The sequence below is a fragment of the Kitasatospora sp. NPDC059146 genome (assembly GCF_042786665.1).
GTDB lineage: Bacteria > Actinomycetota > Actinomycetes > Streptomycetales > Streptomycetaceae > Kitasatospora.
This window is the reverse complement of sequence record NZ_JBHZCY010000021.1, coordinates 55,176-96,562: the sequence shown is the minus strand read 5'-3', so window position 1 is coordinate 96,562 and position 41,387 is coordinate 55,176. Positions and strand designations below refer to the sequence as shown.

Below are 41,387 nucleotides of genomic sequence, written 5' to 3'. Positions count from 1 at the left end.
TTGGCGCCGGTTCGGGCGGTGGTGGGTTCGCGTGTCTCGGACACCCACGGGGATGAGGGCAAGGTCTCTCACCTGGTGCAGGCGGAGTCGGCGACGCGGCACGCGCTCTCGAAAGAGTGGGAGATCGTCGGGTCCTTCGAGGATCTGGACGTCTCCGCGGAGATCACGCCCTGGAAGCGTCCCGACCTCGGGCCGTGGCTCACCGATCGCCAGAGCGAGTGGGACGCGATGGTGTGGGCCAAGGTCGACCGGGCGTTCCGCTCCGCCAAGGACTGCGCAGACGTCGCCCATTGGGCGGAGGCGAACCACAAGGTCCTGGTCTTCACCGACGACGGCATCACCCTGGACTACCGGGAGGGCCACGAGTCGTCGTTCGGGAACGAGCTGGCGAAGGTCTTCCTGATGCTGGCCTCGATCTTCGCGGAGATGGAGCTCAAGCGGATCAAGGCCCGTGTCACCGCAGCACACAAACACCTGCGGAAGACCGACCGCTGGGCGGGCGGACAGCCGCCGTACGGGTACCGGATCGTCGACCGTCCCGGCGGAGGACGAACCCTTGAACCGGACCCGGTGACCTCCGAAGCCGTCAGGTACATGGGCAAGCTCCTCCGGGAGGGGCGGAGCCAGTGGATGATCGCCACGGCCCTGGAAGTAGCCGGCTTCGACACCCCCGCGACCCACGCGTACAAGAACCAGGGCGAGTCCTACACGAGCAAGCGCAAGACGCCGCCATCGAACCACTGGAACCCGACCAGTGTGGGGAAGATCCTGCGTTCGCCGGCGACGATGGGCCTGAAGCTGACCGGCCGCTCGGTGAAGGCGCGCAAGATCGCCCGCGACGCGAAGGGCCTGCCGATCCAGATGGCCAAGCCGCTGTTCACGGAGGAGGAGTGGGCCGCGGTCCAGGCCGCGATGGACGAGCGGTCCATCACGAAGGAGCGCTCGAACGGCGCCTCGCCTTGGCTGGGCGTGCCGCACTGCGACCGATGCGGGGACCGGTTCTACCGGCAGGTGAACCTCGCCAACAACGGTCGCATCTACGAGTACTACCGCTGCGCGAAGACGGCCGGCAAACCGGCCTGCAAGGGCCAGTCCGTCAAGGGCGAGCGCGTCACCGCCGCGATCTCCGCCCTCGTGGATCGCCTCGCCGGGCTGGCGATGACGGTGCGCAGGTTCATCCCCGGCGAGGACCACACCGAACAGCTCAACCACGTCACCCAGGCCATGCGCGACCTGCGCGAGGAGAAACGCCGCAACCTGTTCGACTACCCCGGCGGCGACGACGAGTACTCCGAAGCCCTCGAAACCCTCGTCGACGAACGCCGCCGCCTCGCCGCCGGCCAAGCAGGCGTGAACCAGGCGCGGTCCCGGGTGCCCGTGCACAACGGTCGCAAGTGGCAAACTCTCAAGAGGTTAACGCCACTTGGCACATTGGTCGGCATACTGGCGGTGTGGACTACCAGGCGGCGAGCGCTTCTCCAGCTGTAGGTGCGAGCGTGCACTTGCACAACCGAACGGAAGTCACCTGCGTGGTGCTGATCAATGGTGCTCGTGTCGGCAGGGTCGCTTCGTATGGACGAGCCGTGTACCCAATCGGCCCGGGTACCCATAGCATCCAAGCGCGCCCTACGGGGGTTGGGCCAGTCCTTAAGGTATTCAACCGCCGGCTGTTCTTGCCTAGCCAACTGGTCCAGTTCCATGTCTCACCAGGAGACGTTGCCGCCTTTGATTGCGACGTTGCAACTCGTAGCCATGAGGGACTGGAACGATACGACCTTAGAGAGGTGACGCTCGTCCGCCAGGGCGACGCACCAGCGGTGTCAGAGCTGCGAGTCCTAGAGGTGTATCAGACATCGCGATTCGAAGAGGCGCTGGGCCAGGACGTGAGGATCATCGACAACCACTCTGGCCCCGCTCCGGTCACCCGCACATTCAAGGCTAGTCGTGAATGGACGCGCACCCTTTCGGTCGCCGAGCAGGGACGCCGGGCCGCGACGGGGGAAGCGGGCGTCAACCTGCTGTGGCTCTCGACGAAGACCGGCATCGAGCAGGAACTGCAGCGAAATCTCTCGCTCGCCATCGGCGCGACGCACCTGTTCGAGGAGGAGATCACCGTTACGGTGCCCGAGCGCACTGCCGTGCAGGTGGTTCTCGCGTGGAAGCGGATCTGGCAGCAGGGCCACGCGCGAATCGTCCTGCCGGACGGATCGAATCACGACGTGCCCTATCAGGTCGTCGTGAGCGTGACGTTCGACCAGCGGATCGAGACCACCAACCCGCAGGCCGGGCCGTGACACACGGCCGGGCCCGGTGCTCATGCCTGGTCAGGCCCTCGGTCTATAGCGTCACGGCAGTCAGTCTGGTCCTCAGAGCCTCTAGGCGCAGCGCATCGGCGCCGCCTTCGGTCGGATCGCGGAGATGTCGCTACCGGCCAAGCAGGCGTGAACCAGGCGCGGTTCCCGGTGCCCGTGCGCAACGGCGGCACATCCGGGGAACGGTGCGGGAGCCCGTTCTCCCGAGAGGGGTACGGGCAAGCCCACCACTCGATACCGTGGCGTTCCGTGGCGGAACGGATACTCAAGCCGGGGCCAGTGTGAAGCCCAGCATCACGTTCGGGAAGTTCATCGCGCTGCGCCGCACAGCGAAGGGCTGGACGCAGCTGCGCCTGGCCCACGAGGTGAACCGCAGCGAGGACTGGATGTCCCAGGTCGAACGCGACATCCAAGGGGTCAAGGACCTGGCGCTGCTGCGGCGTCTCGCCGAGGTGCTGGGCAGTAACCTCGGAGAGTTGTTGGCTCTGCCGCAGCCCGCTGCCGATCGGCCAAGATCCCGCGCCCGGAAGTCGGCCTCGGCTACGCTGGCGAGCACTTCCGCTGCCGAGGAGGACGATGTGCGACGCCGCCCGTTCCTGACCCTGGCGACTGCCGCCCTCTTCGCCTCTGCTGCCGGCCAGGAAGCCGCGCACGCCGAAGAGAAGGCCCCGTTGACCGGGCTGGAAGACCTCCTGCTGTACGGAGCGGACCGAATTCCGACACCCCGCTGCGAACCCACACACGAGTCCGTCGCCACATCGCTCCTGACGTCCCGTCGCGAGTTCAAGGAGGCCCGGTACGACGCGCTCGCCGAAGCACTGCCGGGCCGGATCGCCGCCGCCCAGCTGGTCGGCAGCACCGAGGAGCGGGCCCGCAACGTCGCCCAGCTCTACAACATCGCGGTCCGGCTGTGCATCAAGATCGGCGACAACAACCTGGTGGCCATCACCGCCGACCGCGCGCTCACCGCCGCCCGGGCCGGCGGCGACCCCCTCGTGGTCGCCGAGGCCCAGAGGATGGTCTCCAGCTCCTGGCGCCGCCAGGGCAGCCTGGCCCGCGCAACCGACATCGTCGTGGTCGCCGCCGAGGAACTACTCGCCGACAACACGGTGCCCGAGACCGCCCGACTGGCCCTGCGCGGAGACCTGTACGCCACCGCGGCCTACACCGCCGCCAAGTCCGGCGACCGCGCCTACGCGCACGCCCTGATCCGGGAAGCCGCGGACAGCGCGGCAGCCGCCGGCCGAACCTCCGGCCTGGTGGACGGCATCCAGGGCGTCGCCCTGCACGAGCTGTCCGTGCACTACGAGCTCGGCGACGCCGGAAAGGCAATCGAACTGGCCTCCACGATCGACCCGGCCGCCCTGCCGACCGCCGAGCGGCAGGCCAGGTTCTTCACCGACGTCGCCCGCGCGTTCGACCAGTGGGGCAAGCCCGAACAGTGCTTCAAGGCCCTGCTCGCGGCCGAGGAGGCCGCCCCGCAAGAGATCCACCGAGGCGCCGTCCGGGGCCTGGCCGGCGGCCTGCTGAAGCACGACCGAAAGCTGCCCGGCGTGCGGGACTTCGCCGCCCGAGCAGGCATCCGGACCGTCTGACCCGTAGCCGCACTACGGCCCGTAGCCCGACTACGGATCCGGCCCCCGGCCCGGCAGTTCACTGGGAACGTCCGCACCTCCCACCCGCTGCCGAAGGCCTCACATGCCCAAGCACAGCACCCCCTTGAACACCGCCTGCGCCAGGCACGCCGCCGCGCCGCACGGACGCTTCGACGCCCTCCTCACCGGCCTGTGGGCCGCCCTCCACCTGCCGGTCATCGTGCTGCTCGCCTTCGCCGCTGACCACCAGGCCAGTACCGGCGCCCAGCCGCCGACGGCGGCCGCCGAGCCCGACCAGCTCATCCCCTAGGAGCCCCCCCGTGCCCCGTCGCACCCTGGCCTCCCTCACCACCCTGCGCCTCGGCGGCCCCACCGGCGACACCCTGACCATCTCCGACCCCAACGACTGGCCGGACCTCGTCCATGGCATCACCCGCCACGGCCACGAGGCCCCCTGACCCTCGGCCACGGCAGCAACGTCATCGCCTCCGACACCGGACACCCCGGCACCGTCGCTGTCATCAACACCCGCGGCATCACCACCAAGCGAGTGGACGACACCACGGTCGCCGTCACCGTCGCCGCCGGCCACCCGCTCACCGACCTCACCGCCTGGGCCGCCACCGAACACCTCGCAGGGATCGAGTACCTGGCCGGCATACCCGGCACCGCCGGGGCCGCCCCCGTCCACAACGCCGGAGCGTACGGGCAGCAGATCTCCGACACCCTGCACCACCTGCACGCCTGGGACTGGCACGCCGGCCTCATGCGGACCCTCCCCGCCCAGGAATGCCAACTGGGCCACCGCCACAGCCGCTTCAAGCAGGAACCCGGCCGCTGGACCATCCTGTCCACGACCCTCCACCTCACCCGCACCGACACCGCCGCACCCATCACCTGCCGACGCCTCGCACGCGAACTCGGCGTCCCGGCCGGCACCCGGCCCCCGCTCGCCGAGACCACCACGGCCGTCCTCGCCGACCGCCACCACCGCGGGCTGCTCCTCGACCCGGACGGCCCCGACGCCCGGCAAGTCGGCTCCGCCTTCCTCGACCCGCCCGTCACACCCGACCAGGCCGCCCGCTGGTCCGTCGCCGGATGCCCCGTCCACACCGGCATCGACGGCCGCTGGCGTATGAGCGCCGGCTGGCTGCTCGAACTCATCGGCTGCCACCCCGGATACCGGATCGCCGACGGCATCCGCTGCTCCCAGCGGCGCACCCTGGCCATTACGGCCCGCGGCGAGACCACGGCCACGGCCGTCGCCCAGGTCCTCGCCGACATGGTGGCGCGGGTGGACGCCAACACCGGGATCAAGTTGTGTCCCGAACCCGTTCGCGTCGGCCAGTGGCCCGTGTAGGACCCGCGCCCGGCGGAGCAGATGCAGCTCGACGATCCAAAATTCCAGCCTGCCAGATTTGGTATGCCCATCCTGCGGGGGGAATGGAGAGGCTGGGGTGCTGGGGCTGCCAACAGCCCGGCCACCCCCAGCCCGTTGCGGGCTCGAGCCTTGTGTGACCGAGGGCCATCAGGCCAACACCGCACCCGCAGCGCGCCATCGCCGAAGCTGTCACGACCGCCCGGGACCGGCACCGCCAAGTCGCCGACATCAACCTCGGCCGCGTCTGCGCGGGCGGGAGGAGCTCTACGTCACCGGCTACCTCGTCCCCCTGTGGAGCAGCCCTGTCGGTGCGGGGAGGAGGTCCACCCGCAGATCAACCAGATCGTCGGCGGAGCAGCCCCGTCTGTGGGGAGGAGGCCTCGGTCAGCGTGGTGCACAGGTCCGGCGGCGGAACAGCCCCGTCTGCGCGGGGAGGAGGCGGTCGAGGCGCACCCCTCCGGTAATCCCTCCGGAGCAGCCCCGTCTGCGCGGGGAGGAGGCTTCGCGACCTGGGGTGTTGTAGTGACTTTGCTTCTTCTTTGCCTTGTCAAGGAGCTGTGCGTGATCCGGGGTGCGGGTGGCGGAGCACCGCTCGACGTCTTGGCGGCCCGGGTGGATCGTTGCCTCGTCCATACATGACGATACGTCAATAAGCTCTGCAGGGGCGTTGTCAGTGGCTCGGTCTACGATCCGCGACGTGCTATTTGACTGTGAGGCCTTGCTGGGATCTCAGCCGTGTGGTGGCCTTGATTGTGCCTTGTGGGGGAAGTCGGAGGGCTTGCCACCAGGGGTGGTGTATCCGCTGGTGGGCCACCTGCTGGATGTGGCAGCGGTGGCATGGTGGGCCTGGGATCTTCACCTGGTGGATCTCCAGCGCCGCGTTCTGGTGGCCGGCATGGGTCTGGATCCGGACCGAGTCGAGGACAGCGAACGCGCTCGGGCGCTGCTCGCATGCTGGGCCGGCTGGCATGACGTGGGGAAGATCGGCGGCTTCCAGCGCAAGGACGCTGAGGCGTACGAGTTCCTTCACGGCTATGACCCGCTTGATGCCGGTGTCGTGTCGTCGCACGGCCACGTGACCCATCTCTTCCTCGCGCATGCTCTTCCTGCTCTCGGCTACGACGCCGATGGCGGCGGGCTGGCTCTGGCGTCGCCGGCCCGGCGGGTCGCGCAGATGCTCGCGGGGCACCACGGCCGGTACCCGGCTCCGCCCTCGCGGCGGGCCCTGCGCTCGGCGGCGATCCGGGACAGAGAGCTGGGTGGCGGCGAATGGGACAGGCAGCGCCGACTGCACTTGGCGGCGGTGGCTGATGCGGTGGAGCGCCCGGCTGCGCCGCCAATGCTGTCCGCCGAAGCAGCGGTTCTAGCGACGGAGGTCGTCGTGCTCGCCGACTGGCTGGCCTCCCAGGAGCGCCACGTGGAGGCCCAGTTGCATGCGATCGGGGAAGCCGGCGGCGGCTCCCTGGAAGGGCACTGGGACCGCGCGATGAAAGCCGCGCCCGCGCTGATCGACGACGCCGGCCTGCTGGTGCCGCAGTGGAAGGAAACCCCACTCACATGACCTTCCGGGACTGGTTCGACTTCGACCCCAACCCCATGCAGGCATCGCTGCTCGAGGGCTTGCCGCGCTGCGCGGTGCCCGGCGCCGCGGGGCTGTTGATCATCATGTCGGAGACGGGCAGCGGTAAGACCGAGGGCGGCCTGTGGGGAGCAAGGTGGCTGGGCGGGCCCGGTATCGGGGTCCACGTCGCACTGCCGACCATGGCCACCACGGACGCCTCCCACCGGCGGGTCCAGACGTGGGCGGGTCGCGCACTGGCGGCGTCCTCCCCGGTCACGCTGGCACACAGCCAGGCCGGCTGGAACCGCGACACCTCGCGCGTGCTGACCCACGAGGGCGGCCTGGACACGTTGCCCTCCGCGTGGCTGGAAGAACGTGGCAGGGCGGTGCTGGCGGGGATCAGCGTCTCGACGATCGACCAGGTCCTCGCCGCAGTGCTGAGAGTGCGTCACAATGCCCTGCGACTCGGCGGGTTGACCCGCAAGGTCCTGCTCGTGGACGAGTGCCACGCCTACGACCCGTACATGCAGTCGCTGCTGCGCCGGGCCCTGGCCTGGTGGGGCGCGATGAGGGTGCCGGTGGTGCTGATGTCGGCGACCGTGCCAGCCTCGGTGGCACGGTCGCTGGCGGCCGCCTATCTGTCCGGATCGGCCCCCGGCGCCCCTGTGCCCGACGTCGAGCCGGTGTACCCGGGCTGGCTGTACGTGGACGGGACGACCGGCACGCCGACAAGGTCGAACCGCATCACCACCAGCCGGCCCCGCACGCTGGACGTCAACCTGGTGGAACTCCACGGCTCGAACAAGCCGAAGCAGGACGCCGGCATCCCGGCGGCGGACGAGGCCCGCGCCCGGTTCGTCACCGATCTGATGCACCAACAGGCTGGCGACTTCTGCACGCTGGTGGTGTGCAACACGGTCCGCTCCGCACAGCACACCGTCACCGCCCTCGACCGGCTGCTCGACCAGGACGTGGAGGTCTTCCTTGTCCACGCCCGCTACCGGGTCCTCGACCGGCGCCGCCGCACGCTCCGCGTCGAGGAGGCGTTCGGCAAGAACCGCGACAAGCGGCCCCGGCGCGCCGTGCTGGTCAGTACCCAGGTGTGCGAGCAGTCGCTGGACCTCAGCCTGGACCACGTGGTGAGCGACCTCGCGCCGATCGCGCAGCTCATCCAGCGCGCCGGCCGCGGACTTCGCCACCACGACGGTGACGACGTGCGCGTTCCTGTGACCGTCCTGGTGCCCTATGGCGCGGACGGATCGCCGGACGACGGCCGCTGGAGGACGGTCTACGGGCGGGCCCTGATGCGCTCCACCCGTGAACTCCTCACCGCCCACGGGCCGATCGCCGTCCCCGGTGATGTCCAGAAGCTCGTGGACGCGGTCTGTGCGGGCTGGGACACCGACGTGCCGGACCGGGACATCCGCGCCCACCTCGCGGGGGAGCAGGCGATGGAGAACGCGGCAAAGCCGGTCATGATCCCCCACCCGCGAGACCTGGTGGACCTGTTCGACCTCACCGAACTGTCGATGACCGAGGAGCAGGCCGCGACCCGCTACAACCTCGACAGCGTCACCGTCCTGCCTCTGTGGGCGCAACCCGGAGGGCACCTGGGCCTGGAGAGGGACGGCAACCTCACACTCCCGGAACGGCAACACGCTGACCTTCGCCCGGTCCGCGAACGCCTGCTGTCCGTACGGCGCGAGCACTGGCAGCGTGCCCTGCCAACCCTGGCCGAACGCCTGCCCGGCTGGGCTGCCGATCGCAGGCTAAAGGACGTCCTTATCATCGAACACCCTTGCGGGCAAGGCGAGTTGTCAGTGGGAGGGTTCACAGTGTCCTATGACAGCCGCCTGGGCCTCATCGTCCAGGCGCCCGTTGCCCAGGAGTAGAAACGTGAACGCCCCACCCGACTTCGACCTCGCCCAGGAACCATGGGCCGACTGCCTGTACAACGACGGATTCGTACGCCCCGTCGGATTCCAGCAGGCCCTCCTCGACGCGCACCGGATCGTCGACCTCGCCCTGCCCTACCCGGCGGCCTACGGCGCGCTCTACCGGCTCCTCGCCGCCATGGCCTACCGCATCACCGGCCTCGACCGGCTCCAGGACGCCGAAAACGCCGAAGGCTGGCACCGGCGCCGCAACCGCCAGTTCGGCACACCCTTCGACCCTGACAGCACCAGGGAGTACTTCGCGCGCCACCACGACCGCTTCGGGCTCTACCACCCCGTCCGGCCCTTCCTCCAGGACCCGCGCGTCGCCGCGGACTGCAAGGACACCTTCGGCATCAACAAGCTCGTCATCGGGGGAGCGTCCGGCAGCGCCCGGCCCTGGTTCGCCAGCAAGCACGGCGACCACTCCCAGCAGCCCCTCCCGTCGGCGGAAGCCGCCCTGCAACTGGCGATGTGGGCCTACTACGGCTCAGGAGGCACGGTGACCACCCGCTCCCACAACGGTGTCACCACCCAGACCGGCTGCCAGGCCGCGCCGGCCCGCGGCACCGTCGGCTACCACCCCCTCGGCACCACCCTCCACACCACACTCCTCGCCCACCTCACCCCGCCCGCCATGCCCGATGCCGGCGCCCACCCCGACGAAGCGATCTGGGAACGCGACCAACGCTCCGACCCCACCCAACCCGCCCCCGACCCCCGCGGCCCCGTCTCCCTGCTGACCGGCCGCATGCGCCACGCCATCCTGCTGACCCCCAGCCCCGACGCACAGCAGGCCACCGACTGCACCATCACCTGGGGCGCCCGCAACCCGCCGAAAACGACCGGCGGCGAGAAGACCGAGTACGTCGAGGCCCACCCCGACCCCTACCTGTCCTACCGGCGATCGACCAAGACCCAGCGCCCCGGCGCCGCCGTGGAGGCCGACGGCGGCCGACACCTCTTCCGCGACCTCGACGTCCTCCTCAGCGACCCCGACAACCGCCCCGACACCAAGCGCAACGCCCCCACCCGCCCCCTCGTACTGGCCGCCTGCGACAAACTGCCCGACCACGTCCTGGACACCCTGCGCCTGCGCGTCGTCGGCGCCCAGCAGGACCGCGCCCAGAACAGGGACAGCCAGTGGTGGACCACCACCACGCCCCCGCTCCTCGCCCACAGCGCCCAGCACGACCCGGACACCGCCGAACTCGTCGAGGACGCCGTCAAGGAAGCGGACACCGCCGCCTGGCGGCTCGACCTCGCCCTCGCGGCCGCGTTCAACGACCGCCCCAAAGACAAGACCGACACCGCCAACCGCAAAGCCCGCACCGCCGTCCACTACTGGCCCCGCGCCGACGCCGCCTTCTGGCACCTCTACAACACCGGCCAACTCACCAGCGCCCAAAACCGCATGCGCCACGCCGCCCTCGACGCCTTCGACCACCTCACCACCGCCCTCACGCGCAGCCCCTCCTCGACCCGCCGAGTCGCCCAGGCCCGCGCGTTGCTCCCCCTGCCCCGCAAGGAATCCACCCCGTGACCGACCTCACCACCAGCCCGCCGGACGCGCCGCAAACCCACGCCCGCCGCTTCGTCGACCGCATCGACGCCCTCCTGCGCGACAACGGCGCCGCCCGGCGCGCCCTGACCACCGGCCTACGCCCGTGGAACGGCGAGCCCCAAGGCGGCATGCACCCCTACGTCGCGACCTGGCTGCCCGACGGCCTGCACCCGCAACGGGAACGCGCCTACTACACCGTCGCCGCCCTGATGACCACCACCAGCCGCGCAGGCATCGGCACGGGCATCAGCATCGGCGACGCGCTCGCACGCGCCTCCCGCACCGTGTCCGCCACCACCACCGAATCCTCCCTGCGGCGCCTGACCACCTACACCACCGCAGGCCCCTACACCCACCTGCGCGGCGCCGTGCGCCTGACCGACGCCGGCGGCGCCCTCCTGGACTGGGAACGGATGCTGCGCGAACTCGACTCCTGGTACTTCACCGGCCGCCGCACCTGCACCCAGTGGCAACAGGACTACTACCGCACCACCCAGCCCCGCCCCACCAACACCACGAACGACAGCGAGTGAGCCATGACCACCACCATCCCCGCCACCTTCCTGGACCTGCACATCATCCAGACCATCCCCCTGGCCGCCCTCAACCGTGACGGAGACGGCAACCCCAAGTCCGTGGTGATCGGCGGCGTCACCCGCGCCAGGCTCAGCCCCCAGGCCATCAAGCGCCCCGTACGCCAGCACATCGAGAAGGCCCTCCCCGAGGAAGCCGCCGTCCGCACCCGTCGACTCGTCCACGAGATCCGCGACATCCTCCTGCGCGACCACTGGACGCCCCAGACACCCGGCGAGGCGACCCCGGAAGAGGCGGAGCTCGCGACCTTCGCCGCCCTGGACGTCTTCGCCGCCGCCTCCGGCGGCATGAAAGTCGGCAGCGTCGAGGAAGCCGCCGAAGGAGCCAAGGCCAAGGACCCCCTCGCCACCGCCGCCCTCATCTACACCCCCGCCAGCACCGCAGCCCGACTCGCCAACGTCGCAGCCGGCCTCAAGGCCGAGTACGAGACCGCCCTCAAGGACGCCTCCGCCAACGGCGGGAAGCCCAAGTCCCGCAGCAAGGCCAAGAAGGACGAGCCCACCACACTCGCCGACCCGAAGCACATGAAGGGCTGGCTCGCCGAAGCGAACGGCTCCATCGCCCTGCTCGGCCGCACCCTCATGGAGGTCGACGGAGCCGAACGCGACGCCTGCGTCCAGGTGTCCTCCGCCTTCACCACCCACGAAGCCGTCATCGAAGTCGACTTCTTCGTCGCGGTCGACGACTACGCCGCCTCCACCCCCGGCATCCCCGACGTCGGACAGATGGGCGACAGCCAGCACACCGCCGGCACCTTCTACCGCTACGCCACCATCAACCTGCAAGCCCTCATCACCGCCAACAACGGCGACACCGACCTCACCCGCCGACTCACCCACGCCTTCATCGACGGCTTCATCAACACCCTGCCCGACTCCGGCCAGACCAACGCCGCCGCCTGGACCCTGCCTGACCTCGTCCACCTCGCCGCCCGCAGCGACCGGCCCGTCAACCTCTCCACCGCCTTCGACAAGCCGATCCGCGGCGGCCACACCGGCCACGCCACCCCCTCCACCGAGCGTCTGGCCGCATACGCCGCCACCATCCAACGCCTCACCGCCGGCCGCGGCCTCGTCCACGCCGTCCACGCCCACACCGGCACCGACAAGCTGCCCGGCCTCGGCCAAGCCACCGAGAGCTACGAGCAGGCCACCGACACCATCCTCGACGCCGCCTTCGGAACCCAGCAGTGACCGACCCCGTCCTCGTCCTGCGCCTGGCCGCGCCCATGCAGTCCTGGGGCGTACGCGCAGCCTTCGCCGACTACCGCGACAGCACCGACCACCCCACCCGCTCCGGCGTGCTGGGCCTGCTCGCCTGCGCCCTCGGCCACCCCCGCGGAGCCGACCCCGGCGACCTCGCCCAACTCGACCTCACCATTCGCATCGACAAACCGGGCACACCCATGGAGGACTTCCACACCATCGGCGGCCAGACCACCACCGAGGTCGTCCCCTCCGCCGACGGCGGCACGCGCCGAGGAGCCGTCCTCACCCGTCGCGCCTACCTCGCCGACGCCGCCTTCACCGTCGCCCTCACCGGCCCCACCGCTCTCCTGCACAAGGCCAGCGACGCCCTCGACCAGCCCACCTACACCCCGTTCCTCGGCCGACGCGCCTGCTCGCCAGCAGCCCCCTACAACCTTGGCATCCACCCCGGCGGCGTCAGCACGGCACTCGCCACCGCACCGCTGGACCGCACCGCCCCCGCAGGCAAGACCACAGTCACCATCACCACCGTCGCCCACGACGACCCGACCGCCACCCACACCCTCAACGACAACCCCCACGGCCGACGCCGATTCAGCCAACGCACCCTCGCCCGTGTCGCGCTGACCCTCCCCGCCGACCTCTGCGTCGGCAACGACGCCAGCGAGCGCTACGAACGACTCCACAACTACCGCTACAACCACACCAACTAGCCGAAAGCTCCCCGCACGCCGGGGCCGCAGAGGAACACCGATGACCAGCGCCTACCTCACCGAAATCCGCCTCAACACCCGATCCCGCGACGTCCAGGCCGACCTCAGGAACGGCGGCTACGGCTTCCACCACCGCACCGCACGCCTCACCGACTCCGACACCACCAGCGGCAACTCCCGGCTCCTGTGGCGACTCGACACCTTCAACAACGGCCTGCGCCTACTCGTCCAGACCACCGACAAGCCCGACCCCACCACGCTCCCCGACCACTACGGCAACACCCGTACCCTCCCCCTCGACAAGCACCTCGACCGCCTCACCACCGGCCAGAAGATCCGCTATCGCCTCGCCGGCAACTCCGTCCGCTTCGCCTTCGACGAGATCACCGGCCTGCCCCTGCCCAACCGCATCCCCTGCAAGGGCGACGAGATCACCACCTGGTGGACCCGCCGCGCCCCCGACATCGGACTCGACATCGACACCACTGCCACCTTCCAACTCCCCACCGTCACCGGAACCCGCGAACGCAAACCCGGCTTCCGCCTTGTCCTCACCCGCTACGACGGCACCGCCACCATCACCAACCCCGACACCCTCCGCACCGCCATGCTCACCGGAATCGGCCGCGGCAAAGCCTTCGGCGCCGGCCTCCTCACCATCGCCGCTACCCTGTAACCCAAGCGGCCAGAAGCTCCTTGACAACAGCAAAGAAACCGCAAAGCCACCGAAACGCCGCAGGTCAGAAAGCGTCCTCCCCGCGCGGCCGGGGCTGTTCCGGTGAGGGTCTGCGGGATGACGACGAGGGGGGTGTCCTCCACGTGCGGCCGGGGCTGTTCCGCTCAAACACCTGCGCACCGCCGACATCGTGATGTCCTCCCCGCGCGGCCGGGGCTGTTCCGGTTGGCGCCTCCGGCCAGGTCGCCCTGCCGACCTCTTCCCCGTCCGGCCCGGAGTTGCTCTGCGGTACCAGGTGGCTGGCATCCCGGGCGTGGCCGGAGCTGCTCCGGAGAGCAGCCGATGGAACCAGCCCCAGCCCGTCGTCTTCCTCGTGCAACCGGGGCTGTTCCGATCCCGAAGATGCCTCAGGAGCCGATCAGGACGTCTTCCCCGGGGCCGGGGCTGTTCCGCCGGCCGATTCGATGAGGTACATGCCGTCGGCGTCCTCCTCGCGTAGGCGGGGCTGCTCCGATGATCGGTGACTCGGCGGCCTATGGCGGCGTCTCCTCCTCGCGCAGCCGGGGTTGCTCCGCCGTACACGGTCAGGAGTTCGGAGCGGGAAACGCTCTCCCTGCGCAGTCGGGACTGTTTTGACTTGGGACGAGCCGACCGCCACCGTGTCCGAGTCCTCCCCGCTTGGCCGGGTTTGTTCCGATGAGTGCCGAACTCGCCTATGCGGCACGGCTGTCCTCCCCGCGAAGACTGGGCCGCTCCGCCCATCGGGAATAGCATTTCGTACACGGTGCTGTCCTCCTCGCGCAGCCGGGGCTGCTCCGTCGAACCCGTCGCGGACCCCGGACAGATCCTCGTCCTCCCTGCGTAGTCGGGGCTGCTCCGGCGTCCCGGATCCGGGACGAGGGTGACGGCAACTCCTCCCCGCACAGACGGGGCTGTTCCGACTGAACCGGCCGGGTAGAGCAGGAGCTTGACCTCTTCCCCGCGCAGACGGGGCTGTTCCGAGCTCGGCCTCGGTGTCAGGGGCGATGTGCGCGCCTTCCCTGCGTAGACGAGGCTGCTCCGGCCTACAACGACTCCCACAACAACCTGGGACTGTCCTCCCCGCGCGGCCGGGGCTGTTCCGACAGCGCCCTACTCCCAGGGGAACGGCGGCGAGTCCTCCCCGCGCAGACGGGGTTGTTCCGGACTGGACGAAGACGGACGGCTGGAGCGGTAAGTCTTCCCCCACGGCCGGGACGGGCGTCCACCCCTCCGGGAGTGGGGTCTTCCCAGCGCACCCGGGGCTGTTCCGACGTGGAGCCTTGGGCAGGTGTTCCAGCCCTGATCCTCCCCGCGCAGCCGGGGCTGTTCCGTACTACGACACCCCGTTTGGCCGCTGGTACGGGTCCTCCCTGCGCAGCCGGGGCTGTTCCGAACCTGGCGTGGCTAATCGCCGGCCAGAGCCGTCCCGCCCGCGCAGCTGGGGCCGTTCCAGGGGGGTGAAGCCGATGGAGTGGCACCTGTCCTCCCCGCGCATCCGGGGCGTTCCGACCTCGGACTGGCGATGCCGAGGAAGGTGTCCTCCCCGCGTAGTCGGGGCTGCTCCGCCCGCGCTCTCGACGAGGTACATGCCGTCGGCGTCTTCCCCGCGTAGCTGGGACTGTTCCGGCCATGCCGCAGGTCTGGATCACCGCCGTGTAGTCCTCCCCGCGCAGACGGGGCCGCTCCACTTTCGTCAGACGAACCGTCAGGAAAGAGATCGCCTTCCCCGCGCAGTCGGGGCTGTTCCCATGCATCTCGGCTCCTATCTGGGCGGGGATAGGTCGTCCCCGCGCAGCCGGGGCTGTTCCGTCGTACGAGCACCCGTTCGGCAAGCTGAGAGCCGTGGAGGTGGGATCGGGTCAGTCGCTGCGACGAGATCGCAGCGGGAGATTTGGGGACTTGCCGGGGACCACGCGTCGTTCACCATGGTCTCTGAGGTGCCCTTCGGTGAACGAACAGCGCGGGCTGTCTACCGTCTGACGTGCAGCGATGGCTATCCCCGGGCGACTGGGGGTCAAGGGGTTGGGGCGGTGGCTATATCTAGAGGGATGTTCGGGTCTGGATCGTCGGGGGAGCTGATCTGGGGCGGACGGGTGCTTCGCTTGTGGAAGCAGGGTCACCTAAATCGCGATGTTGAAAAATCCACTCCGGGAGTGTCGTGCGACTTCCTTCGCCGCTGGCGTATTTGCTACCGAGAGGCAGCCCGGACGTGTGGAATGCCCCGCGTCGGGGCCGCCTCTTGATTCTGCCGAACTACCAGTTTCTGCTGCCTAGTTGTTCAGATCGAACACTGCCGTGACCGGTGCGTGGTCGGACCAGCGCTCGGCGTGTGAGGCAGCGCGCTCGACATAGGCCTCTACGCACTTCTTAGCGAGGATTCCAGTAGCGATAATTAGGTCGATCCTCCAGCCGGAGTCGTTGTCGAAGGCGCGGCCGCGGTAGGACCACCAGGAGTAGGGGCCGGTGCGGTCGGGGTGGAGGGCGCGGACGACGTCGACGTAGCCGGCCTCGTCGTAGACGCGGGAGAGCCAGGCGCGTTCCTCGGGGAGGAAGCCGGCGGACTTCTGGTTGGCCTTCCAGTTCTTGAGGTCCTCGGGGCGGTGGGCGATGTTCCAGTCGCCGCAGACCACGACCTCGCGGCCGTCGGCGGCGGCGCGGGCGCGCAGGGCGGTGAGGTGGACGAGGAACTCCGCCATGAAGCGTTCCTTCTCCTCCTGGCGTTCGGTGCCGACCTCGCCGGAGGGCAGGTAGAGGCTGGCGACGGTGAGGCCCGGGAGGTCGATTTCCACGTACCTGCCCGAATTGTCGAACTCCTCCGAGCCGAATCCGATCACGCTGCGCTGCGGCTCCTTGCGGGAGAGGATCGCGACGCCGGCCCGGCCCTTGGCGACCGACGGGGCCCAGATCGCGTGCCAGCCGTCCAGGTCGCGCAGTTCGACGGGCAGTTGCCCGGGTTCGGAGCGCACCTCCTGGAGGCAGATCACGTCCGCCTCCGTTCCGGCGAGCCACTCGACGAAGCCCTTCTTGGCCGCCGCACGGATTCCGTTCACGTTCACACTCGTCACCACGATCACCCGGGCAGCCTACCCATTGGGCGCCCACGCACCGAAGCGTGACGCGCTGCCGCGGGCCGGTCGGGGGCGGTCGCGGACCGGTCCGGGCGGGCTGTCGTGAACGTGGCATGAATGTTCGCGACGGCCCCATCAAGCCCTGCCATTGGTCTTGACCATCTCCGGAGGGAGCACCTAGGGTCACTTACTGCAAGGACCTTTAATAAAGAAGGACGGATAAAGGCCCGCTCTCCCACCTGCCGCAACAGCGGGCAGCGGGCCCGGGATCCGCCCTCCTTGTCGTACGGCGGACAAGACCAGGTGGAGGACACGGTGGGGACGACAGGACAGCTTTCGGCGGTGCCGGAACCGAAGTACTGGCACCTGCGCACGGTGCTGCTCCGGGCCATCGACTCGGAGTTCTCCACCGGCCAGGTCCTCCCGAACGAGCGCGAGCTCGCCGCCCGCTTCGGCGTGGCCCGTGCCACCCTGCGCCAGGCCCTCGACCAGCTGGAGCTGGAGGGCCGCCTGGTCCGCCGCCGGGGTATCGGCACGCTGATCGCCGCCCCGCGGGTCGGCGTCCCGGTGAACCGGCAGGAGGAGGGCTGGCCCGGTGTCGGCCGCAGCCAGTCCTGGCGCACGGTGGACTGCACCACCGCCCCCGCCCCGGCGCAGCTGGCCAAGAACCTCGGCATCGCCGAGGGTGCCACCGTGCACACCGTCCGCCGGGTCCGCCTGGTCGAGGGCCGCGCGATGGCCACCGAGTCGCTGCACGTCCCCACCTCCGCCCTGCCGCACCTGCCCGGCTTCCGCGCCGAGAGCGACCGCGCCCGTTCGGTGCTGCGCCAGCTGGAGCGGCTGGAGGTCGACGGCGAGTCCCGGGCCGTGGAGCTCGGTGTCGCCGAGGCCGACGAGGCCGCGCTGCTGGAGCGCCCGCCGGGCACCCCGGTGCTGGTCATGACCACCCAGTACGCCGCCGCCGGCCGCCTGGTGGCCCTCGCCGTCGCCACCTACCGTGCGGACACCTGCAAGCTGACCTTCGGCGAGACCGGCCTGGTCGAGGTCACCCCGGTCGGCGCGACCCCCGAGGTCCGCACCGCCTCCTGAACCACTCTCCGACAACCCTCAGACCGCGACCCGGCCGCCGAACTGGCGCCCGGGTCGCGGCCGTTGGGGCCGATAGGGCCTAGGCCGATCACCGGCGGGCCGACGGTGACGGGCGGGGAGGCGGGGTGGATGAACCCGGCGCTGGAGTCGTGGGCGAGGGGTGAGCACTACGCCGGCCCCTGAGCGCCGACCCTCATGCCCGTAACGCGGCCGTCAGACCCGGGGCGGGTCCACCGCGAAGAGCTGGTCCTCGACGTGGTCGAGGGCGACCCGCAGGGCGCCCATCGAGACGACCTCCGAGCCGAGGGCGGCCAGGGCCACCTCGGGGGCGCGGAGGGTGAATTGGGCGAGGCGTTCGCGCAGGGGTTCCAGGACGCCGTCGAGGCCCGCGGCCCAGCCGCCGATCACGACCAGCTGGGGGTCGATGGCGAGGACCAGGGCGGCGACGCCCTGGACCAGTCTGGTGAGGAAGCGGTCCATGGCGACCTTGGCGACCTCGTCGCCCTCGCGGGCGAGCCGCAGGACGCGGGCGACGGCGGCCTCGTCCAGGGGGTTGAGGGGCTTGCCGGTGGTGGAGAGGAGCTTCTCGGGGGTGACCTCCTGGCCGAGCAGGTGGAGGGCGCCGATCTCTCCGGCGGCGCCGCCGTAGCCGCGGTGGAGCTTGCCGTTGATGAGGGAGCCGGCGCCGGGGCTGAGGCCGGCCATCACGAAGACCACGTCGTCGGCGCCGACGGCGGCGCCCTGCCAGTGTTCGGCGATGGCGGCGAGGTTGGCGTCGTTCTCGATCAGGACGGGGCAGCGGAAGGAGCGCCGGAGCCGGGCGCCGAGGTCGAGGCCGGTCCAGCCGGGCATGGCGGTGCCGAGTTGGACGGTGCCCTCGCGGTCGACGATGCCAGGGGTGCCGATGCCGACGGACCACAGGTTGTCGCGCGAGATGCCCGCCTTGCGGAGGACCTCGGCGACGGCGGTGCGGACGGCGGTGAGCCGTTCCTCGGCGTCGAGGGTCTCGTCGACGGGCTTGAAGTGACTGCCCGCCACTTCGCCGGTGAGGTCGGCGAGGATGACCCGGATGTCGTGGACGCCGATCTCGATGCCGAGGATGTGTCCGGCCTCGGCCCGGAAGCGGAACCAGCGGGCGGGGCGGCCGCGGCGGCCGGTGCCGGACTGGCCGTCCTCCCGGGGTTGTTCGACCTCGGCGACCAGGCCGGTGTCGACGAGGCCCTCGATGACGCCCTCGACGGTGGGCCGGGAGAGCCCGGTCTCGCCGACGAGTTGGGTGAGGGTCACGGAGTGGCCGGTCCGCAGCGCCCGTAGCGTGACCGCGGCGTTGATCCGCCGCAGCAGCGAGGAGTCTCCTCCGGTGAGCCGATCCGCCAATGCGATGCCCTTCGCCGTTCGCGCGACTGCCCTGGCGCGCGGTGTCGAGTCCGCGGAGCCCACCGAACGGCCCGCGGGGGTCTGCCCCCCGGAACACGGAACACGGAACGCGGAACGGGCGGCGCACGGCCGCCCGTACGGAGGCCCGGAGGACAAGCCGGAGCCTACCGGGGGAGCGCCCCGGGCGGCGAGGATTCCCGCAGCTCACCTGGGCTTCGGTATCGAAATGGTACGGATCGGGTGGCGGTACGTGACCCGTGCTTCACCGGTCGGCCACGGACGGTCCGTGCCCGGGTCCGTGTCCGGGGTACTGCCTCGGTCCCCGCCCCGGGCGCCGGCCCCGTACGGACCAGCGGGAGCGCACGGACAGCAGCGAGCCGACGCTCAGCCAGGAGCAGGCCGAGAACGCGCTGACCACGGACCCGGCCGAGCCGATGGACAGCACGCTGCCGACGGAGCCGATGGAGAGCACGGACCCGACGGATCCGATCGACAGCAGCGAGCCGATGGAACCGATGGAGCCGATCGAGCCGAGGGAGGCCCGGGAGCGGATCGAGCGCACGGAAGCGGAAACGGACACCGAAGCGGGAGCGGAAACCGAAGCGGAGACGGAAGCGGCCATGCGCCCGATCGTAACGGCGCCCGCGTCAGTCGACCCGGGCGACGAACAGTCCCTGCCCGAGCAGCCCCATCGGGTGCCCGGCCTCCGGGAGGGTGAGGACGGTGGGGCAGCCGGCGGCGGTGAGGGCGGACTGCCAGTGCTCGGCCGGATGGGCGGTGAGGCCGCGCGGGTCGCCGGTGATCAGCAGGTCGAGCTGTTCGGCGACGGGGGCGAGCAGCAGCAGCCGGCCGCCGGGGGCGAGCAGGTCGACGAGGGCCGGGACCTCCTCCTCGGGCCGTCCGGCGGCGGAGGCGACGACGATGTCGTAGCGCCCGCCGTCGGGGGCGAGGTGGTGGTCGGCGTTCTGCCGGGGGCGGGCGGCGAGGGCGCGGGCGACGGCGGTCTCGGTGCCGTCGCGGTCGAGTTCGAGGACGCGCAGCGGCCGCGGCCCGTGGTGGGCCTCGGCGGTGGCGCGGACGAGGGCGCCGAGGGCGGTGCCGAGGTAGCCGCGGGCGGCGGCCCAGCGGACGGGGGCGGCGGCGGGGCGGGGGGCCTCGTCGCCGGTGAGGAGGCCGGGCAGGCGCAGGGCGCCGCGTCTGACCCGGTCGAGGACGGCGGCGCTGCCGAGGCCGTCGGCCCAGGTGTCGGCGGCAGGCCGCCAGGCCTCCCGGACCGCGGCGGGGCCGAGTTCGGGGGCGCCGTGGTAGAGCGGGCCCTGGGCGCCGCCGTCCCGGTGGGCGATCAGGCCGTGTCGGGCGAGGGCGTCGAGCCAGCGGCCGACCCGGGGGCGCTGGGCGGGGGTGACGAGGGCGGTGGCGAGGAGTTCGGCCTCGGAGCGCGCCGGGGTCGGGGTGGCGTCGGGACCCGGCTCCGGGTCGGTCCCCGGGACGGTCCCCGGCGCGGGTTCGGTGAGGATCCCGGTCTGCTGGAGGGTGTGCAGCAGGGTGGTGAGCACGGCCCGGTCGAGGTGGGCGCCGAAGGTGCTGACCTGCTCGGCGGTGACGCCGATGCTGTGCTTCCAGGCGGCGGCCGTGGCGGTCCGGGCGTCGGCGCGCAGGCGGCGGTCGGCGGCCTCGGCCTGGCTGTGCGGGGCGCGGACGTGGGCGAGGACGGCCCCGAGGGCGTCGACGGCGGCGTAGACGTCGTCCTGCCGGGGTTCGGGGCCGACGTGGAGGACGAGCCGGAGCGCGCCGAGGTCGTGGTCGGCGAGGCCGGGGTGCCGGCTGAGCTGCCAGAGCAGGGCGGAGGGCAGGCTGAGGTGGGTGGTGCCGCCGGCGGCGAGGGCGGTGAGCTGCTCCTCGGGGGGCAGGGCCGGGTCGGGGCAGTGCACGGTGCCGCCGGCCAGCAGGGTGGCGAGGGCGAGTTCGACGGCGAGGTCGGTGACCGGGTGCAGCACGGTGTGCCGGATGGGCGCCGGGCCGAGGACGCCGGCCCAGTGCCGGAGCCGTTCCTCGGCGGCGCGGGCGGTGGAGGGCGGCAGGGCGGCGTGCGCGGCGACGCGTTCGGCGAGGGCCCGGGGCAGGCCGCCGGGCGGGGAGACGCCGAGCAGCAGGCCGATGCCGCTGATCGCGCGTCCGTCGGCGACGACGGCGGGCCGGTCGCCGAGCTCGCGCAGCGCGCTGACCAGCGCAGGGGTCGAGGCCAAGGTGATCACTCCGGGGTGCGGGGGAGAAGCCGCACCACTGAACCATGGGTGCGGCCCGATGGGTGGGGCCCCCGGGTAATAGTTCCGTAATGATTTTCATATCAGCCAATCAAGCGACGGGGGTGAACCCGGTACGAACGCACCGGAACTGCACATTCCGGGAGCGCCGTGCGATCCCTTGACAGGTGGTTCGGGTGCTGGATTACTTGGCCTGGGCTTGTCCTGACCGAACGATCGGTAGGGCTCCCAGTCCCGTCCGACCTGCGAAGGAGCGACGATGACCGGCCGTGCGTCCGACCCCGACCGACGCCTGGGGGAGCCGATTCCGCCAGCGCTCCTGGATGCCGGCGAGCGGATGGGCGTCGACGAACTGCGCGCCCACCAGCTCGACCGGCTCCGGGCCACCCTGCGGCACGCCTACGACCACGTCGAGCTCTACCGCCGCAAGTTCGACGCCGCCGGGGTCCACCCCGAGGACTGCCGAACCCTCGACGACCTCGCCCGCTTCCCGTTCACCACCAAGGCCGACCTGCGCGAGGGCTACCCCTTCGGGATGTTCGCCGTCCCGATGGAGCAGGTCCGCCGGATCCACGCCTCCAGCGGCACCACCGGACGCCCGACCGTGGTCGGCTACACCGAGAACGACCTCTCCGTGTGGGCCGACGTGGTGGCCCGCTCGATCCGCGCGGCCGGCGGCCGGCCCGGGCACAAGGTGCACATCGCGTACGGCTACGGGCTGTTCACCGGCGGACTGGGCGCGCACTACGGCGCCGAGCGGGCCGGCTGCACCGTCATCCCGGCCTCCGGCGGGATGACCGCCCGGCAGGTCCAACTGATCCAGGACTTCCGCCCCGAGATCATCATGGTCACCCCGTCCTACCTGCTCACCCTGCTGGACGAGTTCGACCGGCAGGGCTTGGACCCGCGCGGCAGCTCGCTGCGGGTGGGCATCTTCGGGGCCGAGCCCTGGACGGAGGAGATGCGGCGCGAGATCGAGGAGCGGCTCGACCTGCACGCCGTCGACATCTACGGCATCTCCGAGGTGATGGGCCCCGGGATCGCCCAGGAGTGCGTGGAGACCAAGGACGGCCTGCACATCTGGGAGGACCACTTCCTCCCGGAGGTGGTGGACCCGCTCGGCGACGAGGTGCTCCCGCAGGGGGGGAGCGGCGAACTGGTCCTCACCTCGCTCACCAAGGAGGCGCTGCCGATCGTCCGCTACCGCACCCGCGACCTCACCCGGCTGCTGCCCGGCACCGCACGGCCGGCCTTCCGGCGGATGGAGCGGGTCACCGGGCGCAGCGACGACATGATCATCCTGCGCGGGGTGAACCTCTTCCCGACCCAGATCGAGGAGATCCTGCTGCGCACCCCGGGCGTCGCCCCGCACTTCCAGCTGCGGCTGACCAGGCAGGGGCGGCTGGACCACCTGACCGTCCGGGTGGAGGCCCGCCCGGAGGCGGCGGCCGGGCTGCGGGAGGCGGCGCGGGCGGAGATCGTCCGGGCGGTCAAGGACGGCGTGGGCGTGACGGTCTCGGTCGAGGTGGTGGACCCGTACACGCTGGAGCGCTCGGTCGGGAAGATCAAGCGGGTGGTCGACGAGCGGGGGTGAAGGGCCGCGGCGTCCTGCGGGGGCGGGGGCCTGCGGGGGGCAGGGGTCTGCGGGGAGGCCGGAGGCGCACGGCTGTCCGGGGGGTGATGCCGTGCGCCTCCGACGTCTACAGCAATGTAGACGCTCAGTGGGCGGAGAGTCCAGCCGCCGCCCGACGGTGCGCCCGCGCGGCGAGCGCCAGCGACACCGCCATCAGCACCGCCAGGGCGAGGCTGACCGGGCCGGTGCCCAGGCCGATGCCGCCGCGGTCGGCGCCCACGCCCAGCCAGTCCGCGAAGGAGGCGCCCAGCGGACGGGTCAGCACGTACGCCCACCAGAAACCGGCCACCGGGCCCACCCAGCCGGACCGGGCCGCCACCGCCGGGATCGCGATCAGCAGCGCGAAGCCCAGCCCGGCCACCAGGTAGCCGAGGTGCAGGGTGGCCGCCGTCAGGTCGCCCAGCGCGGTGCCCAGGGCGAAGGTCACCAGCACGGCCGACCAGTAGAACAGCTCCCGGCGCAGCCCGGTCACCCGGTCGATCGCCAGCGAGCCCTCCACCCGGTGCCAGAGCAGGAACAGCACCGCCAGCGCCACCGCCAGCGAGCCGGCCGACAGCGCGTACGGGACGCCGAGCGCGACGTGCGCCACGTCGGCGACCATCGTGCCGAACACGCTGACCAGGACGACCACCGCCCAGTACAGCCCGGGCACGCAGCGCCGGGTCCGCAGCTGCACCAGCAGGGCCACGGCGAGCAGCAGCCCGGCGGCGGCCACCGCCAGGACCGGGTCGAAGGTCTTGGCGAGGAAGTCGGAGAGCGTCTCGCCCATGCCGGTGGTCAGCACCTTCACCAGCCAGAACCAGCCGTCCACGGCGGGCACCTTGTTGGCGTCGGAGCGCGGGGGCCGGCCCGGGGCGGGGCGGTCGGGGGCGGGGCGGGTCGTCGAGGTGTGGGCCATGTCAGCCCTCGGCGCCGTCGGCGGTGTTGCCGGTGGCGCCGGCGTTCCCGGCGGCGGCGTTCCCGACGGTGGTGTTGGAGGTCAGCTCACCGCTGGTGCCGTCCACCGTCACCAGGTGGCGCACGCCGTCCTGGCCGACGACCGACACGGCCCAGGCGGCTCCGCCGCCCTGCTCGGTGATCCGGCGCAGCGACTCGGCGCGGCCGCCCGGCACGGCGGCCTGGGCCTTGTCCAGGGCGGTGGAGGCGCCGACCGAGGGCAGCGGGGCGTGCGCCTGGCCCTGCGCCCGGCCCTGGCCCTGCTGCTGGCCCTCGCCGCCGCGCTGCTGCCCGTGCCGGTGTCCCTGCTCCTGCCCGCGGCCGCGCTCCTGCTCCTGCCCGCGTCCGGCGCCGTGTCCGCCGCCGTGCCCGTCCCCGCGTCCGGCGCCGTCCTCGGCCGAGGCCGCCGCCTCGCGGTGCCCGCGGCCACCCTCCCCGTGTCCTTCGTGGGCCGCCACCGCGACGGCCAGCCCGCCCGCGCCGAGCAGCGCCACCGTCACCACCCCGGCGGCGAGCCGGCGCTCCTTGCCGCCCGCCCAGGCGCGCAGCCGCTGCGCGCGACGGCGCCGGGGCGACAGCGGCGGCAGTTCGGGGACCTCCGGCTCCTCACCGGACGACGGGGTGAAGGACGACTGGGGATCGGTCATCGGGCGTGCTCCTTGCCTGGGAAGTGCGGCGCTGCGCTCCGCGCCCGGCGATCATGGCGGACCGCACCTGAACCCACGCTTAAGCCGCCGCAAGATCACTCACGGCGGCCTGGCACCCTGAACGGATGCACATACTCGTCGTGGAGGACGAACAGCGGATGGCCACCGCGCTGCGGCGCGGCCTGGAGCCCGACGGCCACACCGTGGACACCGCCCACAACGGCCCCGAGGGCCTCGCCCTCGCCGAGCGCCACCCCTACGACGTGATCGTCCTCGACATCATGCTGCCCGGCCTCAACGGCTACCGGGTCTGCGCCCGGCTGCGCGAGGCCGGCTGCCGGGCCGGGATCCTGATGCTCACCGCCAAGGACGGCGAGTGGGACGAGGCCGAGGCCCTGGACACCGGCGCCGACGACTACCTCGCCAAGCCGTTCTCCTTCGTCGTCCTGCTCGCCCGGCTGCGCGCCCTGCACCGCCGGATCGACCAGCAGCGCCCCCGGCTGCACACCCTCGGCGACCTGGTCCTGGACGCCAACGCCCGCACCTGCACCCGGGCCGGCACCCCGACCCACCTGACCGCCCGGGAGTTCGCGATCCTGGAGCACCTGGCCGCCCGGGCCGGCACGGTGGTCTCCAAGCGCGAGATCCTCGACCAGGTCTGGGACGCCCACCACGACGCCGACCCGAGCATCGTCGAGGTGCACGTCCACGCCCTGCGGCGCAAGATCGACGCGCCCTTCGGCCGGGCCGCCCTGCAGACCATGCGCGGCGCCGGCTACCGGCTCGACCCGGCCGGCGGCTGAGGTGCGCCGCTCCCGCCGCCCCGGACCGCGGCAAGTCCCCTCCGTGCTCCGCCGGTTGCGTCGACTGCCGTCCGTGCTCAGCCGGTTGCGTCGGCTGCCCTCCGTGCTCCGCCGGTTCGTCCCGAGGACGGTGCGCGCCCGGGCCACCGCGGCCGCCGGTACGGTGCTGGCCGCGGCCCTCGTCCTGGCCGGGGCCGGACTGCTCGCCGCCGTCCGCGCCGACCTGGTCGCCTCCGCGACCTCCGCCACCCGGCAGCAGGCCGACTCGGTCGCCCAACTCGCCGCCCAGGGGCGGCTGGCACCCGTCCTGCACGCCGCGCACGGCACCGACTTCCTCCAGGTCGTCGACGCCCGCGGCAGCGTCCTCGCGGCCAGCCCCAACCTGGCCGGCCGCCCGGCGCTGTCCGTCGCCGGGCGTACCGGCTCGCACACCACCGACGACGTCGACCCGCTGTACGAGCACCACCGCCAGCGGCTCGCCGCCGTCACCGCCGACACCCCGACCGGCCCGGTCACCGTGTACGCGGGCGCCTCGCTGCGCGCCGCCGACGAGGCCATGGACATCACCCAGGCCGGTCTGGCCGTCGCCTGCCCGCTGCTGCTGCTCACCGGGGTGGTGGTCACCTGGAAGGTCACCGGGCAGGCGCTGCGGCCGGTGGAGGCGATCCGCGCCGAGGTCGACGCCATCACCGGCCAGGACCTGCACCGCCGCGTCCCCGAACCGGGCACCGCCGACGAGATCGCCCGGCTCGCCGCCACCATGAACGCGATGCTCGACCGGCTGGAGGCCTCCGGCCGGCGCCAGCGCGAGTTCATCGCCGACGCCTCGCACGAACTGCGCAGCCCGCTCGCCGTGCTGCGCACCCAGCTGGAGGTCGCCGACACCCACCCGGACCCGGCGGTCCGCGCCGAGTTGGTGCACGGCGCGCTGGAGGACACCGACCGGCTGCAGAACCTCGCCACCGACCTGCTGCTGCTCGCCCGCCTCGACGCCGGCGGCACCGACGACCGGCCGCGCCGGCGGACCGACCTCACCGAGCTGGTCGCCACCACCGTGCTGGCCCGCCCGCCCGGCCTGCACCGCCGCACCACCGACCTCGCCCCCGGGGTCGCCGTCGACGGCATCCCGCTCTGGCTGGGCAGGCTGCTCACCAACCTGCTGGACAACGCCGAGCGGCACGCCGCCACCACCGTGCACGTCAGGCTGGCCGCCGACCCCGGGCGCGGCCTCGCCCTGCTGGACGTCGAGGACGACGGGCCCGGCATCCCGCCCGCCGACCGGGAGCGGGTCTTCGAACGCTTCACCCGCCTCGACGACGCCCGCTCCCGCGACCACGGCGGCAGCGGCCTGGGCCTGCCGATCGCCCGCGACATCGCCCGCCACCACCGGGGCACCCTCACCGTCACCCCGACGGAGGCCGGTGCCCGGCTCACCGCCGCGCTGCCGCTGGCGGGGGAGTAGCGACCGCACCGGGCACCGACGAGCCGCGACCCCACGAGCCGTGACCCCACGAGCCGCGACCCGACGAGCCGCGGTCCGCTGAGCCGCGGCCCGACGACCGCGGGCACGCCCGTTTGGCGCACCTGGGTCGTGGAGGCGCTGATGGCTTCCCAGACTCGGAGGGCAGGGGGGCGGATTCAATCGGAGAGGCTTCCCGATGAGCATCAGGCTCCGCCGCGTCCTCGCGGTGACCGCAGTGGTTTCCCTCGGCCTCGGCGCGGCGTCCTGCGGCAGCGCCAAGCAGTCCTCGTCAGGCGGCGGTTCGTCGGGCTCGGCCGCCGCGAGCGGCGGCGGGACGGCCGCGGTCGGTGCGGTGCGGATCGGCCTGCTGCTGCCGGAGACCAAGACCACCCGCTACGAGCAGTTCGACCGCCCGCTGATCGAGAAGAAGATCAAGGAGCTGGCGCCGGACGCGCAGATCGACTACTACAACGCCAACCAGGACGCGACCCTCCAGCAGACCCAGGTGGACACCGCCCTCACGAAGGGCGACAAGGTGCTGATCCTGGACGCGGTGGACGCCAAGTCGATCCAGTCCTCCGTGCAGAAGGCCCACGACGCGGGCGTCAAGGTGCTGGCCTACGACCGGCTCGCCCAGGGCCCGGCCGACGCGTACGTGTCCTTCGACAACCACAAGGTCGGCGAGCTCCAGGGCCAGGCCCTGGTCGCGGCGGTCGGCGGCAAGGCGAACGCGGGCGAGATCTTCATGATCAACGGCTCGCCGACCGACCCCAACGCGGCCGACTTCAAGGCCGGCGCGCACAGCGCGATCGACGGCAAGCTCAAGATCGGCAAGGAGTACGACACCCCCCAGTGGGACCCGAACACCGCCAACCAGGAGGCCGCCGCCGCGATCACCGCGATCGGCGGGCCGAACGTGGTCGGCGCCTACTCGGCCAACGACGGCATGGCCGCGGGTGTCGCGACCGCGCTCAAGGCGGCCGGCCTGAGCGTCCCGCTCACCGGCCAGGACGCCCAACTCGACGGCATCCAGCGGATCGTGGCCGGGACCCAGACCATGACGATCTACAAGCCGTTCAAGCCGGAGACCGACATCGCCGGGCAGATGGCCGTCGCCCTGGCCTCCGGCAAGGCGCTGGACGCCAGTCTGGTCCCGACCACCGTGACCAACGGCAGCGGCAACAAGGTGCCCGCCAACCTGATCACCCCGGTCGTCGTCACCAAGGACAACATCAAGACCACCGTGGTCCAGGACGGCCTGTACACCGTCGCCCAGATCTGCACCCCGGACTACGCCGACGCCTGCAAGAGCGCCGGCCTCCAGTAGCGGGCGGCCAGTAGTAGGCGGCCAGGAGTAGGCGGCCCGGAATCCGAACCGCCCCGCCTCCACCGAGGAGGCGGGGCAAGGGAGTTGGTCACTGTGCCAGGTGAGACCGTACTGGCCCTGCGCGGGGTCTCCAAACGGTTCGGCGCCGTCCAGGCGCTCACCGACATCGAACTCGAGGTGCACACCGGCGAGGTGCTGGCCCTGGTCGGCGACAACGGCGCCGGGAAGTCCACCCTGGTCAAGTCGATCGCCGGGGTGCACCAGCCCGACGACGGCGCCATCGAGTGGCAGGGCCGGCCGGTGAGCATCCACCGGCCGCAGGACGCCCAGCAGTTGGGCATCGCCACGGTCTACCAGGACCTCGCGCTGTGCGACAACCTCGACGTGGTCGGGAACCTCTTCCTCGGCCGCGAGATCCGGCGCTTCGGCATCCTCGACGAGGTCGCCATGGAGAAGCGCTCCCGGACGCTGCTGGACACCCTCTCCATCCGCATCCCCAGCGTGCGGATCCCGGTCGCCTCGCTCTCCGGCGGCCAGCGCCAGGTCGTCGCCATCGCCCGGGCCCTGATCGGCTCGCCCAAGGTCGTGATGCTGGACGAGCCGACCGCCGCCCTCGGCGTCGAGCAGACCGCCCAGGTCCTCGACCTGGTCGAGCGGCTGCGCGAGCAGGACCACGGCGTCATCCTGATCAGCCACAACATGGCGGACGTGATGGCCGTCGCGGACACCGTCGCGGTGCTGCGCCTCGGCCGCAACAACGGCGTCTTCGACCGGCGCGGCACCAACCAGGAAGAGATCATCTCGGCCATCACCGGCGCCACGGACAACGCCGTGACCCGCCGCAGGGCCCGCGGCCAGGAGGGGTCCCAGTGAGCGACCACACCCCCGGGAACACCCCCGGCGGCGAACCCGAACGCCACCGCCCCCCGCTGCCCGAGGACGCCATGCCCACCGGCGGCGTCAACGCGCCCGTCCCGGTCGCCCCGGAGGCCACCCCCGCGGTCGACCCCCGGCTGATCGTCCGCCAGGAGGGCGTCAAGGGCTACCTGGGCGAGTTCCGCCGCCGGATGAGCAGCGGCGAACTGGGCTCGCTGCCCGTCGTGCTGGCCCTGATCGTGATCTGGGCGGTGTTCGGCAGCCTCAACAGCTCCTTCCTGTCCGCGCAGAACCTCTCCAACCTGTCCCAGCAGATCGTCGGCACCGGGATGATCGCGATCGGCGTGGTCTTCGTGCTGCTGCTCGGCGAGATCGACCTCTCGGTCGGCTCGGTCAGCGGCCTGTGCGCGGCGATCTTCGCCGTCCTGAACGTCACCAACGGCGTCAACCAGTGGGTCGCCCTGATCACCGCGATCGTCGGCGGGGCGATCGTCGGCACGATCCACGGCTTCTTCTTCGCCAAGATCGGCGTCCCGGCCTTCGTCGTCACCCTGGCCGGCAACCTCGGCTGGAACGGCCTGATGCTCCAGGTGCTCGGCGCCAGCGGCACCGTCAACCTCTCCGGCAAGGACATCGTCTCCCGGCTCTACAGCACCATCTACGGCCAGCAGATCGCCGCGTACGGCGCGGCGGCCGTCGGCGTGCTGCTGTTCCTCTTCGCCTCGCTGGTCGACGCCCGACGCCGGCAGGCCGCGGGCGTGCCGTCCCGGCCGGTCACCGACATCGTGCTGCGGACGGTGCTGCTGGCGGTGATCGCCTTCCTCGCCGCGTACACCCTCAACCAGTACAAGGGGCTGCCGCTGGCCCTGCTGATCTTCCTGATCTTCATCGTGGTGCTGGACTTCGTGCTGCGCCGCACCACGTACGGCCGCCAGGTGTTCGCGCTCGGCGGCAACATCGAGGGCGCCCGCCGGGCCGGCATCAACGTCTCGTGGATCCGGATCAGCGTCTTCGCCATCTGCTCCACGATGGCCGGGATCGGCGGCCTGTTCCTGGCCGCGCAGATCCAGTCCGCCAGCCAGACCTCCGGCGGCGGCAACCTGCTGATGAACGCCATCGCGGCGGCCGTCATCGGCGGCACCAGCCTGTTCGGCGGGCGCGGCAAGACCTGGTCGGCGCTGCTGGGCGCGCTGGTGATCGGCTCGATCCAGTCCGGGATGAACATCCAGGGCCTGAGCAACGCCATCCAGTTCATGATCACCGGCGCGGTGCTGCTGGCCGCCGTCGTGGTCGACTCGCTGGCCCGGCGTACCCAGCGGGCCGCCGGGCGGGCGTGAGCGGGCGTGAGCGGGGTCCGGCGGGCCCTATGCTGCGGGCATGCCGAGTGAGCTGCGAGTTCATCGACCGGACACCGATCAGGCCTTCATCCTGCGGGAGACCGAGCTGACGCCCGTCCCCTTCGTGCCCGAGATCCGCCTGCACATGGCGCAGGACGCCATCGCGCTGTGGGAGACCACCGAGAGCGAACGCGGCCGGGCCGGACTGCCGCCGCCGTTCTGGGCCTTCGCCTGGGCCGGCGGGGTCGCGGTCGCGCGCTACGTGCTGGACCACCCCGAACTGGTCGACGGCCGGGCGGTGCTGGACATCGCGGCCGGCTCCGGACTGGTCGGCGTGGCGGCCGCGCTGCGCGGCGCGACGCAGGTGCGGGCCGCCGAGATCGACGCCTACGCGGTCGCCGCCATCGGCCTGAACGGCGAGGCCAACGGCGTACGGGTGGACGGCGCGCTGGTCGACCTGGTGGACGGGGACGGCGCCCCGGCCGAGGTGGTACTGGCCGGCGACGTGTTCTACGAACGCGAGATGGCCGCCCGCTTCCTGCCCTTCCTGGAACGGGCCGCCGCCCGCGGCGCCACCGTCATCGTCGGCGACCCGGGCCGGGCCTACCTGCCCCGGGACCGGTTCACCGCGGTGGCCGCCTACCAGGTGCCGGTGGTGGCGGACCTGGAGGACGCCTCGGTCAAGACCACCACGGTGTGGCGCCTCGGCTGACCGCCGGCCGTTCCCACCAGGGGGCCGTCCACGCCCCGGAATTCCGGGCGGCCCGGCCGGACCCCCTGCTAGACAGACCGGCATGACCGAACAGAACGGCACCGCCGAACAGATCCTGCTGCGCCCCGCCCGACCCGAGGAGATCCCCGCCCTGCTCGCCCTCTGGGCCCGGGCCGCCAAGGGCACCAGCATCACCGACGACGAGGCGGGCGTCGCCGCCCTGCTCGCCCGGGACCCGCAGTGCCTGATCGTCGCCACCGCGGCCGACGCCCCGGCCACCCCGCTCGGCACCGTCATCGCCGGCTGGGACGGCTGGCGGTGCCACCTGTACCGCCTCGCCGTCGACCCCGACCACCGCCGCCGGGGCATCGGCGCCGCCCTGCTGGCGGCCGCCGAGGAGCGCTTCGCCGCACTCGGCGGCCGCCGCGCCGATGCGATGGTGCTGGACGACAACGCCCTCGGCCACCGCACCTGGCAGGCCGCCGGCTACCACCCCGAACCGCAGTGGACCCGCTGGGTCAAGCCCCTTGCGGGCGCTGAGAACTAGGGCTCGCCGACCACCACCCCCCGGGGCGGGGCCGCCACCAGGAGGGGCCGGGCCTACGAGGCGCCTGTGCGGGTGGCGAGTTCCCGCACGCCGGGCACGGTGACCGGCGCATAGAGGAGGTCCGCCGTCAACGCCCGAAGGGCCGGTCGGCGTACCTCCTCCGGGGCGACCCGCTCGGTGAACTGCAACGCGGCGACGGTCCGGCGGTGGTCGCCGAGGTGGTGCCACATGCGGGCGCAGTCCGTACCGAATCGGGCCTGGCGCTCGGCAGTCGGCAGCCGCTCCGGGGCGATCCGCGCCGCGTACTGCACGCCCTCGTCGGGAGTGCCCAGGGCGGAGTGCACGCCGATCCACTACCGGTCCGCCTGCGCTCTGGTCGCGTCGACCGTGAACAGGGTGGTTCGCGGAGCCCCGGAGCGGGCCAGGCGGCCGGCGCGCCGCATCGTGATCGCCAGAACCCGGGCTGCTTCTCCCCGGACCACCGGGTCACCACTGGCCTGCGCTGCCGCGAGCGCCCGATCCGCTGCAGGCCAGGCGACCTCGGCGTGCCCCTCCGACGCGAGGCCTACGGCGTGAAGCGGCAGGCGCTACACCTGTGCGATCAGCGCGAGCGGCTGCTCGACCGCCCGACCGTCCAGACCACCCACCTCACCACCCCGACGCACGGTAGCCTGCCGGAGAGCGGCCAGGGCACCGAGATGACGGCGTGCCCGATCTGCGGGTCGGGGAACACCTACCAGACCATGGAAGGCCGTTGGGGCTGCACCGCGTGCGGTTCCAGCTGGGGCTGAGACAGCCAGGAGGGCTGCATGTCGATCTGCGCGCAGTGTCGCACCGCCGAGGCGGCGATCGAGGACCGAGACGTGCAGCCACCGCAGCCCTGGTGCCTCGCGTGCGCCACAGCCCTCGTGCGAGCAGGCGACCCGGTGATCAACTACCGCTCGCTCGGTGACCCGGACCAATACGGACCCGTCCTCGTCGGCGGCAGCACCGCGGTACTGCGCTTCCGCTGACCAACACAGCGAGTAGCCCCTGCTCGGCCTCGGTCGAGCAGGGGCTGCTCGCCGTGTTCGGAGGTGTCACAGATCTGTCACTCCGCCTATTGAAGTGACCGCAGTGCGGCCCCGGCGTGCTGCCGGGGGCCCCCCGGGGGGGTGGGGCGCCGGGCGTGCGCCCCCCCCGGGGGGCCGCACTGCGGTGGTCGGTCGCAGGTCGTCAGCCGCGCAGGGCGGCCAGCCAGGCTTCGACCTCGGTGGAGGCGCGGGGGAGGTCGGCGGAGAGGTTCTCGTTGCCGTCCTCGGTGACCAGGATGTCGTCCTCGATCCGGACGCCGATGCCCCGGTACTCCTCCGGGACGGTCAGGTCGTTCTGCTGGAAGTAGAGGCCCGGTTCGACGGTGAGCACCATGCCCGGCAGCAGCGTGCCGTCGACGTGCTCCTCGGTGCGGGAGTGGGCGCAGTCGTGGACGTCGAGGCCGAGCATGTGGCCCGTCCCGGCGAGGGTGAAGCGGCGGTGCAGGCCCAGCTCGTACACCTTGTCGGCGGTGAGGTCGCCGAACAGGCCCCAGGCGGTGAGGTGTTCGGCCAGTTCGCGCTGGGCGGCGCGGTGGAAGTCGCGGAAGTCCGCGCCCGGCTTCACGGCGGCGATGCCGGCCTCCTGGGCGGCGTGCACCGCGTCGTAGACCTTGCGCTGGATGTCGGTGAAGCGGCCGGAGACCGGCAGGGTGCGGGTCACGTCGGCGGTGTAGAGCTCGTCGGTCTCCACGCCCGCGTCGAGCAGCAGCAGGTCGCCGGGGCGGGCCTGGCCGTTGTTGCGCACCCAGTGCAGGGTGGTGGCGTGCGGGCCGGCGGCGGCGATGGTGCTGTAGCCGACGTCGTTGCCCTCCAGGCGGGCGCGGACGAAGAAGGTGCCCTCGATCAGGCGTTCCGGCGTCGCGGCGTCCGTGCCCAGGACGCGCACCACGTCCTCGAAGCCGCGGGCCGTTGCCTGGCAGGCGTGGCGCAGCTGGGCGATCTCGAACTCGTCCTTGACCAGCCGCAGGCCGGAGAGGAAGACCTCGAACTCGGCGTCCCGCTCGGGGTTCGCGCGCCCGCCGACGGCTGCCTCGACCCCGGCGTCGTGCCGGCGCAGCACCCGGGCCGGGGCGGTGGTGGCGGCCAGGTCGGCGCGTGCGGTGCGGACGTCCCGGCAGGGCAGGCCGAACAGCTTCTCGCTCTCGGTGAGGCTGTTGCGGCGGCCGTCCCACAGTTCGCCGTGGCCGTCGAGCCAGAACTCGCCGTTCTCGATGTCGGAGCGGTTGCGCAGGTAGAGCACGGCGTGGTGGCCGCTGGCGCCGGTGGGCTCCAGGACCAGGACGGCGTCCTGGGACTGGTCGCCGGTCAGGTAGACGTAGTCGGAGGAGGGGCGGAACGGGTAGTCGGTGTCGTTGGCCCGCACCTTGGGGTTGCCGGACGGGACCACCAGCAGTTCACCGGGGAAGGCGGCGGACAGCGCGGCCCGGCGGCGCTCGGTGTGGGCGGCCTGGGGGATCGCTTCGAGGGCGTGGCGCTCGGTGTCGGCCCAGCCGCGCTTCATGCTCTCGGCGAGTTCCTCGGTCACCCCGCGCGTGAGGCCGTTCTTGCGGTACTTGATGGTCTCGGTGGCTTCGGTGGCGTCAGTGGGCTCGGTCACAGCGGACTCTCCAGAGGGGGCGGGGAGATGCGGCGCCTCGTCGCGCCGACCTGCCTGGCACATGGGTACGTAACAAGCGTTGTGTACCGTATATCGAACGGCGTCCGAAGAGAAGGGGCCGGTACCGAATCCGGTAACCGGCCACGGCCGTTCGCACACATCGCCTACCATCCCGGCGGGGGGAGGGACCGGTGTGCGGGAGCACGCCCGGGCCGCTCGCCCCTGCGGCGGCCCGGACCCGGTGCCGACCGCTCCGACGACCGGGAGTTGACTCGGTGACACTCACAAGACGCACCGGCCGGGGCCTGACGGCCGCGGCGGTGCTGGTCGGACTGGCCGTGGCACCGGCGGGCTTCGCCTCTGTACCCGCCGCCGCCCTCACCTCCGTACCCGCCTCCGTGCCCGCCGCCGCACCCGCTGCCGTACCTGCCGCCGCACCCGCCGCGGCGCCTCCGGTGCCGGTGAACCTCACGGCCGCGGGCCCGTTCGCCGACTCGTTCCGGCAGAGCCCGGCGCTCAACACCGCGCCGCTGCGCGGGTTGAACGTCGGCCTGGACCAGCGCCAGCAGGGCAGCGCCCGGACGGTCTCCTGGACGAGGACCTCCGGCCGCTGGGACACCTCGGTGGCGCCGGACTCCTCGTACGTCCAGGTCAGCACCCCGGACCAGCCGAACCGGCTGGTGTTCACCACCGGGATCTCGGCGGTCATGCTGGGCGCTCCGGTGATCGCGGACACCGACGGGACGTACACCGTCTCCACGGTGGTGGATCCGGTGGTGGGGGACACCTCCAGCGGTGACTGGGCCTCGCTGGTGCTCGGCCGCAGCCACCGTGCCAACGGGTACGTCACCAGCGGCGACGTGGACCTGGGGCTGACGGTCACCTCGGCCGGGAAGCTGGCGCTGTTCCACGGCGGCGGAGGCGAAACCCCCTTCTGGCAGGGCTCGGTGGCCCCGGCCGACCGGTACGCGGTCTCGGTGAAGGTGTCGACCGGGGCGGACAAGGCGGTGACCCTGACGGTCAACGGCACCGCGTTCACCGTCACCGGCCCCGGGTCGGTCAACCGCTGGCCGAGCAGCGCGTTCCTCTACCTGGGGGCGTACCTGTCCGGCCCGGGCGAGCTGACGACCTTCGGCGACGGCAACGGCACGGGAGTGAACGTCAGCCGGATCGACGCCGCCGCGACGGCCGGGGCGAAGCCCTTCGTGGACACCTTCGACGGCGCTCCGGCGGGCGGCGACGACGGGCTGAACGACGACCTGAGCGCCCGCCAGCCGACCCTGGTCTCGGCCAACTACACGGCGGTGTCCGGCACCAAGGGCCTGGCCGCGACGCCCCCGGCGGGCTCGGTGCGGGTCAACAGTCCCGCCGCGCCCGACGCGCTGTCCTTCCCCCAGGGCACCGCCGCCGTCCGGTTGAACAAGCCCGCCACCGCGGACCTGTCCGGCTCCTACACGGTGCACGCCCGGTTGACCCCGGCCGTCGGCCGCACCAGCGGCACGGACGCCGCGACCCTGCTGGTCAGCAACGCCTCCGGCGCCACCGGCGCGGTGGACACCGACGACGTCGCCCTCGGCCTCAGGCTCCAGGCCGACGGCGCGCTCACGCTCTACCAGGGCGGTACGCCGCTGCCGTTGCTGAGCGCCGCCGTCCCGGCCGGCTCCGGCACCCACGACGTCGCGCTCACTCTCGCGGGCGGCGCCGCCCGGCAGGCCGTCGTCACCGTGGACGGCACCACCGTCTTCGCCGGTCAGACCCCGGCCGCCCTGCCCCGGGACGGCTACCTCCACCTCGGCGCGCAGCGCAGCACCCCCGGCACCGTCACCACGGCCGACGACCTGCGGGTCAGCATGCTCGGCGGGCTGGACTACTACGGCTACTTCGACGTCATGGACCCGGACCAGTACAACAACAGCGTCGACCACAGCGCCGAGCTGTTCCCCTGGACCACCATGAACAACTTCATCGGCCAGGACCTCACCGATCCGCGCTACGCCGGCTTCCTGGACTACTGCCGCCCCGCCTCCTGCGTCATCGACGTCAGCAAGCAGGTCGCGGTGCCCTCGACCTGGCCGGTGAGCAAGCCAAACCCGGACGCCCCGGCGGCGCTGGCCGGGCTGGCCGCCCGGATCGGCGCCAACCTGGACAAGCTCTCGGCGATCTACACCCTGGACGAGCCGTACTACCACGGCTTCGACGCCGGCCAGGTGCAGACCCAGGTCAACCAGGTCCGGGACGCCTTCCCCGGCAAGATGCTGGCGTACACCACGGACCCGTTCCACCTGACCTCGCCGGTGCCGAGCGGCGTCGACCTGGTCGGCTTCGACGACTACTGCCCCGGCCGCGGCACCCTGGAACAGGAACTGGCCACTCTGCAGGGCGCCCTGGCCTCGCCCGACCAGCACCTGGTGATGTTCCCGGAGTCGTTCAGCCAGAGCCTGGGGGCCTGCGGGCCGTTCTCGGACGCCCAGATCGCGGCCAACAACGCCGACTACCGCGCCATCGCCGCCCAGCACCCCCGGGTGGTCTACCTCCAGAACTTCCGCTGGCTCAACTCCCAGCAGGGCACCGCACAGCCGCTCACCACCCAGCGCCAGCGCGCCATCGGCACGGCGGTGATCAACGCCACGCCGACCCCGGCCGCCTCCGGCGTCGGCATCTACCGGCCCGGCGACCGCAGCGTCAGCGAGAACAGCCACAACGACGTCTTCCTCGGCGGCTCCGGCACCTCGGCGCTGTTCACCGACGCGGACGACGTCCCGCTGACCGGCCACTGGAACGGCCCCGGCACCGACACCATCGGCGTCTACCACCGGGCGACGTCCACCTTCGTCCTGTCCAAGGCGGACGGCAGCACCAGCACGTACCGGTACGGCAACACCGGCGACCTCCCGGTGGTCGGCGACTGGAGCGGCACCGGCCGCACCACCATCGGCGTCTACCGGCCCGGCGACCAGACCTTCTACCTCAGTGACGACAACGCGAACCCCACCTACTCGCTCAAGTTCGGCAACCCCGGGTGGACCCCGCTGGTCGGCAACTGGAGCGGCAGCGGCCGCACCACCATCGGCGCCTACGATCCCACCACCCGGACGTTCTACCTGCGTGACACCAACACGCCGGGCGGGCAGGCCGACCACACCTTCCAGTACGGCAACACCGGCGACATCCCGATCAAGGGCGACTGGGACGGAACCGGCACCGACACCGTCGGCGTCTACCGGCCCGGTGACCGCAGCTTCTACGGTTCGTCCAAGGAGGGCACCCTGACCGTCTACGGCACCCGCTTCGGCAACTGGGGCGACCAGCCGCTGGTCGGCAACTGGGGCTGAGCGTTTGTAGGCTGAACGGCGGGCCCGGCCGGACCACCACCGGCCGGGCCCGTACGGAGCAGCGCGACGAGGGAAGGGTGCCGGTGTGAGTGGAAGGGCCGGAGGGTACTGGGCGTTCGGCTGCGCGGAGTGCTACGGGGAGGACCCGGAGGCGGTCTGGGCGCGCCAGCGGGAGGGCTTCGCGTACGAGGCGGCCGTGGTGGCCGACCCGCACTTCTCGGTGTCCATCCGCCGCTGCCTGTCCTGCGCGCAGCGGTTCGGCTGGATCCGCACCGAGTTCACCGACTGGTCGGGCGGTGACGACGCCTCCTACCTGACGGTCGTACCGCTCACCGGCCAGGAGTCCACCGCCCTGGCCGTCGGCACCCTGGCCCCGCTCGACCTCGGCCCGCTCGGCGAGGGCCGCCGCCACCTGCACCACGACCGGCCGAGCAGCGGCCCGGCGCGACTGCACTGGGCCACCGGGGCGTTCCCGGTCGAGGAAGGCCACTGAGCGGAGGCCGGCGAGCGGAGGCTGCTGAGAGCGGGCCGCCGAGGCGCTGAACACCACTGAGGCGTCAGGGCGGGGATTCCCTGACGCCTCCGGTGCGGCCCGGTGCCGGGCTCAATGATCACGAGGGGCGGTAGACGGACTGCCAACGTCCGCCCGGGGGCCGCGGGGGCGGGGTGTTGACCGGCTGTCTACCGGGTGCTGCGAACGTGCGGGCGCTTGAGTCCAGCAGTCCCACGTGAGCGAGGAGCAGGAAGTGTTACGAAGCATGGTGGCCCGCCGGGCCCGTGCCGCGGTTGCCGGTGCGGTGGTCCTGGCGGGGGTGTCCGGGCTGTTCGCCGTGGCGGCGGGGGATCCCGTACGGCACGGCTCGCCGGCCGCACCGCCGTCGGCCTGCGGGGGGTCGGCGGACGTGCAGTGCCTGGCGAACAAGGTCGCCTGGAACGGGACGGGGTTGATCATCTGGCAGAGGTGACCGCTCCGTCGGGGGCGGCCTATCCGTCGGCGGTGACGGACCCGTCGGCGGTGGCCAGCGCCGTCAGCAGCGACCGGGCGTCGGCGGACTCCGGGGCGCCCAGGCCGCTGAGCAGTCGGTGCGCCTGCGCCGCGTGAGTACGGGCGGTGCGGTGGTCGCCGCGGGCGGCCACCGCATGGGCCAACACCAGGTGGGCGAGAACGCGTTCGCGCTGTCGCCCACCTCGCGTTGCGAGCCGCAGGGCCCGGGTCGCCTCGTCGACGGCCTCCTCGACCCGCCCGAGCAGGCGCAGTACCTCGGCCAGCCGGCTCCGGGCCGCCGACTCGCGGTCCTGGTCCCCGGCGTGGCCCGCGCGGTCCACGCAGGTGCGTAACTGATCGGCGGAGTCGTCGAGTTGGCCCAGCTCCTGGTGGGCCAGGCCGAGGACGTAGTGCACGTAGGCGGTCATCGCGGCGTCGGCGCCGCCCGGTTCGGACAGCAGCCGGCGGCAGGTGTCCGCGGCCTCCTCGGCGTGGCCGCTGCGGACCCGGGACAGCGCGGCGTTCGCGGTGCTCGCCACCGCGCCGGAACGGTGGCCGAGGCGGTGGGCGAGGGCCGCCGCCGCGTCGAAGGCGGTGATCGCCTCCTCGTGCCGGGCCTGGGCCTGGGCGATCAGGCCCAGGTCGTTGAGGGCCTGCCGGAGCACGGCCGGGTCGTCCGCCTCCCGGCAGGCCCGGGCGGCCTCGCGGGCCTGCTCGGCGGCCTCGTCCAGGCGGGCCCGGCCGAGCAGGACGGTGCCGAGCAGGAACCGGGCGCGGCCCTCGGCGGCGCGGTCGCGGCCGTCCTCGGAGGCGGCGACGAGGAGGCGGGCCGCCTCCTCCGCCCGCCCGGCGAAGGCGCCCAGGCCCAGCGGGCTCAGGGCCACCAGCAGGTCGACGGCGGAGCGCACCGCGGTGGCATCCGGGGCGCCCGAGGCGACGGCGGCGGCCAGTGCGACGGCACCGGGGGTCTCCGCCCGGGCCCAGCGGCGGGCGTCCGGCAGGTCCGTGAAGACCGGGCGGGGAGCCGGTTCGCCGAAGACGTCGGCGACCGGGTCGCCGGGGACGGCGAGGGCGAAGGCCGTCCGGGCGCGGGTGAGCAGCAGGGCCAGCAGGCGGTGGTGGGCGGTGGTGCGTTCGGCCTCGTCGAGGCGCAGGGACGTCCGGCGGGCGAAGGCCCGTACCAGGTCGTGGAAGCGGTAGCGGCCGGGGCCGACCGACTCCAGCAGGGCCTGGTCGACCAGCGCCTCGGCGAGGTGCTCCGCCTCGTACTCGGGCAGGTCGAGGACGGCGGCGGCCGAGGCCAGGGCGATGTCCGGCTCCACCCAGGCGAATCGGCGGAAGGCGGTGGCCAGGGGCGGGGGGGAGGAGACGGTAGCTGAGCGCGAAGACCTGCTCGGCGAGTCCCTCCCGGTCCTCGGCCAGGCGTCGGAGGAGGTCGGCGATCGGCTGGTCCGGGGAGGCGGCGAGCCGGGCTGCGGCGATCCGCAGGGCCAGCGGGAGGCGGCCGCAGGCCTCGACCAGGTGCTCGGCGTCGGAGTGCTGGGCGGACCGCCGGGCGGCGCCGATGACCGAGTCGAGGAGGCCGATCGCTTCCTGGGGGCTGAACACGTCCAAGGCGATCCGCAGGACGGACGGGATGCCGGGCAGCGCGGTGCGGCTGGTGACGAGGACAGCGCAGTCGGAGGAGCCGGGGAGGAGGGGTTGGAGCTGGGCGTCGTCCCGGGCGTTGTCGAGGAGGATGAGCAGCCGCTTGCCGGTGGTGACGGTGCGGAAGAGTGCGGAGCGGCCGGGGAGGTCCTGGGGCACGGCGGACGGGCGGATGCCCAGAGTGGTCAGGAAGTCGGCGAGGACGTCGGAGGCACTGGCGGGGACGAGGTCGGCACCCCGCAGGTCGGCGTGGAGACGGCCGTCGGGGAAGTCCGGGCGCAGGGCATGGGCGGCGCGTACGGCGAGGGCGGTCTTGCCGACGCCGGCCATGCCGGTGACGGTCACCAGGCGCAGGCCGGTGGCGGTGGTGGTGGTGCTGGTGGTGGTGCGGTCGGTCAGGGCACGGGCGATGGCGGCGACGTGGGTTCGTCGGCCCGTGAAGTGGGCCGGATCGTTGGGGAGTTGATCCGGGTCCAACAACTGGCGGAGGGCGGTGACGTCCGGCCCGGGCTCGATCCCGAGGTGTTCGGCCAGGCGGGAGTGAAGGGAGGCGTAGACGGTCCGGGCCTCGGCGGTGCGGCCGCTGCGGTGGAGGCTGCGGATGAGGAGGGCCTGGAGGCGTTCACGGAAGGGGTGTTCGGCGGCGAGCGCTTCCAACTCCGGGAGGTGATCGGGGGAGTGGTCGAGCGCGAAACACTCCTCCTGGAGCGTGAGGCGCAGCTCGGCGAGGCGCTGGCGTTCGCGTTCCATGAGGGGGCCGGGCAGGTCGGCGAGCGGCTCGCCGCGCCAGAGCGAGAGAGCGTCGGAGAGGTGTTCCCGGGCCCGGTGCGGGTGGCTCCCGGCGAGTTCGTGGAGCTGCCTGACGCGCCAGAGGTCGATGCGGTCCGGATCGACCGCGATCCGGTAGCCGCCGGACTGGGAGAGCAGGAGGGAAGGCTTCTCGCGTACGGGCTCAAGGAGCTTGCGCAGCTGGGAGATGTAGGAGCGGAGGGCGACGACGGGAGATCCCGGTGGTTCGTCGCCCCATAAGTCGTCGACCAGTTGGTCGGTCGCGATGACGGCGTTCGGCCGCAGGAGGAGCGACACCAGCACCGCCCGCTGCCGAGGCGCCCCCAG

At 72.3% G+C, this 41,387-nt stretch carries 36 protein-coding genes and 1 pseudogene (1 of these 37 only partly in view); 27 read left to right on the top strand and 10 right to left on the bottom strand.

The window, feature by feature from the left end; all coding sequences use genetic code 11:
* The 13 genes from ACFXPX_RS12600 to ACFXPX_RS12540 form a co-directional block, all read left to right on the top strand.
* Positions 1-1,488: recombinase family protein (locus ACFXPX_RS12600; RefSeq protein ID WP_380640949.1), on the top strand; the 1,488-nt coding region annotated here is incomplete at its 5' end.
* A gap of 296 nt (positions 1,489-1,784) precedes the next feature.
* Entirely contained in the window at positions 1,785-2,294 is a 510-nt protein-coding gene (locus ACFXPX_RS12595; protein WP_380640947.1) for a hypothetical protein, read from the top strand.
* Positions 2,295-2,593: 299 nt separating this feature from the next.
* On the top strand, positions 2,594-3,907 hold the full coding sequence (locus tag ACFXPX_RS12590) for a helix-turn-helix domain-containing protein (protein ID WP_380593705.1): 1,314 nt from the start codon (positions 2,594-2,596) through the stop codon (positions 3,905-3,907).
* 103 nt (positions 3,908-4,010) lie between these two features.
* On the top strand, positions 4,011-4,217 hold the full coding sequence (locus ACFXPX_RS12585; protein WP_380593706.1) for a hypothetical protein: 207 nt from the start codon (positions 4,011-4,013) through the stop codon (positions 4,215-4,217).
* A 10-nt stretch (positions 4,218-4,227) separates the two neighbouring features.
* A complete protein-coding gene (locus ACFXPX_RS12580) occupies positions 4,228-4,365 on the top strand; it encodes a hypothetical protein (protein WP_380593707.1) in 138 nt (45 codons plus the stop codon).
* Entirely contained in the window at positions 4,314-5,267 is a 954-nt protein-coding gene (locus ACFXPX_RS12575) for a UDP-N-acetylmuramate dehydrogenase (protein WP_380640953.1), read from the top strand. The genes ACFXPX_RS12580 and ACFXPX_RS12575 overlap by 52 nt, the downstream gene beginning before the upstream one ends.
* A 592-nt stretch (positions 5,268-5,859) precedes the next feature.
* Positions 5,860-6,849 carry a CRISPR-associated endonuclease Cas3'' gene (locus tag ACFXPX_RS12570; protein ID WP_380640945.1) on the top strand — a complete coding sequence of 330 codons (990 nt, stop codon included), beginning with the start codon at positions 5,860-5,862 and terminating at the stop codon, positions 6,847-6,849.
* Entirely contained in the window at positions 6,846-8,741 is a 1,896-nt protein-coding gene (gene cas3, locus ACFXPX_RS12565) for a CRISPR-associated helicase Cas3' (protein ID WP_380593709.1), read from the top strand. Before ACFXPX_RS12570 ends, cas3 begins: the two co-directional genes overlap by 4 nt.
* Positions 8,742-8,745: 4 nt before the next feature.
* Positions 8,746-10,326: a type I-E CRISPR-associated protein Cse1/CasA gene (casA, locus tag ACFXPX_RS12560; protein WP_380640943.1), complete on the top strand. Its 1,581-nt coding sequence runs from the start codon at positions 8,746-8,748 to the stop codon at positions 10,324-10,326.
* Positions 10,323-10,880, top strand: a complete 558-nt coding sequence (gene casB, locus ACFXPX_RS12555) for a type I-E CRISPR-associated protein Cse2/CasB (protein WP_380593711.1) — start codon at positions 10,323-10,325, stop codon at positions 10,878-10,880. The genes casA and casB overlap by 4 nt, the downstream gene beginning before the upstream one ends.
* Positions 10,881-10,883: 3 nt before the next feature.
* Complete coding sequence (gene cas7e / locus ACFXPX_RS12550) at positions 10,884-12,134, top strand: type I-E CRISPR-associated protein Cas7/Cse4/CasC (RefSeq protein WP_380593712.1); 1,251 nt, start codon at positions 10,884-10,886, stop codon at positions 12,132-12,134.
* Positions 12,131-12,862 carry a type I-E CRISPR-associated protein Cas5/CasD gene (gene cas5e, locus ACFXPX_RS12545; RefSeq protein WP_380640941.1) on the top strand — a complete coding sequence of 244 codons (732 nt, stop codon included), beginning with the start codon at positions 12,131-12,133 and terminating at the stop codon, positions 12,860-12,862. The genes cas7e and cas5e overlap by 4 nt, the downstream gene beginning before the upstream one ends.
* A 40-nt stretch (positions 12,863-12,902) precedes the next feature.
* A complete protein-coding gene (locus ACFXPX_RS12540) occupies positions 12,903-13,538 on the top strand; it encodes a type I-E CRISPR-associated protein Cas6/Cse3/CasE (protein WP_380593714.1) in 636 nt (211 codons plus the stop codon).
* A 2,291-nt stretch (positions 13,539-15,829) separates the two neighbouring features.
* On the opposite strand, the gene ACFXPX_RS12535 is transcribed toward ACFXPX_RS12540, so the two are convergent.
* Positions 15,830-16,624, bottom strand: coding sequence for an exodeoxyribonuclease III (locus ACFXPX_RS12535; RefSeq protein WP_380593722.1), 795 nt, complete (start codon positions 16,622-16,624; stop codon positions 15,830-15,832).
* Positions 16,625-16,942: 318 nt separating this feature from the next.
* On the opposite strand from ACFXPX_RS12535, the gene ACFXPX_RS12530 reads away from it, so the two are divergent.
* Positions 16,943-17,716 carry a GntR family transcriptional regulator gene (locus ACFXPX_RS12530; protein ID WP_375886354.1) on the top strand — a complete coding sequence of 258 codons (774 nt, stop codon included), beginning with the start codon at positions 16,943-16,945 and terminating at the stop codon, positions 17,714-17,716.
* A gap of 213 nt (positions 17,717-17,929) precedes the next feature.
* Here ACFXPX_RS12530 and ACFXPX_RS12525 read toward each other — a convergent pair whose 3' ends face one another.
* From ACFXPX_RS12525 to ACFXPX_RS12515, 3 genes are all read right to left on the bottom strand, one after another.
* Positions 17,930-19,093 carry an ROK family protein gene (locus ACFXPX_RS12525; RefSeq protein ID WP_375886360.1) on the bottom strand — a complete coding sequence of 388 codons (1,164 nt, stop codon included), beginning with the start codon at positions 19,091-19,093 and terminating at the stop codon, positions 17,930-17,932.
* A gap of 262 nt (positions 19,094-19,355) precedes the next feature.
* Positions 19,356-19,673, bottom strand: coding sequence for a hypothetical protein (locus tag ACFXPX_RS12520; protein ID WP_380640939.1), 318 nt, complete (start codon positions 19,671-19,673; stop codon positions 19,356-19,358).
* Positions 19,674-19,740: 67 nt separating this feature from the next.
* Positions 19,741-21,339, bottom strand: coding sequence for a hypothetical protein (locus tag ACFXPX_RS12515; protein ID WP_380640937.1), 1,599 nt, complete (start codon positions 21,337-21,339; stop codon positions 19,741-19,743).
* Between the two features lie 277 nt (positions 21,340-21,616).
* Here ACFXPX_RS12515 and paaK point away from each other — a divergent pair, with 277 nt between their 5' ends.
* Positions 21,617-22,951 (top strand): phenylacetate--CoA ligase PaaK, encoded by a 1,335-nt coding sequence (gene paaK / locus ACFXPX_RS12510; protein WP_380640935.1) that lies wholly within the window; start codon positions 21,617-21,619, stop codon positions 22,949-22,951.
* Between the two features lie 124 nt (positions 22,952-23,075).
* On the opposite strand, the gene ACFXPX_RS12505 is transcribed toward paaK, so the two are convergent.
* Positions 23,076-23,888, bottom strand: coding sequence for a hypothetical protein (locus ACFXPX_RS12505; RefSeq protein ID WP_375886370.1), 813 nt, complete (start codon positions 23,886-23,888; stop codon positions 23,076-23,078).
* A gap of 1 nt (position 23,889) precedes the next feature.
* On the bottom strand, positions 23,890-24,573 hold the full coding sequence (locus tag ACFXPX_RS12500; protein ID WP_380640933.1) for a PepSY domain-containing protein: 684 nt from the start codon (positions 24,571-24,573) through the stop codon (positions 23,890-23,892).
* Between the two features lie 125 nt (positions 24,574-24,698).
* Here ACFXPX_RS12500 and ACFXPX_RS12495 point away from each other — a divergent pair, with 125 nt between their 5' ends.
* From ACFXPX_RS12495 to ACFXPX_RS12465, 7 genes are all read left to right on the top strand, one after another.
* Positions 24,699-25,376: a response regulator transcription factor gene (locus tag ACFXPX_RS12495; protein ID WP_380640931.1), complete on the top strand. Its 678-nt coding sequence runs from the start codon at positions 24,699-24,701 to the stop codon at positions 25,374-25,376.
* 73 nt (positions 25,377-25,449) lie between these two features.
* Positions 25,450-26,838 carry a sensor histidine kinase gene (locus tag ACFXPX_RS12490; RefSeq protein ID WP_380593716.1) on the top strand — a complete coding sequence of 463 codons (1,389 nt, stop codon included), beginning with the start codon at positions 25,450-25,452 and terminating at the stop codon, positions 26,836-26,838.
* Between the two features lie 196 nt (positions 26,839-27,034).
* Entirely contained in the window at positions 27,035-28,165 is a 1,131-nt protein-coding gene (locus tag ACFXPX_RS12485) for a sugar ABC transporter substrate-binding protein (protein WP_375886380.1), read from the top strand.
* Between the two features lie 93 nt (positions 28,166-28,258).
* Positions 28,259-29,038, top strand: a complete 780-nt coding sequence (locus ACFXPX_RS12480) for an ATP-binding cassette domain-containing protein (RefSeq protein ID WP_375886383.1) — start codon at positions 28,259-28,261, stop codon at positions 29,036-29,038.
* A 71-nt stretch (positions 29,039-29,109) separates the two neighbouring features.
* Complete coding sequence (locus ACFXPX_RS12475) at positions 29,110-30,378, top strand: sugar ABC transporter permease (RefSeq protein ID WP_380640951.1); 1,269 nt, start codon at positions 29,110-29,112, stop codon at positions 30,376-30,378.
* A gap of 40 nt (positions 30,379-30,418) precedes the next feature.
* Positions 30,419-31,090, top strand: a complete 672-nt coding sequence (locus tag ACFXPX_RS12470) for a methyltransferase (RefSeq protein WP_375886386.1) — start codon at positions 30,419-30,421, stop codon at positions 31,088-31,090.
* A gap of 82 nt (positions 31,091-31,172) precedes the next feature.
* Positions 31,173-31,637, top strand: coding sequence for a GNAT family N-acetyltransferase (locus ACFXPX_RS12465; RefSeq protein ID WP_380529893.1), 465 nt, complete (start codon positions 31,173-31,175; stop codon positions 31,635-31,637).
* Between the two features lie 53 nt (positions 31,638-31,690).
* Here the strand turns inward: ACFXPX_RS12465 and ACFXPX_RS12460 are convergent, their stop codons facing one another.
* A complete protein-coding gene (locus tag ACFXPX_RS12460; RefSeq protein WP_380529891.1) occupies positions 31,691-31,981 on the bottom strand; it encodes a hypothetical protein in 291 nt (96 codons plus the stop codon).
* Between the two features lie 201 nt (positions 31,982-32,182).
* Between ACFXPX_RS12460 and ACFXPX_RS12455 the strand changes: the two genes are divergently transcribed.
* Both ACFXPX_RS12455 and ACFXPX_RS12450 read left to right on the top strand, forming a co-directional pair.
* On the top strand, positions 32,183-32,428 hold the full coding sequence (locus tag ACFXPX_RS12455) for a hypothetical protein (protein ID WP_380640929.1): 246 nt from the start codon (positions 32,183-32,185) through the stop codon (positions 32,426-32,428).
* 18 nt (positions 32,429-32,446) lie between these two features.
* Entirely contained in the window at positions 32,447-32,650 is a 204-nt protein-coding gene (locus tag ACFXPX_RS12450; RefSeq protein ID WP_380529888.1) for a hypothetical protein, read from the top strand.
* 202 nt (positions 32,651-32,852) lie between these two features.
* Here the strand turns inward: ACFXPX_RS12450 and ACFXPX_RS12445 are convergent, their stop codons facing one another.
* Positions 32,853-34,370, bottom strand: coding sequence for an aminopeptidase P family protein (locus ACFXPX_RS12445; RefSeq protein ID WP_380591740.1), 1,518 nt, complete (start codon positions 34,368-34,370; stop codon positions 32,853-32,855).
* A 212-nt stretch (positions 34,371-34,582) separates the two neighbouring features.
* On the opposite strand from ACFXPX_RS12445, the gene ACFXPX_RS12440 reads away from it, so the two are divergent.
* The 3 genes from ACFXPX_RS12440 to ACFXPX_RS12430 all read left to right on the top strand — a co-directional run bounded on the left by ACFXPX_RS12440 (position 34,583) and on the right by ACFXPX_RS12430 (position 38,604).
* Positions 34,583-37,639 carry a hypothetical protein gene (locus tag ACFXPX_RS12440; RefSeq protein WP_380591738.1) on the top strand — a complete coding sequence of 1,019 codons (3,057 nt, stop codon included), beginning with the start codon at positions 34,583-34,585 and terminating at the stop codon, positions 37,637-37,639.
* A gap of 85 nt (positions 37,640-37,724) precedes the next feature.
* Positions 37,725-38,132 carry a hypothetical protein gene (locus ACFXPX_RS12435; protein ID WP_375886400.1) on the top strand — a complete coding sequence of 136 codons (408 nt, stop codon included), beginning with the start codon at positions 37,725-37,727 and terminating at the stop codon, positions 38,130-38,132.
* 253 nt (positions 38,133-38,385) lie between these two features.
* Entirely contained in the window at positions 38,386-38,604 is a 219-nt protein-coding gene (locus ACFXPX_RS12430) for a hypothetical protein (protein ID WP_380529883.1), read from the top strand.
* A 19-nt stretch (positions 38,605-38,623) separates the two neighbouring features.
* On the opposite strand, the gene ACFXPX_RS12425 is transcribed toward ACFXPX_RS12430, so the two are convergent.
* Both ACFXPX_RS12425 and ACFXPX_RS12420 read right to left on the bottom strand, forming a co-directional pair.
* Positions 38,624-39,946, bottom strand: coding sequence for a hypothetical protein (locus ACFXPX_RS12425; RefSeq protein WP_380640927.1), 1,323 nt, complete (start codon positions 39,944-39,946; stop codon positions 38,624-38,626).
* 202 nt (positions 39,947-40,148) lie between these two features.
* Positions 40,149-41,387, bottom strand: a pseudogene (locus ACFXPX_RS12420) (BTAD domain-containing putative transcriptional regulator); its annotated part runs 12 nt beyond the window's last position; the annotation flags it as partial.

Bases quoted from the DNA above. Each gene is read 5' to 3' on its own strand.
- ACFXPX_RS12585 (WP_380593706.1), top strand. From the start codon at position 4,011: ATGCCCAAGCACAGCACCCCCTTGAACACCGCCTGCGCCAGGCACGCC.
- cas3 (WP_380593709.1), top strand. From the start codon at position 6,846: ATGACCTTCCGGGACTGGTTCGACTTCGACCCCAACCCCATGCAGGCA.
- cas7e (WP_380593712.1), top strand. From the start codon at position 10,884: ATGACCACCACCATCCCCGCCACCTTCCTGGACCTGCACATCATCCAG.
- ACFXPX_RS12540 (WP_380593714.1), top strand. From the start codon at position 12,903: ATGACCAGCGCCTACCTCACCGAAATCCGCCTCAACACCCGATCCCGC.
- paaK (WP_380640935.1), top strand. From the start codon at position 21,617: ATGACCGGCCGTGCGTCCGACCCCGACCGACGCCTGGGGGAGCCGATT.
- ACFXPX_RS12505 (WP_375886370.1), bottom strand. From the start codon at position 23,888: ATGGCCCACACCTCGACGACCCGCCCCGCCCCCGACCGCCCCGCCCCG.
- ACFXPX_RS12500 (WP_380640933.1), bottom strand. From the start codon at position 24,573: ATGACCGATCCCCAGTCGTCCTTCACCCCGTCGTCCGGTGAGGAGCCG.
- ACFXPX_RS12495 (WP_380640931.1), top strand. From the start codon at position 24,699: ATGCACATACTCGTCGTGGAGGACGAACAGCGGATGGCCACCGCGCTG.
- ACFXPX_RS12485 (WP_375886380.1), top strand. From the start codon at position 27,035: ATGAGCATCAGGCTCCGCCGCGTCCTCGCGGTGACCGCAGTGGTTTCC.
- ACFXPX_RS12475 (WP_380640951.1), top strand. From the start codon at position 29,110: ATGCCCACCGGCGGCGTCAACGCGCCCGTCCCGGTCGCCCCGGAGGCC.
- ACFXPX_RS12470 (WP_375886386.1), top strand. From the start codon at position 30,419: ATGCCGAGTGAGCTGCGAGTTCATCGACCGGACACCGATCAGGCCTTC.
- ACFXPX_RS12465 (WP_380529893.1), top strand. From the start codon at position 31,173: ATGACCGAACAGAACGGCACCGCCGAACAGATCCTGCTGCGCCCCGCC.
- ACFXPX_RS12450 (WP_380529888.1), top strand. From the start codon at position 32,447: ATGTCGATCTGCGCGCAGTGTCGCACCGCCGAGGCGGCGATCGAGGAC.
- ACFXPX_RS12445 (WP_380591740.1), bottom strand. From the start codon at position 34,370: ATGTGCCAGGCAGGTCGGCGCGACGAGGCGCCGCATCTCCCCGCCCCC.